Origin of the sequence: Qipengyuania polymorpha (assembly GCF_019711435.1) — a bacterium.
Lineage (GTDB): Bacteria > Pseudomonadota > Alphaproteobacteria > Sphingomonadales > Sphingomonadaceae > Qipengyuania > Qipengyuania polymorpha.
Genome location: NZ_JAIGNK010000001.1, coordinates 227,149 through 281,710 on the forward strand (window position 1 = coordinate 227,149; position 54,562 = coordinate 281,710).

Annotated in this window: 58 protein-coding genes and 3 tRNA genes (2 of these 61 running past the window's edge); 27 read left to right on the forward strand and 34 right to left on the reverse strand. The window is 64.0% G+C overall.

Annotation, left to right across the window (positions count from 1 at the left end; all coding sequences use genetic code 11):
• Window positions 1–316, reverse strand: the start of a protein-coding gene (rarD, locus tag K3152_RS01065) for an EamA family transporter RarD (RefSeq protein WP_221572255.1). 587 nt of this gene lie to the left of the window's left edge; only the first 316 of its 903 coding nucleotides appear in the window; its start codon is at window positions 314–316; its stop codon lies off the left edge, out of view.
• Window positions 317–497: 181 nt separating this feature from the next.
• Here rarD and K3152_RS01070 point away from each other — a divergent pair, with 181 nt between their 5' ends.
• A complete protein-coding gene (locus tag K3152_RS01070; protein ID WP_247713100.1) occupies window positions 498–1,013 on the forward strand; it encodes a glycine zipper 2TM domain-containing protein in 516 nt (171 codons plus the stop codon).
• A 97-nt stretch (window positions 1,014–1,110) separates the two neighbouring features.
• Here the strand turns inward: K3152_RS01070 and astD are convergent, their stop codons facing one another.
• Both astD and K3152_RS01080 read right to left on the reverse strand, forming a co-directional pair.
• Window positions 1,111–2,559 (reverse strand): succinylglutamate-semialdehyde dehydrogenase, encoded by a 1,449-nt coding sequence (gene astD / locus K3152_RS01075; protein WP_221572256.1) that lies wholly within the window; start codon window positions 2,557–2,559, stop codon window positions 1,111–1,113.
• 67 nt (window positions 2,560–2,626) lie between these two features.
• Window positions 2,627–4,039, reverse strand: coding sequence for a protein adenylyltransferase SelO family protein (locus tag K3152_RS01080; protein WP_221573051.1), 1,413 nt, complete (start codon window positions 4,037–4,039; stop codon window positions 2,627–2,629).
• 79 nt (window positions 4,040–4,118) lie between these two features.
• On the opposite strand from K3152_RS01080, the gene K3152_RS01085 reads away from it, so the two are divergent.
• The 3 genes from K3152_RS01085 (at window position 4,119) to K3152_RS01095 (ending at window position 7,266) form a co-directional block, all read left to right on the forward strand.
• Window positions 4,119–4,988, forward strand: a complete 870-nt coding sequence (locus K3152_RS01085; protein ID WP_221572257.1) for an alpha/beta fold hydrolase — start codon at window positions 4,119–4,121, stop codon at window positions 4,986–4,988.
• 129 nt (window positions 4,989–5,117) lie between these two features.
• The gene (locus tag K3152_RS01090) at window positions 5,118–5,897 is read left to right on the forward strand and encodes a tetratricopeptide repeat protein (RefSeq protein WP_221572258.1); all 780 of its coding nucleotides are present in this window, start codon (window positions 5,118–5,120) and stop codon (window positions 5,895–5,897) included.
• 28 nt (window positions 5,898–5,925) lie between these two features.
• Window positions 5,926–7,266, forward strand: coding sequence for an outer membrane protein assembly factor BamB family protein (locus K3152_RS01095; RefSeq protein ID WP_221572259.1), 1,341 nt, complete (start codon window positions 5,926–5,928; stop codon window positions 7,264–7,266).
• 15 nt (window positions 7,267–7,281) lie between these two features.
• On the opposite strand, the gene K3152_RS01100 is transcribed toward K3152_RS01095, so the two are convergent.
• Genes K3152_RS01100 through K3152_RS01110 form a run of 3 tightly spaced genes read right to left on the reverse strand, consistent with a single transcriptional unit; the run spans window position 7,282 to window position 9,774 of the window.
• Entirely contained in the window at window positions 7,282–7,584 is a 303-nt protein-coding gene (locus K3152_RS01100; protein ID WP_221572260.1) for a putative quinol monooxygenase, read from the reverse strand.
• 20 nt (window positions 7,585–7,604) lie between these two features.
• Window positions 7,605–8,975, reverse strand: a complete 1,371-nt coding sequence (locus K3152_RS01105; protein WP_221572261.1) for a glutamate--cysteine ligase — start codon at window positions 8,973–8,975, stop codon at window positions 7,605–7,607.
• A gap of 43 nt (window positions 8,976–9,018) precedes the next feature.
• Window positions 9,019–9,774 carry a 16S rRNA (uracil(1498)-N(3))-methyltransferase gene (locus K3152_RS01110; RefSeq protein WP_221572262.1) on the reverse strand — a complete coding sequence of 252 codons (756 nt, stop codon included), beginning with the start codon at window positions 9,772–9,774 and terminating at the stop codon, window positions 9,019–9,021.
• A gap of 39 nt (window positions 9,775–9,813) precedes the next feature.
• Between K3152_RS01110 and ubiA the strand changes: the two genes are divergently transcribed.
• From ubiA to K3152_RS01125, 3 genes are read left to right on the forward strand one after another with little or no spacing between them, the layout of a single operon-like run.
• Window positions 9,814–10,728 (forward strand): 4-hydroxybenzoate octaprenyltransferase, encoded by a 915-nt coding sequence (gene ubiA, locus K3152_RS01115; RefSeq protein WP_221572263.1) that lies wholly within the window; start codon window positions 9,814–9,816, stop codon window positions 10,726–10,728.
• Entirely contained in the window at window positions 10,728–11,348 is a 621-nt protein-coding gene (locus K3152_RS01120) for an SOS response-associated peptidase (protein WP_221572264.1), read from the forward strand. The genes ubiA and K3152_RS01120 overlap by 1 nt, the downstream gene beginning before the upstream one ends.
• A 4-nt stretch (window positions 11,349–11,352) precedes the next feature.
• Window positions 11,353–11,805 (forward strand): tRNA (cytidine(34)-2'-O)-methyltransferase, encoded by a 453-nt coding sequence (locus tag K3152_RS01125; protein WP_221572265.1) that lies wholly within the window; start codon window positions 11,353–11,355, stop codon window positions 11,803–11,805.
• On the opposite strand, the gene K3152_RS01130 is transcribed toward K3152_RS01125, so the two are convergent.
• Window positions 11,802–13,202: a S41 family peptidase gene (locus K3152_RS01130; protein ID WP_221572266.1), complete on the reverse strand. Its 1,401-nt coding sequence runs from the start codon at window positions 13,200–13,202 to the stop codon at window positions 11,802–11,804. The two genes, K3152_RS01125 and K3152_RS01130, sit on opposite strands and share 4 nt — an antisense overlap.
• Window positions 13,203–13,262: 60 nt before the next feature.
• A complete protein-coding gene (locus tag K3152_RS01135) occupies window positions 13,263–13,646 on the reverse strand; it encodes a VOC family protein (protein ID WP_221572267.1) in 384 nt (127 codons plus the stop codon).
• Window positions 13,647–13,759: 113 nt separating this feature from the next.
• On the opposite strand from K3152_RS01135, the gene soxR reads away from it, so the two are divergent.
• The 3 genes from soxR (at window position 13,760) to K3152_RS01150 (ending at window position 15,290) form a co-directional block, all read left to right on the forward strand.
• Complete coding sequence (gene soxR, locus K3152_RS01140) at window positions 13,760–14,197, forward strand: redox-sensitive transcriptional activator SoxR (RefSeq protein WP_221572268.1); 438 nt, start codon at window positions 13,760–13,762, stop codon at window positions 14,195–14,197.
• Window positions 14,198–14,265: 68 nt separating this feature from the next.
• Window positions 14,266–14,658 (forward strand): hypothetical protein, encoded by a 393-nt coding sequence (locus K3152_RS01145; protein WP_221572269.1) that lies wholly within the window; start codon window positions 14,266–14,268, stop codon window positions 14,656–14,658.
• Window positions 14,659–14,717: 59 nt separating this feature from the next.
• A complete protein-coding gene (locus K3152_RS01150; RefSeq protein WP_247713101.1) occupies window positions 14,718–15,290 on the forward strand; it encodes a protein-methionine-sulfoxide reductase heme-binding subunit MsrQ in 573 nt (190 codons plus the stop codon).
• Here K3152_RS01150 and K3152_RS01155 read toward each other — a convergent pair.
• From K3152_RS01155 to K3152_RS01175, 5 genes are all read right to left on the reverse strand, one after another.
• Window positions 15,287–15,787 (reverse strand): ComEA family DNA-binding protein, encoded by a 501-nt coding sequence (locus K3152_RS01155; RefSeq protein ID WP_221572270.1) that lies wholly within the window; start codon window positions 15,785–15,787, stop codon window positions 15,287–15,289. The two genes, K3152_RS01150 and K3152_RS01155, sit on opposite strands and share 4 nt — an antisense overlap.
• An 88-nt stretch (window positions 15,788–15,875) precedes the next feature.
• Window positions 15,876–16,403, reverse strand: a complete 528-nt coding sequence (locus K3152_RS01160; RefSeq protein WP_221572271.1) for a SixA phosphatase family protein — start codon at window positions 16,401–16,403, stop codon at window positions 15,876–15,878.
• Window positions 16,404–16,514: 111 nt separating this feature from the next.
• Window positions 16,515–17,348 carry a sterol desaturase family protein gene (locus K3152_RS01165; RefSeq protein WP_247713102.1) on the reverse strand — a complete coding sequence of 278 codons (834 nt, stop codon included), beginning with the start codon at window positions 17,346–17,348 and terminating at the stop codon, window positions 16,515–16,517.
• A gap of 63 nt (window positions 17,349–17,411) precedes the next feature.
• Entirely contained in the window at window positions 17,412–20,165 is a 2,754-nt protein-coding gene (locus K3152_RS01170) for an ATP-dependent DNA helicase (RefSeq protein WP_221572272.1), read from the reverse strand.
• Window positions 20,166–20,216: 51 nt separating this feature from the next.
• On the reverse strand, window positions 20,217–21,425 hold the full coding sequence (locus K3152_RS01175; RefSeq protein ID WP_221572273.1) for a methionine gamma-lyase: 1,209 nt from the start codon (window positions 21,423–21,425) through the stop codon (window positions 20,217–20,219).
• A 116-nt stretch (window positions 21,426–21,541) separates the two neighbouring features.
• Here K3152_RS01175 and K3152_RS01180 point away from each other — a divergent pair, with 116 nt between their 5' ends.
• The gene (locus K3152_RS01180) at window positions 21,542–21,991 is read left to right on the forward strand and encodes an Lrp/AsnC family transcriptional regulator (RefSeq protein WP_221572274.1); all 450 of its coding nucleotides are present in this window, start codon (window positions 21,542–21,544) and stop codon (window positions 21,989–21,991) included.
• On the opposite strand, the gene K3152_RS01185 is transcribed toward K3152_RS01180, so the two are convergent.
• Window positions 21,988–23,067 carry an alpha/beta hydrolase-fold protein gene (locus K3152_RS01185; RefSeq protein WP_247713176.1) on the reverse strand — a complete coding sequence of 360 codons (1,080 nt, stop codon included), beginning with the start codon at window positions 23,065–23,067 and terminating at the stop codon, window positions 21,988–21,990. The two genes, K3152_RS01180 and K3152_RS01185, sit on opposite strands and share 4 nt — an antisense overlap.
• A 425-nt stretch (window positions 23,068–23,492) precedes the next feature.
• On the opposite strand from K3152_RS01185, the gene K3152_RS01190 reads away from it, so the two are divergent.
• On the forward strand, window positions 23,493–25,121 hold the full coding sequence (locus K3152_RS01190; protein WP_221572276.1) for a lysine--tRNA ligase: 1,629 nt from the start codon (window positions 23,493–23,495) through the stop codon (window positions 25,119–25,121).
• Between the two features lie 9 nt (window positions 25,122–25,130).
• On the opposite strand, the gene K3152_RS01195 is transcribed toward K3152_RS01190, so the two are convergent.
• Window positions 25,131–25,799 (reverse strand): prolyl hydroxylase family protein, encoded by a 669-nt coding sequence (locus tag K3152_RS01195; protein WP_221572277.1) that lies wholly within the window; start codon window positions 25,797–25,799, stop codon window positions 25,131–25,133.
• A 105-nt stretch (window positions 25,800–25,904) separates the two neighbouring features.
• Between K3152_RS01195 and K3152_RS01200 the strand changes: the two genes are divergently transcribed.
• A complete protein-coding gene (locus K3152_RS01200) occupies window positions 25,905–26,456 on the forward strand; it encodes a cytochrome b (RefSeq protein WP_221572278.1) in 552 nt (183 codons plus the stop codon).
• Window positions 26,457–26,553: 97 nt separating this feature from the next.
• Here the strand turns inward: K3152_RS01200 and K3152_RS01205 are convergent, their stop codons facing one another.
• The gene (locus K3152_RS01205; RefSeq protein ID WP_247713103.1) at window positions 26,554–27,558 is read right to left on the reverse strand and encodes an RcnB family protein; all 1,005 of its coding nucleotides are present in this window, start codon (window positions 27,556–27,558) and stop codon (window positions 26,554–26,556) included.
• A gap of 173 nt (window positions 27,559–27,731) precedes the next feature.
• On the opposite strand from K3152_RS01205, the gene K3152_RS01210 reads away from it, so the two are divergent.
• Window positions 27,732–28,301, forward strand: a complete 570-nt coding sequence (locus K3152_RS01210) for a PNPOx family protein (RefSeq protein ID WP_221572279.1) — start codon at window positions 27,732–27,734, stop codon at window positions 28,299–28,301.
• An 82-nt stretch (window positions 28,302–28,383) separates the two neighbouring features.
• Window positions 28,384–29,220, forward strand: a complete 837-nt coding sequence (locus tag K3152_RS01215) for a substrate-binding domain-containing protein (protein ID WP_221572280.1) — start codon at window positions 28,384–28,386, stop codon at window positions 29,218–29,220.
• Between the two features lie 3 nt (window positions 29,221–29,223).
• Here K3152_RS01215 and K3152_RS01220 read toward each other — a convergent pair whose 3' ends face one another.
• On the reverse strand, window positions 29,224–30,519 hold the full coding sequence (locus K3152_RS01220; RefSeq protein ID WP_221572281.1) for an aminotransferase class V-fold PLP-dependent enzyme: 1,296 nt from the start codon (window positions 30,517–30,519) through the stop codon (window positions 29,224–29,226).
• 163 nt (window positions 30,520–30,682) lie between these two features.
• Between K3152_RS01220 and K3152_RS01225 the strand changes: the two genes are divergently transcribed.
• Complete coding sequence (locus K3152_RS01225) at window positions 30,683–31,525, forward strand: helix-turn-helix domain-containing protein (RefSeq protein WP_221572282.1); 843 nt, start codon at window positions 30,683–30,685, stop codon at window positions 31,523–31,525.
• A gap of 51 nt (window positions 31,526–31,576) precedes the next feature.
• Here the strand turns inward: K3152_RS01225 and K3152_RS01230 are convergent, their stop codons facing one another.
• Complete coding sequence (locus K3152_RS01230; RefSeq protein ID WP_221572283.1) at window positions 31,577–32,014, reverse strand: FKBP-type peptidyl-prolyl cis-trans isomerase; 438 nt, start codon at window positions 32,012–32,014, stop codon at window positions 31,577–31,579.
• A gap of 178 nt (window positions 32,015–32,192) precedes the next feature.
• Here K3152_RS01230 and K3152_RS01235 point away from each other — a divergent pair, with 178 nt between their 5' ends.
• From K3152_RS01235 to K3152_RS01245, 3 genes are all read left to right on the forward strand, one after another.
• On the forward strand, window positions 32,193–32,459 hold the full coding sequence (locus K3152_RS01235) for a hypothetical protein (protein WP_221572284.1): 267 nt from the start codon (window positions 32,193–32,195) through the stop codon (window positions 32,457–32,459).
• 82 nt (window positions 32,460–32,541) lie between these two features.
• Window positions 32,542–33,663 (forward strand): endonuclease/exonuclease/phosphatase family protein, encoded by a 1,122-nt coding sequence (locus K3152_RS01240; protein ID WP_221572285.1) that lies wholly within the window; start codon window positions 32,542–32,544, stop codon window positions 33,661–33,663.
• An 85-nt stretch (window positions 33,664–33,748) separates the two neighbouring features.
• Window positions 33,749–33,976 (forward strand): hypothetical protein, encoded by a 228-nt coding sequence (locus K3152_RS01245; protein WP_221572286.1) that lies wholly within the window; start codon window positions 33,749–33,751, stop codon window positions 33,974–33,976.
• 19 nt (window positions 33,977–33,995) lie between these two features.
• Here K3152_RS01245 and K3152_RS01250 read toward each other — a convergent pair whose 3' ends face one another.
• Together K3152_RS01250 and ettA are read right to left on the reverse strand one after the other, a co-directional pair.
• Window positions 33,996–34,688: a hypothetical protein gene (locus K3152_RS01250; RefSeq protein ID WP_221572287.1), complete on the reverse strand. Its 693-nt coding sequence runs from the start codon at window positions 34,686–34,688 to the stop codon at window positions 33,996–33,998.
• A 6-nt stretch (window positions 34,689–34,694) separates the two neighbouring features.
• Window positions 34,695–36,368 (reverse strand): energy-dependent translational throttle protein EttA, encoded by a 1,674-nt coding sequence (gene ettA, locus K3152_RS01255; RefSeq protein ID WP_221572288.1) that lies wholly within the window; start codon window positions 36,366–36,368, stop codon window positions 34,695–34,697.
• 139 nt (window positions 36,369–36,507) lie between these two features.
• On the opposite strand from ettA, the gene K3152_RS01260 reads away from it, so the two are divergent.
• Together K3152_RS01260 and K3152_RS01265 are read left to right on the forward strand one after the other, a co-directional pair.
• Complete coding sequence (locus K3152_RS01260; RefSeq protein ID WP_221572289.1) at window positions 36,508–37,863, forward strand: M20/M25/M40 family metallo-hydrolase; 1,356 nt, start codon at window positions 36,508–36,510, stop codon at window positions 37,861–37,863.
• 135 nt (window positions 37,864–37,998) lie between these two features.
• The gene (locus tag K3152_RS01265) at window positions 37,999–39,213 is read left to right on the forward strand and encodes a GGDEF domain-containing protein (protein WP_221572290.1); all 1,215 of its coding nucleotides are present in this window, start codon (window positions 37,999–38,001) and stop codon (window positions 39,211–39,213) included.
• Here K3152_RS01265 and K3152_RS01270 read toward each other — a convergent pair.
• From K3152_RS01270 to K3152_RS01295, 6 genes are all read right to left on the reverse strand, one after another.
• The gene (locus K3152_RS01270; RefSeq protein WP_221572291.1) at window positions 39,210–40,358 is read right to left on the reverse strand and encodes a DUF1501 domain-containing protein; all 1,149 of its coding nucleotides are present in this window, start codon (window positions 40,356–40,358) and stop codon (window positions 39,210–39,212) included. The two genes, K3152_RS01265 and K3152_RS01270, sit on opposite strands and share 4 nt — an antisense overlap.
• A 2-nt stretch (window positions 40,359–40,360) precedes the next feature.
• Entirely contained in the window at window positions 40,361–41,761 is a 1,401-nt protein-coding gene (locus tag K3152_RS01275; protein ID WP_221572292.1) for a DUF1800 domain-containing protein, read from the reverse strand.
• Between the two features lie 51 nt (window positions 41,762–41,812).
• Entirely contained in the window at window positions 41,813–43,150 is a 1,338-nt protein-coding gene (locus K3152_RS01280; protein ID WP_221572293.1) for an MATE family efflux transporter, read from the reverse strand.
• A gap of 28 nt (window positions 43,151–43,178) precedes the next feature.
• Window positions 43,179–43,255, reverse strand: a tRNA-Pro gene (locus tag K3152_RS01285).
• 34 nt (window positions 43,256–43,289) lie between these two features.
• Window positions 43,290–43,366, reverse strand: a tRNA-Ile gene (locus K3152_RS01290).
• 79 nt (window positions 43,367–43,445) lie between these two features.
• Complete coding sequence (locus tag K3152_RS01295; protein ID WP_221572294.1) at window positions 43,446–45,113, reverse strand: sensor histidine kinase; 1,668 nt, start codon at window positions 45,111–45,113, stop codon at window positions 43,446–43,448.
• 247 nt (window positions 45,114–45,360) lie between these two features.
• Between K3152_RS01295 and K3152_RS01300 the strand changes: the two genes are divergently transcribed.
• Window positions 45,361–45,822 carry an Lrp/AsnC family transcriptional regulator gene (locus K3152_RS01300; RefSeq protein WP_221572295.1) on the forward strand — a complete coding sequence of 154 codons (462 nt, stop codon included), beginning with the start codon at window positions 45,361–45,363 and terminating at the stop codon, window positions 45,820–45,822.
• Complete coding sequence (locus tag K3152_RS01305; protein ID WP_221572296.1) at window positions 45,819–45,983, forward strand: hypothetical protein; 165 nt, start codon at window positions 45,819–45,821, stop codon at window positions 45,981–45,983. The genes K3152_RS01300 and K3152_RS01305 overlap by 4 nt, the downstream gene beginning before the upstream one ends.
• A gap of 15 nt (window positions 45,984–45,998) precedes the next feature.
• On the opposite strand, the gene K3152_RS01310 is transcribed toward K3152_RS01305, so the two are convergent.
• The 6 genes from K3152_RS01310 to K3152_RS01335 all read right to left on the reverse strand — a co-directional run bounded on the left by K3152_RS01310 (window position 45,999) and on the right by K3152_RS01335 (window position 50,470).
• Complete coding sequence (locus K3152_RS01310) at window positions 45,999–46,382, reverse strand: hypothetical protein (RefSeq protein WP_221572297.1); 384 nt, start codon at window positions 46,380–46,382, stop codon at window positions 45,999–46,001.
• Between the two features lie 184 nt (window positions 46,383–46,566).
• A complete protein-coding gene (locus K3152_RS01315; RefSeq protein ID WP_221572298.1) occupies window positions 46,567–47,607 on the reverse strand; it encodes a hypothetical protein in 1,041 nt (346 codons plus the stop codon).
• Between the two features lie 65 nt (window positions 47,608–47,672).
• Window positions 47,673–49,022: an acetyl-CoA carboxylase biotin carboxylase subunit gene (gene accC / locus K3152_RS01320; RefSeq protein ID WP_221572299.1), complete on the reverse strand. Its 1,350-nt coding sequence runs from the start codon at window positions 49,020–49,022 to the stop codon at window positions 47,673–47,675.
• A gap of 9 nt (window positions 49,023–49,031) precedes the next feature.
• Window positions 49,032–49,526, reverse strand: coding sequence for an acetyl-CoA carboxylase biotin carboxyl carrier protein (gene accB, locus K3152_RS01325; RefSeq protein WP_221572300.1), 495 nt, complete (start codon window positions 49,524–49,526; stop codon window positions 49,032–49,034).
• A gap of 72 nt (window positions 49,527–49,598) precedes the next feature.
• Window positions 49,599–50,033 carry a type II 3-dehydroquinate dehydratase gene (gene aroQ / locus K3152_RS01330; protein ID WP_221572301.1) on the reverse strand — a complete coding sequence of 145 codons (435 nt, stop codon included), beginning with the start codon at window positions 50,031–50,033 and terminating at the stop codon, window positions 49,599–49,601.
• Between the two features lie 23 nt (window positions 50,034–50,056).
• On the reverse strand, window positions 50,057–50,470 hold the full coding sequence (locus K3152_RS01335; protein ID WP_221572302.1) for a holin family protein: 414 nt from the start codon (window positions 50,468–50,470) through the stop codon (window positions 50,057–50,059).
• 203 nt (window positions 50,471–50,673) lie between these two features.
• Between K3152_RS01335 and K3152_RS01340 the strand changes: the two genes are divergently transcribed.
• Window positions 50,674–51,108, forward strand: coding sequence for a hypothetical protein (locus K3152_RS01340; RefSeq protein WP_221572303.1), 435 nt, complete (start codon window positions 50,674–50,676; stop codon window positions 51,106–51,108).
• A gap of 89 nt (window positions 51,109–51,197) precedes the next feature.
• Here the strand turns inward: K3152_RS01340 and K3152_RS01345 are convergent.
• Window positions 51,198–51,274: transfer RNA gene (locus tag K3152_RS01345), tRNA-Pro, on the reverse strand.
• 237 nt (window positions 51,275–51,511) lie between these two features.
• Between K3152_RS01345 and yajC the strand changes: the two genes are divergently transcribed.
• Genes yajC through secF form a run of 3 tightly spaced genes read left to right on the forward strand, consistent with a single transcriptional unit; the run spans window position 51,512 to window position 54,455 of the window.
• Window positions 51,512–51,835, forward strand: a complete 324-nt coding sequence (gene yajC, locus K3152_RS01350; protein WP_221572304.1) for a preprotein translocase subunit YajC — start codon at window positions 51,512–51,514, stop codon at window positions 51,833–51,835.
• A gap of 28 nt (window positions 51,836–51,863) precedes the next feature.
• Window positions 51,864–53,465: a protein translocase subunit SecD gene (gene secD / locus K3152_RS01355; protein WP_221572305.1), complete on the forward strand. Its 1,602-nt coding sequence runs from the start codon at window positions 51,864–51,866 to the stop codon at window positions 53,463–53,465.
• Window positions 53,466–53,477: 12 nt separating this feature from the next.
• The gene (secF, locus tag K3152_RS01360; RefSeq protein WP_221572306.1) at window positions 53,478–54,455 is read left to right on the forward strand and encodes a protein translocase subunit SecF; all 978 of its coding nucleotides are present in this window, start codon (window positions 53,478–53,480) and stop codon (window positions 54,453–54,455) included.
• Between the two features lie 19 nt (window positions 54,456–54,474).
• Here secF and K3152_RS01365 read toward each other — a convergent pair whose 3' ends face one another.
• Window positions 54,475–54,562: the 3' portion of a helix-turn-helix transcriptional regulator gene (locus K3152_RS01365; protein ID WP_221572307.1), read on the reverse strand. It continues 485 nt past the right edge of the window; 88 of the gene's 573 nt are visible here — the last part of the coding sequence; its start codon lies off the right edge, out of view; it ends in the stop codon at window positions 54,475–54,477.

A 54,562-nucleotide genomic window follows, 5' to 3' on the forward strand; every position in this document is an offset into this window, starting at 1 on the left:
TGGCGGCGTAGATGTAGCCCTTCTGGATGGCCCAGACATAGACCACCCAGTTCACCGCGATGAGCGTGGAGGAGAGCAGCAGCCAGCCCAACGTCCTGCGGTTGGAGAGCGCGGCAATCAGTTGCGGCAATTGCTTCCGCACCGCCACGATGAGCAGGCACAGCGGCAGCGTCCAGATGATGCGCCAGCCGACGAATTCGAACGCCGGCACTTCGCGCACGAGGATGAGGTAGAGCGGCAGGAAACCCCAGATGACATAGGCCCCGAGCGCTGCGGCGAGACCCGTCTTCGGGTGTTCGGTTCCTGTCGTCTCCATGAATGAAGCGCGGTTAGGCGGGCTTGGGCGCGCCCGCAAGCTTCATCTCGTCAGCTGGAAAATCACGGCTCGTCGATAATCCGAATTCTGACGCCGACGTTGCATTCGGTTCAGGAAAGCGGGCGTATTGCTGAACGGGTCAACAGGAAACCCGAGTCGAATACGACCGAAGGAAGTGATTATGCCGAAGCTCACCAAGACCCTTTCGCTGGCCATTGCCGCCACCGGCCTCACGCTGGCCATGCCGGCCGCTGCAGCCGTTCCCGCCCATGCCGCACCGCAGGCACATGCCAATGCCGCCGTGGGTGTCGACATGACCTTTGAGCACGGCAAGCATCACAAGAAATACAAGAAGCGCAAGCATCGCCACCACCACGCGCGTCGCTATGACGAGCGCCGCTACTACCGCGATGACCGCCGCTATTACCGTGAGCGTCCCTATTACATGCGTTATGACCGCAACTGGGGCCGCCCGGTTTACCGCGACACCCGCATCTGGCGTGGCCGCGACAACCGTTATTACTGCCGCAAGGAAGACGGCACCACCGGCCTGCTGGTCGGGGCAGGTGTCGGCGCGCTGATCGGCCATGAAGTGGCCGGTCGCGGCGGAGACCGCACGCTCGGCGCGATTGTCGGCGGTGCTGCAGGCGCGCTGCTCGGCCGGTCGATCGACCGCTCGAACACCCGCTGCGGTTAAGAATACCCCTCTCGAGGCCGTGCCCACCCGCGGCCAAGAGCACGAACCCCGCAGGGATCGTGTCGAGGCGTCGTCCGGGAGACCGGGCGGCGCCTCTTTACTTGTGTGCGTCCTTGGACTTGCGCGGACCCTTGTTCGCATCCTTCAGGCCCACGCCGATGCTGGCACGCGGCTGGTCGACCTCGGTGCTGGCGACCGGATAGGCGCAGTAATCGGCCGCGTAATAGGCTGCAGGGCGATGGTTGCCCGACAGGCCGATGCCGCCGAAAGGCGCAGCTGACGATGCGCCATTGGTCGGGCGGTTCCAGTTGACGATACCGGCGCGCGCTTCGCTCCAGAACTTCTCGAAATCCTTGGGCTCGCCGCCGATGAGCGAGGCCGACAGGCCGTAACGCGTGTTGTTAGCCTCGACGATGGCCTCGTCGAAATCCTTGACGCGGATGACCTGAAGCAGCGGGCCGAACAGTTCGACGTCGGGCCGCTCGTCGATGGCAGTGGTTTCCACGATGCCGGGGGTGAGGAAGGGCAAGCCTTCCTTCGGACGGGTCATCTCGAGAATGTCCTCCGCCCCGTGATCGAGCAGTGCCTCGCGGCTCTGCAGCAGGATATCGGCGGCATCGTTGTCGATGACCGTGCCCATGAAGGGTTGCGGGTCGGCGAAGGGTTCGTCGACCAGCAGCCGCCCGGACAGGCTTTTGACTGCCGGGATGATGTCGTCATAGATCTCGTCGGGCACGATCAGGCGGCGCGCGGCGGTGCAGCGCTGGCCCGCGGTGGTGAAGGCCGACTGGATGATGGTGACCGCCGCATCCTCGATTTTCGGCGTCGGCAGCATGACGATAGGGTTGTTGCCGCCCATCTCCAGCGCAACGATCTTGGCCGGGTTGCTGGCCAGTTTCTTGTTGATGGCGATGCCCGCCTGCGCCGAGCCGGTGAACAGCAGGCCGTCGATATCGGGATGGCCGACCAGCGCCTTGCCGGTCGCCGCACCGCCATGGACGCACTGGATGACATCCTCGGGCACTTCGGCTTCGTGGAACAACTTGGTCAGGAATTCGCCGACCGCAGGCGTCTTCTCGCTCGGCTTGAAGACCACGACATTGCCCGCGATGAGCGCCGGAACGATGTGGCCGTTGGGCAGGTGCGCGGGGAAGTTATAGGGGCCGAGCACAGCCATCACGCCATGCGGCTTGTGGCGCAGCGCCGCGCTTCCCTGCAGCGCGCTGTCGAGCTTCTTCTGGCCGGTGCGCTCGGCATAGGCCTTGATGGAAATCTCGACCTTGTTCTTGACCGCCTCGACTTCGGTGCGGGCCTCCCACAGGGGCTTGCCCGTCTCGCGCGCGATGAGTTCAGCGAAGGGTTCGGAGTGTTTGAGGACCTGGTTGGCAAAGCGGCGCATGAATTCCATGCGTTTCGATACGGACTCGCTCGCCCAGCCGCGCTTGGCAGCGAGCGCGCGTTCCATTGCATCATCGACACTGCCGACCTTGCCACGCCAGATCTGGTCGCCTGTCGCCGGCTCGGTGGAAATCATCTTTTCGGCCACTTATTCGCCTGTCCTTGAACCCGTTGCCCTTGTTGAAACCAGCCTATGTGACTTCTGTCTTGGCGCGTCAAATTGAGTTTTTGCTAATGTGCCCGGCCGGTACGGGAGCAGGTCCGTGTGCCTCTCCCATCCGGCGAAGGCGGGCGACCTTGTCGTGCAAGGGCTGCCAGTCGTCGCGCTCGTCGATGGCGGACCAGATGGCCTCGACCTCGTCGATGAGCATGCTCTCGGGAGCGCCTTCGCTCCAGTAGGGGTGGTCATCCCCGATGGCGGTATAGCTTTGCAGCAATTCGCCCAGCTCGCCTTCGCCTGACTTGCCGCCGCGGTGACGGTAGAAGAAGGCATCGGGCTGTTCGCCGCTTTCGGCCATGGCGGCTTCGGACAGGCCGACGAGCCTGCCGTCGTCTTCCAGCCCCTTGCTTTCTATGCCGAGCCGCCAGCACCAGCGCCTTCCCACGGCTGCCATGTAGAGCGGCCCGAACCGTTCCATCGCGGCAATCAGCGGCGGTGCGTCGGCGAGGGTTCGAAGCGCAATGGCGAACTGGCCGCAGTTCCAGTGCAGCGCCTCGGGCTGGCGGCCGAAGGCGTAGAGGCCCTGATGGTCGAAATAGGCGGCGGTGAAGCCCGGCTCCCACTTGGGCAGGAAGCGCCAGGGGCCGTAATCGAAGCTCTCGCCCGAGATGTTCATATTGTCGGTGTTGAGCACGCCATGGACGAAGCCCGCCACCATCCAGCTTGCCGCAAGGTCGGCGAGCCGCTCGACCACGAGATGCATCAGCTGCACGGCCGGTTCGTCGCGGCCCGGCGCGTCTTCGGGTGGGGGAGGGCCGGGGAACTGGGTGAGGCAATAATCGACCAGCGCGGCCATGTGGTCCATTTCCTCAAGGACCATAAGGCGCTGGAATGTGCCGATGCGAATGTGGCCATGGCTCAGCCGGGTCATCACGGCTGAGCGGGTGGGCGAGGGCTCGTCGCCGCGCTCGAGCTGTTCGCCGGTCTCGACGATGCTGAAGGTCTTGGAGGTGTTCACCCCCAGCGCCTCGAGCATTTCGGTGGCGAGAATTTCGCGTAACCCGCCCTTAAGCGTCAGCCGCCCGTCGCCCGCGCGGCTCCATGGCGTCTGGCCCGAGCCCTTGGTGCCGAGGTCGAGCAGGCGCTCCTCGCCATCGCGCATTTGCGCAAAAAGAAACCCGCGCCCGTCACCGATATCGGGATTGTACACGCGGAACTGGTGGCCGTGATAGCGCAGCGCCAAGGGCTTGGGCAGGTTCTCGGGCAGCGGCAGGAAGCGCCCGAAATGTTTCAGCCATTCCTCGTCCGACAGACCGTCCAGCCCGACCGCCGCAGCCCAGCGGTCGTTGCGGAAGCGCAGTTTCGTCTCGGGAAAATCGGCTGCCGCCACCTCGTCGCCGAGCCAGTCGGCCAGCGTCTCGATAGGCGTAACGGGGCGGTATTCGGAATGTTCGGGCGCGCTCGGCATGGAACGGGGATGGGGACCGCGCCACATACATGCAAGTCGTCTCTCGAATTTTGCGCAAAGGCGCGCTACCGGAGCAGTCATGGACAGCGAATTCAGCGAAGCCAGCTGGCAAAGCCCCGACGGGCTGGAGCTCTATTTCCGCAATTATGCAGGCGATGACAGCGGGAAAGTGCCCGTCGTCTGCCTCCACGGCCTCACCCGCAACAGCCGCGATTTCGAAGGCCTCGCGCCGCATATCGCCGGGCTGGGCCACCGCGTCATCGTACCCGACATGCGCGGACGCGGACAAAGCGCCTATGCCGAGGATAGCGCCAGCTACGCCGTCCCGACCTATATCGCCGACGTCATGGCGCTCCTTGCGCAGGAGGGCATCGAGCGCTTCGTTTCGGTCGGCACCTCGATGGGCGGGCTGATGACCATGCTCATCGCGCAATTCGCGCCCGGCAAGATTGCCGGTGCGGTCATCAACGACATCGGCCCGGTGGTCGACCCGCAGGGCATCGACAAGATCAAGACCTATCTCGGCAAGGGCGGCAGCTTCCCCACATGGATGCACGCCGCGCGCAGCCTCGAGGAAGTCCACGGCGAATCGCATCCGACCTTCGACACGAACGACTGGATTGCGATGGCCAAGCGCTCGATGACGCTCTGCAACAACGGCCGCATCCAGTTCGACTACGACATGAAAATCGCCGACCCCTTCAACGAAGCGGACGAGAATGCCGTTCCGCCCGATTTGTGGCCCGGCTTCGAGGCGCTGGCGGCAAAGCCGCTGCTGCTGGTGCGCGGCGGCCTCTCCACCATCCTCAGCGCCGAAACGCTTGCAGAAATGCAGCGCCGTGCGCCCGATGCGGATACTGTGGTCGTGCCCGATGCGGGCCATGCGCCCACGCTCGACGAGCCGGAAGTGCGCAGCGCCGTCGAGGCCCTCCTCGCCAGCACGCACTGACCCTTTCAGTCCCCGTTCACGCGGGCGGGGACAGGCATGCGTCTGGGCCTCCCTAGGCATTGCCCTTGGCCCCCGCGATGCCTAAAGACCCGCGAAACTTTGTTCGATACCTGAAAGAGAAGCGCCGCAGTGGCACGCACACCCAAGACCGAACTTTCCCGCGAAGAAAAGAAGGCACAGGCCGCGGCTGCAGAGCAGGAAGCCCTGCTGCGCGAAGTCGATGAGGCCGTGCGCCAGGGTGACATGGAGACCTTCATGTCGACCTGGGGCAAGCCGCTCCTGGCAGTGGTGGTCCTCGGCCTCGCGACCTTCGGCGGTTATCTCTACTGGGACGACCAGCAGGAAAAGGCGATGGAGGCTTCGAGCGAACAGCTCGTCACGTCCTTCGACCAGCTCGAAGCCGGTCGCAGTGACACAGCCAACACGCGTCTCGAAGGCGTGGAGGGCGGCTCTCCCGAACTCAGCGCCAAGATGCTGCGCGCAGGCATTGCCGCCGATAAGGGTGACAACGACACCGCAGCCGCGCTGTTCGCGGAAGTTGCGGACGACGGTAAGGCACCCGAGGCGATGCGCAACCTTGCGACCATCCGCCGCACGGCCCTCCTGTTCGATACGATGAAGCCCGAAGACGTGGTCGCCGCGATGAAGCCGCTGGCGGTTCCGGGCGAGCCCTTCTTCGCCAGCGCCGGCGAACTGCTGGCGCATGCCTACATGGCGCAGGACAAGGACAGCGAAGCCGGTGCGCTCTTCGCCGAAATCGCCCGCCACGAAGACACACCCGAAACCGCGCGCTCGCGCATGCTGAACATGGCCGGCATCCTCGGCGTGGATGCCGTCGACGATGTCCGCGACGTGGTCGAAGCACAGCAGCGCGGCCCCGCCGACGATTCCGGCCTGGTCAGCGAGTGACGTGAACCCCATTATGATGAGCCAAACCATGACGAAAACTGTCCTGCGCGCCGCGCTGGTTGCCACTTCCGCCCTGTCGCTGTCCGCATGCGCCGGAGGGATTTTCGGCGGCGGCGAGGACAAGAAGGACACGCCGACGCTCGGCGACCGCCAGCCGATCCTCTCGCGCATCGACATCGGTGCGAAGGTCGACCCCTCGCTCGCAGGCACGCCCGTTACGCTTCCCGCCCCGCGCACCAACGACGCATGGGGACAGGCAGGCGGCACGGCCAACAAGAGCTATGGCCACCTCGCGCTCGCAGCCGCGCCCAGCCGCGTCTTCACCGCGCAGATTGCCGGTGCCAGCAACAAGCGCCGCCTCGGAGCGGCTCCGGTCGTGGGTGACGGCAAGCTCTTCGCTGTCGGCACCGACGGGCAGGTCACCGCTTTCGATGCGCAAACCGGCGCGCGTGTCTGGACCTACCAGAGCGAACTGACCGACGACACGCGTCCCTCGGCCTTCGGTGGCGGCGTGAGCTTCGAACAGGGCCGCATCTTCGGCACCGATGGCGCGGGCAATGTCTATGCACTGGACGCCGCGACGGGGGCTGAGCAATGGAAGGTCCAGCCGGGCGGTCCGCTGCGTGGTTCGCCGACCGTGGCCTTCGGCAACATCTTTGTGATGAGCCAGGACAACCAGCTCTTCGCGCTCAACTCCAGCGACGGCAGCGTCGCGTGGCAGGAATCGGGTTCGACAACCATGGCCGGCGTCTTCGGCGTGGCAGCGCCTGCCGCCGGTAACGGCACGGTGGTCACCGGCTACACCTCGGGCGAACTCATCGCCTATCGCTACGAGAACGGCCGTAGCCTCTGGGCCGATGCCCTCGCGCGGACCTCGATTTCGACGCAGGTGGGCGCGCTTTCGGACATCGATGCCGATCCCATCATCGACAACGGCCAGGTCTTCGCGCTCGGCCAGGGTGGCCGCATGGCGGCTTACGAGCTCGTCACCGGCCAGCGCCTGTGGGAACTCAATGTCGCAGGTATCTCGACCCCGGCCATCGCGGGCGAGTGGATTTTCGCTCTCACCGACGATGCGCGGATGATGGCGATTGCCCGCAGCACCGGCAAGGTGCGCTGGCTCACGCAGATGCCGCGCTTCCGCAAGGAAGAGAAGAAGGAAGACCCCATCTTCTGGCAGGGTCCGGTGCTTGCCGGCGGCCAGCTCTGGGCGGTCAATTCCGAAGGGCAGGTCTATGTCGTGAGCACGGGCGAAGGCTCGGCCGCGCTTTATGCCGACCTCGAGGAAGCCATCAGCCTGCCGCCCGTCGTGGCCAATGGCACAATGTACATCCTCGACGACAGCGGCCGCATCACCGCTTACCGCTAAGACTTGTGACGTGGGTCAGCCGAGCGGCTGGCCCTCGTCGGTCTCGTACATCCGCAATTCGCGCGAGGCGGGCGGGTTTGCCGCCATGACCTTCTGGAACTCGGCCATATGCGCGGTCTTGCCATGCGCTTCGAGCGCCGCGGCATCGCGCCAGCGCTCGAACAGGATGAGCGTGTCGGGATCCGCCAGGTCGCGCGCGAAGGCATAATCGAGGCAGCCGTCCTCGGCGCGGCTCGCACGCACCATTTCGACAATCGCCTTCTGCGTCGCCGCGTCGATATTGCGCCCCAGCTTGATGGTTCCGTTAACCTGGATCATGCGTGCGTCTCCTCGCGCGGTTAGAAGCTGTATTTGTAGACCCTGCTGATGTCGCCGCCCCACTCGCCGTGATAGCGGTCGAGAAGGACCTGCGCGGGCACTTTCCCGCTGGCGACGATTTCGTCGAGCGTTTCGAGGAAGCCCGTCTCGTTGTCGCCCGAAGTGTTCAGGCGGCCCCGCGCAACAAGGCCCGAACGCGCGATGGCGAGCACGTCCTTGGCAAGGTCGCGCAATTTGCCGCCCCCCGGAATGGACGCGTCGAGCGCGAGCTTGGGCACAGCATTGCGCAGGTCCTCGCGCTCTTCCATGGTCCAGTGCTTGACCGTGTCCCACGCCGCGTCGAGCGCGTCCTGCTCGTAAAGCAGGCCGACCCAGAAAGCGGGCAGGGCGCAGATACGGCTCCACGGGCCGCCATCGGCGCCGCGCATTTCGAGGAAGCTCTTGAGGCGCACTTCGGGAAAGGCGGTCGAAAGGTGGTCCCACCAGTCGCTTTCGGTCGGTTTCTCGCCGGGCAGGACCGACAGCTTGCCCTCGAGGAAGTCGCGGAAGCTGAGGCCAGCGGCGTCGATGTACTTGCCCTCGCGGAAGACGAAATACATCGGCACGTCGAGCATGTAATCGACCCAGCGCTCGTAGCCGAAGCCGTCCTCGAAGACGAAGGGCAGCATGCCGGTGCGGTACGGGTCGGTGTCCGACCAGATGTGGCTGCGATAGGAGAGATAGCCGTTGGGCTTGCCTTCGGTGAACGGCGAATTGGCAAACAGGGCGGTGGCAAGCGGCTGGAGCGCAAGGCCGGTGCGGAATTTCTGCGCCATGTCGGCTTCGGAAGAATAGTCGAGGTTCACCTGGATGGTGCAGGTGCGCAGCATCATGTCGAGGCCCAGCGTGCCGACGCGCGGCATATGCCGCTTCATGATTTCATAGCGCCCCTTGGGCATCATCGGCAGCTCTTCGCGGGTCTTGTCGGGCCACATGCCGAGGCCGAGGAAACCGACGTCACACGCCTCGCCGACCTCTTTCACCTGTGCGAGGTGCCGCCCGGTCTCGTTGCAGGTCTGGTGCAGGTTTTCGAGCGGTGCGCCCGAAAGTTCAAGCTGGCCCGCAGGTTCGAGGCTGACCGTACCGTCGTCGCCGCGCATGGCGATGACCTTCCCGTCCTCCTCGACAGGCTCCCAGCCGAATTCGCGCAGGGAAAGCAGGATATCGCGGATGCCGCCCTTTTCGTCATAGGAGGGGGCGCGGTGGTCGCTTTTGTGGAAGACGAGCTTCTCGTGCTCGGTCCCTATGCGCCACTGGTCCTTGGGCTTCTCGCCTTTCTGCATCGGCGCGACGAGCTGGTCGCGGCTCTCGATGATGGGGTCGGCCTTGTCGGAAGTGTCGCGCGTGCTCATGGAAAGTTGCGTTAGGCAACCGAACCTGCGCGCGCAAAGGAAATTATTCCTCGCCCAGCCAGTCGCCTACTTCCGCCATCCAAACCGCGGTGCCGGCGAGCGCTGCCGTCTCGCCACGCAGGATCCGCGGTCCGAGGCTGATGGCATGGGCGGCTGGATGTGCGCGAATGGCAGCGCGTTCTTGGTCGGTGAAGCCGCCTTCGGGACCGGTCAGCAAGGCGGCGGGGCCATCGAAGAGAAAGTAGGCATCGGCAGCCCCTTCGCCGCCTTCCTCATCAGCGAAGAAGAGTGTGCGGTCTTCGGGCCAGTCGCGCAGCAGGGCGTCCAGCTTCTGCGGCTCGCCTACCTCGGGAAGCGCGGTGCGGGCGCATTGCTCGGCAGCTTCGGTAACGATAGTGCGTGCGCGCTCGGGGTTGAGCTTGTCCGCCACGCAGCGGCTCGTGAGCACAGGCTGGATTTTTGCAACGCCAAGCTCGGTCGCCTTTTCGAGCACCATGTCGAAGCGGTCCTTCTTGAGCAGCGCGGCGCAGAGCCAGAAGTCGGGCACCTCCTCGCGCGGACGCAATTGCTCCTCGACGGTGAGCTCGACGCTTCGCTTGCCGACCTGTCCGACGCGCGCCACCCACTCGCCCGTGATATCGTCGCACAGGATTACGGCGTCGCCCTCGCTCACGCGCATCACGCGGCCGAGGTAATTGGCCTGATTGCCTTCGATAACGATTAGACGGCCTTGGCCGAGCTCGTCGGTGACGAACAGGCGGGGTGCGCTCTTGGGCGGCCATGCGGGAGTTGCTGCCATGGCTTTGCAGGTGGCACGCGCGAGGGTAGGGAGCAAGCCATGAGCGACACCGCCTCACCCGAAATCGTCCCCGACACTGAACATCGCGGCCTAGTCGCACGCCTGCCCCAGCTTCCGCGCGACCTTGCGCAATTGGCGCGGTTCGACCGTCCAATCGGCTGGTGGCTGCTGTTCTGGCCCTGCGTCTGGGGCGTATGGCTGGCGGGCGCGGGCTGGCAGTGGGCGCTGCTCGGCTGGCTGCTGCTCGGCAGCGTGGCCATGCGCGGGGCGGGATGCGTCTACAACGATATCGTCGATGCCAAGCTCGACCGGAAGGTGGCGCGCACCGCAAGTCGCCCGGTGGCGAGTGGGCGCGTGTCGAAGAAGTTGGCATGGGGCTGGCTGCTGGTGCTCTGCCTCGTCGGCCTCGTGGTCCTGCTGCAATTGCGGCTTGAGGCACAAGTGGTCGCGCTGGCGAGCCTTGCGCTGGTCGCAGCCTATCCCTTCATGAAACGCATCACCTGGTGGCCGCAGGCGTGGCTCGGCATGGTCTTCACCTGGGGATTGCTGGTCGGCTGGACGCAGCTGCGAACCGACAATCTCGACGCGCTCGCCGCCATGTATGCAGGCGCCGCGCTGTGGGTCATCGGTTACGACACCATCTATGCCATGCAGGACCGCGAGGACGATGCGCTGGTCGGCATCCGCTCGAGCGCCCTGCGCCTCGGCGGGCAGGTGAAGGCCGGGGTGGCGCTGTTCTATGCAGGGGCACTCGCGGCGTGGGCCCTCGCCTTTTGGCTCTACCGCGCCGACTGGATTGCGCTGCTGACGCTGATACCCGCAGCAGGCCATCTCGCTTGGCAGGTCGCCACACTCGACGGCGAGGATGCTGGCAACCCGCTCGAACGCTTCCGCTCCAACCGCTGGGCGGGCGCGCTGGTGGCGCTGGCCTGTTTCGTGGTGGGGAACGCCTGATGTGCAATCTCTACCGCATGACCAAGAACAAGGACGAGGTCGCCGCGTGGTTCGATGCGGTGAACGAGCTCGGCGGCGCGAATTTCGGCGCGGAGGTCTATCCCGGCTATCCCGGCGCGGTGGTGGCGGGCGGCACGCTCAAGCAGATGAACTGGGGCTTCCCGCTGGTGATGAAGGGCAAGAACGGCCAGCCGCTGAAGCCCAAGCCGGTCAATAATGCGCGCACCGACAAGCTCGACAGTTTCTTCTGGCGCTACAGCTTCGAGGAGCGGCGCTGCCTTATCCCCGTCACCGCATGGGCGGAGGCTGAAGGGCCGAAGGGCGGCAAGACACGCAGCTGGCTCTCACGCCCCGATGCCGAACTCTTCGCCTGCGCGGGCGTATGGCGCGACAGCGAGGAATGGGGGGAGTGCTATTCCATGGTGATGACCGACGCTGGCGGGCTTGCGAAAGAGGTCCACTCGCGCATGCCCGTGCTGCTGGTGAAGGACGACTGGGGCCAGTGGACCGACGGCTCGCCCGAAGATGCCCTTGCGCTCTGCCGCCCGTGGGAGGGCGAACTCGTGCTCGACCGGACGAAGGTTCCGTGGTCGGGCAAGGGGCAGGTGGGGTTGCTCTGACGCCATGCGCATCGCCCTGTTCGAACCCGAAATCGCCGGCAATGTCGGCAATGTCATGCGGCTGGGTGCCTGCATGGGTGCAGGCGTGGACCTGATCGAGCCGCTCGGCTTCCCGTGGGACGACCGCCGCGTGCGCCGTGCGGCGATGGACTACATCGACCATGTCGAGGTTGTCCGTCACGCCAGCTTCGAAGCCTTTCGCGAGGCGAGGGCAGGGCAGCGGCTGGTCCTGTTCACCACCCGCGCAACGCAGTCCTCCTACGATTTCGCCTATCGCCCCGACGACATCCTGCTCTTCGGCAAGGAAAGCGCCGGGGTGACCGACGAAGTGCGCGCCGCGGTCGATGCGAGCGTGCGCTTGCCGATGAAGGCGGAAGTGCGCTCGCTCAATCTCGCCACCTGCGCAGGCCTCGCGCTGGGCGAGGCGCTGCGGCAGACCGGGGCACTGCCGGCCTAGTCCGTAGTGGTCGCCATCGCGACGATTTGCTCTACCGCCTGCCAGTGGCCCGCCACCGGAGCTGCTGCGGGATAGATGTCGAGCTCGATTTCCGGAGCGAGGCCCGTCTCCTCGTAGACCGTGCCGTCGGCCGCTGCGAAGGTTTCGTTCGACAATTCCAGCAGCCAGCCGTTCGGCAGGGGCTTTGGCAGCGGGGTCGAGAATGCTCCGCGGGTGGTACTGCCGAGCTGCGTCACATTGGGCAACTGGCGCATGGCGAGCGTCGCAAGTTCGCCGCCGCTGACGGTGATGTCGCTGGTCATCACATAGACCGGGCCGGTATAGGTCGGGCCGCTGGCTGGCTCCACCACATGGGCGAAGGGCGCGATGCCCGAACCGTGCGCCTGCGTGGTGTAGGCAGTGAAGGGGGCCGCAGCAAACCGCGATGCAAGTGCCTTGGAAATCCGGTCCCATCCGCCGCGGTTGTTCGAGAGGTCCACTATGACCGCGTCCATTCCTGCGAATGCCGTCATCGCCTCGTCCATGATGGCATCGAAGGCGGCGAGTTCGGCCTCGGCCCAGGCCTCGCTGGCGAAATCCTTGTTGTCGCTGAAGCCGCCCATGACCAGCAGCGAGATGTAGCCCACGCGCCCGTCGATGGTGCCCCAGACCACGCGGTCGTTGCCGACGTGGTGCGCGCTGTCGCCCAATTGCTCGAGCGCGCCGACAATCGTGCCGACCACGAATTTGTTCTCTCCGATGCCTTCGCGGATGTGCGGCAGGGTTTCGCCCTGTCCGTCCTGCACGCGGCGTTTCTCGCCATCGACCACGCCGATGAGCTTTGTGTGGCTGTCGGACAGGCCCTCCATGTAACCGGCGAGTGCCTGCCACAGTTCTTCATCGCTGCTGTCGGCATCGAGCGATGCGAGGCGCGCGGCGCGCTGTGTGGCCGACGGTCCGCGACGGTCGAAGAAGGCATAGTGCCGCTCGAAGTGGTCGGCGAAGGCGGCGGCGACCGCCGGTGGCGAGGTGTCGGGGTTTCTCACGCATGCATCGGGCAGCGCATCGAGCCGGTCGAAAGTCACCCGCGTATCGCCGGAAAGCAGCTGGAAACGCGCACTCCGGCCATCGTCTGCAAGCGCGACGAGGCTGTATTCGGCTCCCGCCATCTCGCTCAGCGCCTTCGTCTCTTCGGGCGTGGCGTAGCAGGTGTCGCCGTATTGGTAGCGGGTGATGCCGTCCGCCGACACATCGAGGATGTAGCCATAGCCGCGCGACTGCCACACGCCCTGTGCGGCCTCCGAAGACGCGATTGCAGTGGGCGCGCCGTATTGCGGTGCTTGTGGGGAATCTGCCGCGACATGCGTGCAGGCCGCGGCAGGAAGGGCGAGAAAGAGGGCGGTAAGCTTGCGTGTCATAGCTTGGCAATACACCTCTTGGAAGAGATGACAAGCCCAGTAAATGACACACAAATAGCCCTAAACGTAGGAGACTACCTCGAATTCGATGCCGTCCCAGTCGAAGAAATAGAACCGCTTGCCGGGATCGTACGCATCGTGGCCGAACGGTTCGAGGCCGTGGCGTTTGGCCGCTTCTTCTGCCGCATCGAGGTCGTCGACGGTGAATGCCAGGTGGTTGAGCGGGTTCCCCTTGGTGTATTCGCCCTTCACATGCTCGCCCGTGTAGAGCGCGATATAATCGTGCTCGGCCCCGACATGGACCGAGCGACCATATTTCATCGAGGGGCCGCGCCAGCGCTCCTTCCAGCCGAGCATGTCGATCAGCAACGCGGCGCTGCGTTCGGGGTCGGTGACCGAGATATTGGCGTGTTCGAGGCGGCCCTGGGGTTTGGTGGTAGCCATAATGCATCTCCATTCCTTGCCCGCGATGAGAGCGGGTCCGTTAGCGATGCACCACCATATGCAACCTCAACCTTGGTTGAGGTCAAGGGTGGTTTTCGCTATCGCTGTAATCGATGAAAGCGAACGACCTTCTGCCCATCGGCGACCTCGCGCGGCGCACCGGCCTCAGCGTTTCGGCCATCCGGTTCTACGAGGGCAAGGGACTGGTCGAGCCGATCCGCACGAGCGGCAACCAGCGCCGCTTCCTGCGCAGCGATATCCGGCGGTTGAGTTTCATCCTCATCTGCCAGAAATTGGGGTTGGCCCTGTCGGAGATCGAGGAGGCGCTTGCGGGATTGCCCCATGGCCGCACCCCCAATGCAGCCGACTGGAAACGGATCAGTGGCGAGGTTCGCAAGCGCATCGACGCGCAAATCGCCGCCCTGCAGAAGGTGCGCGAAGACCTCGATGGGTGCATCGGCTGCGGATGCCTGAGCCTGAAGAAATGCGCGCTCTACAACCCGCAGGACAAATGGGGCGAGACAGGAAGCGGACCAAGGGTCCTGCGCTAATTGGAGCAGCGTTCTTGTTACGGCGCCTTGCGTCTGGTAGCTTCCGCCTCATTGGGAGGAGAGACAGCATGAAGAAACTCGCACTTGCCCTGTCGGCAACCCTGATGCTGGCCGGAACTGCCGCTGACGCGCAGCAGCGTGTCCAGGCACAGCAGCCACAGCCTCGCCAGCCCGGCTATGAGGCTCCCAAGATGAACCCGGTGCTGACCGAACTCAAAGCGCTGAGGGCTCATGTCGATGCGCTGGAGGAGAGGGCGGGCAAGCAAATCCTCGTCTTCCACTTCTCGCAAGGCCAGGCCCCCGGCGAGTCCGAGAACGACTACCAGACCAACCAGCAGAACGCTGCGATGCTGTGCGAGCAGTTTCTCAAGGACCGCTATGGGCGGGTCGTTTCCTATCGCATTCACTCGGCCAACGGCTTCTTTTATTTCTCGCATTTGCTGTGCGAAACAAAACCTTGAAGCACGCGCTTTCTTAGGCCTTGCGCACTGAGTGCAAAGCGTGACAACGCGGGATTGCTTTGTCCCGCCTTCTCGCTTCACGATATCTGCTTTGGTTCATTCTCGCGCTGCCCGGCCTGCGGCTGGCGGGGCGCTGGCAATTCACGCCTGACGCATACGGCTATGGCCATGCGATTGCCGATAGTGGCGACTGGGCGGCATGGCTGTTGATGGTAACGCTGGCAGTCACGCCCTTGCGACTGTTGTTCCGCAAATCGGCAGTGGCGAAATGGCTCGTGCGCCATCGCCGCGACCTGGGGGTGGCGAGCTTCGCCTATGCGCTGCTGCACACCGGCGTCTATCTCTGGAAGAAGGGCACGCTGGAGCTCGTGCTGGCAGAAATGGGCGAGGGTTTCATCCTCGCGGGCTGGCTCGCGTTCGCGCTGTTCCTGCCCCTTGCGATTACCTCCAATGACGCTTCGATGCGGGCGCTCAAGCGGTCATGGAAGACTTTGCACCGGCTGGTCTATCCGGCTGCGGTGCTGACTTTCCTGCATTGGGTCTGGTCGGCCTTCGACCCGACCACGGCTTGGATACACGTGGGTATCCTCGCCGCGATCGAGGGTCTCAGGATCTGGCTTCAACGCCGTTAGAGCGTCACGTACTGGCGGAAGCGCGCGACTTCGGCTTCATCGACATACTTGCCGATTTCGCGGTCGAATTCGTCCATGTCCGCATAGGGGCGGTATTCCATGAACTCATGCTCCATCTTTTCGGTCATGCCAGGGATGAGCTTGATGTCCGCTTCGCTGGCGGTGTTGAGGTTGACCGGCACGAACAGCGTTTCGCGGACCGTGGCAGCTTCTTCTTCGCTGAGGCTGGCCATCAGCACTTCGTTGAAGGCGCTGGCATTTTCATATGGCTGGCCGGCGATGATGGCTTCAGCCAGTTCGGGCGTCACGCCTGCCATGCCGGCGAGTTGTTCGGCAGTCACGGTGCTGGCATCCATCACGGCAGCGGTGGTGGCGACCGTGTCTTCGGCAGGAGCTGCGGTTTCGGTGTCTTCGACAACCTCTTCTTCGGCGCCCGAGCAGGCGGCGAGGGTGAGAGCGGTCCCGGCAAGGGCGGCGGCGGCAACAAGTTTACGCATGGGTGTTCCTCTTATTGATAAGCATTCGCATTAGCATCTTTATGCTTGATGGAAAGGGGTTTCTGTCCAGCCCAGCGAACGGGCCGGTTCAATGTTCCGGCCCGAGCTCCGGGTCGAGGTCGCGCGGGCGGGCGAAATGGACGAGCTTGCCGCAGCCTTCCTTGAGGTCCGCCCAGTCGTCGATGTCGAGCTCGAACACGGCGAAGGCGGCGGTGGGGAACTTGACCTTGGCTTCGTCGAAGAGGTCATTCTCGTTCTTGGGCGCGACCAGTTCGAAGACCATGTCGCCGAAGCCGGGGTTGTGACCCGCCAGCAGCAATGCCTCGGCATCTCCGCCCTGTTCGCTGATGACGTCGCAAATCGTTTCGGTCGAGGCGAGGTAGAGGCTGTCCTCCCACTGCGGCTCCGGCCCGATGGCGGCCTGTTCGAGCGTGATTTTCACGCGCTTGGCGGGGCTGGCGATGAGCTTGTCCCACTTGACCCCGTGGTCGCGGACATGCGCGCCGATGAGCGCTGCACCCTTGCAACCGCGCGCATTGAGGCCCCGGTCGAAATCGCGCTTGTCGCTCTGTCCCCAATCGGACTTGGCGTGGCGCAACAGGCCGAGGACTTTCACTTGGGCTCTATCTCCGTGGCGAGGGCTGGCTGATACATAGCGGCGCAAGGCAGCGTGGCAACTGCCGCTTGGGGTATTGCCCGCGAAAAACGGGTTGGGACGAGGCGCGCGTCAGGCTGCGCTGGCGGGGTTCTCGCGCTTGGTCCGGCGTTGTATCAGCGGCTTGGCGACGGCGCGAAAGCGCTCCTTGTATTGCGGGTGCTCGGTTCCCATCCAGCGGTCCCACCAGGTGAAATAAAAGCCGAAATTGTGGTTGCCGCCCGAATGGTGGAGGTCGTGATGCGTGGTCGTGCTGATCCAGTCGGTCCACTTGCTGTCGACCCAGCCCGCGGGGTGAATTTCGACCCCTGCATGCTGCATCACATTGCGGCTGATCTGGATCCAGATAAACAGCAGCAGGGCGAGGCCGGTGAAGGCAAAGCCCATGAGGCTCGTCACCAGCAGGAAGAGCGGCATGAAGGCCGCCTCGATAATCGCTTCGATCCAGGTGAAGCTGTAGGCGGTGAAGGGGGTCGGCGTGCGCGACTTGTGATGATGGAGGTGAACCGGCCGGAACAGCAGTTTCGAGTGCATGGCCCTATGCGTCCAGTAGAACCACGCATCATGCGCGAGGATGATGGCGGCCGCCTGCACCAGCGCGAGCCAGAGGGGGAATTCGCTTATCTCGAACTTGATGACGCCCACCCGGCTGAGCGCGAGGGTGGCGAGCGTCGTCACGCCGAAGAAGAATACGGTGCGCAGCGAAGACAGGATTTCGCGCGCATAATCGTGGCGGGTGGCGCGGCGTGTCTGGATGCGGCGGTTCTCGGCCCAAAGGCGGAAGATGAGGAGGAAGCCGAACATTGCGCCAGCGGCGATGGCATAGCGCGAGAAGTCGAAATACATCACGCGCGTGATGTGGTCGGAGACGAGCGCGAAGACTGTTTCAGAACCTTCCGCTTGCAAAGCCGCCTCCTTCTACTCTTCCCGGCAGGATGCGCCCAAAACGGCCGGTTTGCAACTGGCGAATTACTTGCCCGTGGTGTCCGATTCCTCGGCTTTTATTTCGGAAGATGATTGGTCGAGACCAGCTGCAACCCGCGCGAGTGCTTCGTCGAGAGTGACGCGGTGGACGGGTGTGCCTTCCGGGAAGGCCGACAGGAGGCGGCTCGGGAAAGCGGGCGACAGCACCACGAAGTGCCCGGCATCATCCTTGCTGCGGATGAGGCGACCGAAAGCCTGCGCAAGGCGTGCGCGGATGATGCGGTCGTCATAGCGCTGGGCACCGCCAGCCTGTTCGGCGGCGGCAGCGCGGCGGGCGCGGTGGAGGATGGTGGGGCGCGGCCAGGGGACGCTTTCCATGACCACGCAGCGAAGCGAGCGGCCCGGGACGTCCACCCCGTCGCGCAGGGCATCGGTGCCGAGCAGGCTGGCGCGGGCATCGTCGCGGAAGATGTCGGTCAGCGTGCCGGTATCGATGGGGTCGATGTGCTGCGCAAATAGCGGCAGGCCAGCCCGCGCCAGCCGGTCGGCGATACGGCCATAGACCGCGCGCATCCGGCGGATGGCAGTGAAAAGGCCCAGCACGCCGCCGTCGCTCGCCTCGATGAGGCGGGCATAGGCTCCGGCAAGCGCGGGAATGTCGCCGCGCTTGATATCGGTGACGATAAGCACCTCGGCGCGGCCCGCATAATCGAAGGGACTGTCGGCCTGCGTGGTCTTGGGCAGCAGTTCCAGATGCGGCGTGCCGCTCTTGGCAATCGCGTGCTCCCAGTCCGTGCCGCCCTCGTCGCGGTCGGTCAGCGTGGCGCTGGTCAGCATCACGCCATGCGCGGGTTCGAGCACCACCTGCGCAAAGGGTTTCATCGGATCGAGCCAGTGGCGGTAGAGCCCGACATCGAATTCGCGCGCATCGTTGCGATCGACCGCCAGCCAGTCGACGAATTCGGGGTCTGCCGGTCCGCCAAGGCGAGAAAGCAGCGCCTCCCATGCGGCGATGAGGTCGATGCGCCACGCGAGGGAATGCCGCGCCCCCTCGATACGCGCACGGCCCTGTCCATCGAGCCAGTCGGGCGCGTCTTCCAGCACTGCTTCGATCCTCCCGGCCAGCTTGAGCAGCGGGGTGCGGATTAGTGCGAGCGCCTGCGCGGCGGTTCCGGCGGCCTCGACCAGTTCGCCGGGAAGCTGCGCGGTCTCGGTCTCGATGCCGTAGCCCGCCTCCAGCCCGCTCTCGTCGCGCGCAAAGGTGGTCGCGCGGACCTGTGCCAGCAGCGCCTCGAGCGGCCCCGAGGGAGCACCTTCGGCCAGCCGACCCAGCCAGCCGTCGGAGGGCAGCGCTTCGGCGGCTTCGATGGCAGCCTCCACCGCGTCGCCGCCTGCCTCGTCATAGCTCGCGACATCGGCGAGGCGCGCCGCAAGACCACGGCGGCGGCCGCGTGAATTACGCTCTGGGCCGATAATCCAGCGCCTCAGTTCGATTGCTTCCTGCCCGGTCAGCGCGGCGGAGAAGGTGCTGTCGGCAGCGTCGAAGACATGGTGCCCCTCGTCGAAGACGATGCGCGTCGGGCGGCTGGCGATATCGCGTCCGCGCGCCGCATTGACCATCACCAGCGCGTGGTTGGCGATGACGAGGTCGGCCTGCGCCGCGTTCCTCGCGCTCCTTTCGATGAAGCATTTGCGGTAGTGCGGGCAGCCGGCATAGACGCATTCGCCACGCTGGTCGGTCAACGCCGCAATGCCGCGTTTCCGGAACAGCGTACCGAGCCAGCCGGGCAAGTCCCCGCCGATCATGTCGCCGTCTTGGCTGTATGCCGCCCAGCGCGCGACGAGATGCGCGAGGATGGCCGGCCGTCCCGCAAACCCGCCCTGCAAGGCGTCCTCGAGATTGAGCAGGCAGAGATAGTTCTCGCGGCCCTTGCGCACCACGACCGGCGGGGAACCGTCCTCGCGCGCAGGCGGCCATGCCCGCGTGCTCTCGCGCCTCAACTGGCGCTGGAGGTTCTTCGTATAGGTGCTCACCCAGACCGTACCGCCCGACTGCTTCGCCCAGAGCGAGGCAGGGGCGAGATAGCCCAGCGTCTTGCCGATGCCCGTGCCCGCCTGCGCCAGCAGCACATGTGGGCGCTTTTGCCGGTCGCGGGGGGCGAAGACATGGCCTGCTCCGCGCGCGAACATTCGCTGCCCCTCGCGCCGCTCCGCCCCTTCGCCGGTCAGCCTTTCGAGATGCGCCTCGATCTCCGGCTCGTCGATGAGAACCTGCGCAGGCTGCGGGCGCTCGGGCGCTTCTTCCCACTCGGGCAGGCGGGTGAAGAGCCACTTTTCGGCCTTCTCGGGTTTGCGGACATGCGGGGCGAGAACATTCGCCCATGGCCAGCGCAGCCGTGCGAGCGATTGCAGGCTCGACCACGCGCCCTCGCGCTCGGCCCAGTCCTCGCTCTCGCATGTCGCTACCAGCGCGCCCGCCGCCTGCTGGAGCAGGAGCGGAACGCCCGCATCATCCTCCGGCTCGTCGAGCCCCAGCGCTTGGGAGAGCCCCTTGGGCGTCGGCACGCAGAATTTCGCCGGATGCACGAAAGCATACAGCTCGAGCAAATCGAGCCCCGACAAGTCGGGATAGCCCAGCCGACTCGCCACCAGTGGCGCATTCATCATCAGCAACGGCGTGTCGGCCGCCGCCATGACGGCCTCGCCCTTCGAGCACCCACGCGTCGCGCCGTTCGCATCGCGCAGCCAGGTGCCTGCGTGGCTGGCATGAAGGGCAGGGAGGGGCAGCGGCTGGCTCACCCCTCGCCCGTTAGAACACAAAAGGAACGCGGGGCAAGCGCCCCGGCACACTTATGCCGCCAGCGCGATGTCCGATGCGGCGAGCGCCTGTTCGAGGTCGGCGAAGATATCCTCGGCATCCTCCAGCCCGACCGAGAGGCGCAGCAGGCCTTCACCGATACCGTGCTCGGCGCGCTCTTCGGGGGTGTAGGTGGAGTGTGTCATGCTGGCAGGATGCTGGATGAGCGTCTCCGCATCGCCCAGCGAGACCGCGCGGGTAATCATGCGCAGGCGGTTCATGAAGCGGATGCCCTGCTCGTAACCATCGGCAAGGTCGAAGGCGATCATGCCGCCGGGCAGCGCCATCTGGCGGCCTGCGAGTTCGGCCTGCGCAAAGCTTTCGAGACCCGGGTAATGGACCGCGGCAACCTGCGGCTGCGCTTCGAGCCAGCGCGCGACTTCGAGCGCGGTCTTGCTGTGACGCTCCATCCGCAGCGCCAGCGTCTTGAGGCCGCGCATCACGAGGGTGGCGGTGAAGGGGCTCATCACCGCGCCGGTCATGTCCTTCAGGCCTTCGAGGCGCACCTTCTGCATCGTCTCTGCGCTGCCCGCGACGAGGCCGCCGACAAGGTCGCCATGCCCGCCTAGATACTTGGTCGCCGAATGCACCACGATATCCGCGCCCAGTTCGACCGGGCGGGTGAGGGCGGGGGTGGCATAGGTGTTGTCGACCACGACCTGCGCGCCGCCCTTGTGGGCGACTTCACTGATGGCCGCGATATCGACCAGCCGCATGTTGGGGTTCGCGGGCGTCTCGAAATAGACGACCTTCACCTTGTCGCTCATCGCCGCTTCGAGTGCTGCAGGGTCGGTCAGGTCGACATGCGTCACCTTCACGCCGAACTTGGCAAGGCCGTGGCGGAAGAATGCGAAGGTGCAGCCGTAGAGCGTCTTGTCGGTGATGATTTCATCGCCCGCTTCGAGCAGGCTCCACATAACCGCGGTAATTGCGCCCATGCCGCTCGCCGTGGCGACGCCTGCCTCAGCGCCTTCGAGCGTCGCGATGCGCTGTTCGAGCAGGTCGAGCGTGGGGTTGGAAATGCGGCTGTAGAAATAGCCCTGCTGTTCGCCTGCGAAGATAGCGCCGCCCTGTTCCGCGCTGTCGAAGGCGAAGGTCGAGGCCATGTGCATCGGCGGCGTGAGCGCGCCCATGTTCTCCGCCGGGTCGTAGCCATGATGGATGGCGCGGCTGGAAAATCCGGACAGGGTGGAGCGACTCATGATTTGACCTCTTTCTTTGTGTTTGAGGCCTTATACCGCAGCGTGTCTGGAATATCTCTGCAAAGTGTGCCACTCTTACTGCTGATATTAGCATAATCTGCCAATAGAGGGGCAATATGGACGCCAAGGACAAACGCATCCTGCAGGAACTGCAACGCGACGGTCGCCTGACCAATGCCGAATTGGCCGAGCGGGTGAACCTGTCGCCGTCACCCTGTCTGCGCCGTGTGCGCAATCTCGAAGCAGCGGGCGTCATCGATCGTTACGTCGCCATCGTCGACCGCGAGGCGGCGGGCTATCCGGTGACGGCTTTCGTGCAGGTCACCCTCTCGCGCCACGACCGCGAGGTGGTGGACGGGTTCGAGAGGCGCGTGCGCGAGACCCCGCAAATCCTCACCTGCCATTTGATGACCGGCAGTTCGGACTATTTGCTGCAAATCGTCGTGGCGGGGCTCGACGCCTATGAGGAATTCATGCGCGAGACGCTGCACACCACCCCGGGCATCGCGACCATCAACACCAGCTTCGTCTACGGGACCGTGAAGGACACGGTGGAATTGCCTTAAGGAGCTCCTCCCTCATCGCCGAAGTCGAGATTTTCGGCGAGGAATTGCAGGCCAATCGAATACATGCGCGGGCGCAGCATGTTGCCGTGATTGCCGTCCTCGTAAACTTCCATCCGGAACGGAATGCCGCGCTCGGACAGCGCCTTCACATAAGCGCTATTGCCCTTGACGAGGTCGGGTATTTCGAACTCGCCGTAGTCGATGAATATCGCTTCGAAGGATCGTAAAACCTCATCGTGCCGTTCGACATTGTACAGGTTCCAGTTCGCCCGGCGGCGCTCGAGCACCTCCTCGTCGATGACGTATCGCCCGGCTTCCTTGCGGTATATGCGGTCACCGTAGAAGGGAGGGTCGGACGGGTCGGGCGAATGCGCAGCGCCGGTTCCGAGCTCGATATTGAGCATGAAATCCTCGACCTTGCTGCCGTCGTGCGGCGGCATGTCATCGATCGAGTCCATGGCATCGATGCGGGTGAAAATGCGCTGCCACATTGGCGCGATTTCGTCGCTGCCCTCAGCAAAGTAGGAGCCGAGCGACATGTTCGGGCCGAGGCAGCAGGGCGCCATCGCGTAGAGTGTGCTGAACAGTTCCGGATTGCGCGAAGCGATAAAAAGCGTGCCGTGACCACCACCCGAATGGCCCGCCAATGCGCGACTTTCCCGTCGCGCTAGCGTGCGGTAATTGGCATCGACGAAACCCACGACATCCTCGGCGATATGGTCTTCCCAATTACCTGTAATCGGGCTGTTCGTATAGAATGCGTGCTTGTAAACATTACGCGCCGAGGGGGCGACGAGGATCATCTCCGGCACTTCGCCGGATGAGAAAATCTCGTCGAGGCGATGCTTTTCCAAGATGCCTGCATGCCTGTAGAAATTGTCGGCTGACGGCGGACGTTTGGGAAAGTCGACCGAATTGAGCCAGGTGCGGTTCGTGCCGGAGAACCCGTGCAAGAGATAGACGACCGGATATCGCCGCTCGCCGCCTTCGGAATAGCTTGGCGGCAGGTACACCGAGACCGGCTGTTCGAGCGCTTCTCCCGTCAAATTGCCCTCGAGCGAGGGCGCCGGTACCATCACCTCGGACAGTTCCCCCGCTTCGGATGAGGGTGCGCTATCCTGTGCGGACAGTGGAATCGGTGAAAACGCCACGATTGCTGCTGCAAGGGTGGCGTGCACCCGAGTGCCTAGCCGGTTTGTATGAAACTTCATGACAATTCTCCCCGCGCGCAACTTAAACGCGCGGGCTCCCGATTCATTGTAGGCATGCGTCAAGGCGGGGCATGCGACAGCGTCCTGTCCTACCTTCGAAGGACCCGATAAGCAGACACCATGGCGTCACTATCCCGCGTATTTGCAATTCTCACTCGACGGGTATCCCAAGTTCCGGTCGATTTAACTCGCAGGACCGTGTTCCATGTGCTCCATCCTGTCGGGCTTGCCAGCGGCCTCTCCAACACTTCGCACTTGCAACACGCGTGGCGAGCGGCAAAGGGGATGGCATGAGCATGACCGACCTTATCGAAGCCGCACGTGTGTCCAAGGCCTGGCCGTTCCAGGAGGCGCAGCGGCTGCTCAAACGCTATCCCGATGGCGCAAAGCCCGATGGCAGCCCGGTGCTGTTCGAAACGGGCTACGGCCCCAGCGGCCTCCCGCATATCGGCACCTTCCAGGAAGTGCTGCGCACCACACTCGTGCGCCGCGCGTTCGAGGCGATGATTGGCGCCAAGCCCGAAGACGGCAAGACGCGCCTCGTGGCTTTCAGCGACGACATGGACGGCCTGCGCAAGGTGCCGGACAATGTACCGAACCAGGCGCTGCTCGAGGCGAACCTGCACCTGCCGCTCTCCCGCGTGCCCGATCCGTTCGAGAAGGGGCATGAGAGCTTCGCGGCGCACAACAACGCCAAGCTGCGCGAATTCCTCGATCGCTTCGGCTTCCAGTACGAGTTCATCGCGGCGAACGACATGTACAATTCCGGGCGCTTCGACGATGCGCTGAGGCAGGTCCTGCGCAAGAACCAGGACATCCTCGACATCATGCTGCCGACGCTGCGCGAGGAGCGCCGCCAGACCTATTCGCCCGTACTGCCGATCTCGCCCTCCACGGGGCGCGTGCTGCAGGTGCCGGTCGAGGTGGTCGATGCGGAAGCGGGCACGATCCGCTTTGCCGACGAGGACGGTACTCTCGTCGAGCAGTCGGCGCTGGGCGGCATGTCCAAGCTGCAGTGGAAGGTCGACTGGGCGATGCGCTGGTATGCGCTGGGCGTCGATTACGAGATGTACGGCAAGGACCTGACCGACAGCGGCGTGCAGTCGGGCAAGATCGTCAAGGTGCTCGGTGGCCGCAAGCCCGAGGGGCTCATTTACGAGATGTTCCTCGACCAGAACGGCGAGAAGATTTCCAAGTCCAAGGGCAACGGTCTGTCGATCGAGGAATGGCTGCAATACGGCAGCGAAGAGAGCCTCGGCTTCTACATCTTCCCCAATCCCAAGAGCGCCAAGCAGCTCCACGTGGGCGTCATCCCGCGTGCGGTCGACGACTACTGGCAGTTCCGCGAACGCCTCGCCGAACAGCCGCTCGACAAGCAGCTGGGCAATCCGGTGTGGCACCTCGCGCGCGCCAATGGCGGGTTCGAGGGCAGCGAGGCTCCGGGTGCGGGCGACAGCCTGCCGGTGACCTATGGCCTCCTGCTGAACCTTGCCAGCGTGCTGGGTGCGGAAGCCACCGAGGCGAGCCTGCGCGATTACCTCGCCAGCTATATCGGCGCCGACAGGATTACGCCGGAACTCGATGTGCTGATCGGCACGGCGGTTGCCTATACGCGCGACTACATCGTGCCGACGCTGTCGAAGCGTGCGCCCGAAGCAAACGAGGCGGAGGCGCTGCGCGCGCTCGACGCCTGGCTCGCCGAAGCGCCTGCCGACACCAGCGCGGAGGATTTGCAGACGCAGGTCTATGAAATCGGCAAGCGCGAGGAATACGGCTTCGAGAACCTTCGCGACTGGTTCAAGGCGCTCTACCAGACGCTGCTCGGCAGCGACCAGGGCCCGCGCATGGGCAGCTTCATCGCGCTCTACGGTATCGAGAACAGCCGCAAGCTGATTGCCGAGGCACTCGCACGCGGCTGAGGCCCTTTCCTACACGTGCTTGCGTACGCGATACCACTTCGTGAGCACGTATTTGGAACCCTCGATGACCGGCGTGCCGGCGTGCATCGTGTCCTCGGTCGGCGTGCCGTCGGGCTTGGCGTTGTTCCAGATGACCAGCGCGCCGGGCTTGGGTTCGATCTTCGCGCCGACATGCGTGTAATGCGTGTGTCCCCCTTGGGGCACCTTGTTGAGGAAGGCCATGGCGGTCCAGCAGCGTTGTCCGCCGCGCTTGCGCTCTTCCTTCCAGTAAGGCTGGTCGGTGTAGAACCAGTCGTTATGCGGCTTGAATTCCTGCCCGGGCAAATAACGCTGGCCCTGTATTGCCTCGCCGAGGATTGCGGGCATGCCGAGCAATGCGTCGATGCGGTCCGAGACACCTTTTACGAAAGGGTCGCGCGGATGGAAATTGCCTGAAGAGGAGGTGCGGAAATTCTCGATATAGGCCGTCTCGTGCAGCTCGCTCGGCCGCGCGACGACGTCGATCATGGTGATGAAGCGACGGCATTCATCGGGTGTGAGGAAGTTCGACAGGACGAAAATTTCCGCCTTGTCGGTGGGAAGCTTGTAGATGCCGGGCACGGCCTCAAGTTTTTCGCGGGTCTTTGCGCCGATGCGCTTCAATGCATCCTGGTCGGGAATCGTAGCTGTCTTCGTCATGCACTGCAGTGATAGCGAAGCGGGAAGCGCCTGCAAGACGGCATCTTGTGCGAAGGAAATGCGCCGCTAATCTCTCCCCTGTAAAAGGGACGGGAGCAGAAAGACATGACGAACATGGCACGCCGCTATTCCATCGGTGCGATGATTTTCCACTGGGTGATAGCCATCGCGGTCATTGTGAACTGGCGCATCGCCGAGAATGCCGAACATGCAGAGATGCCGGAAAAGGCGGCCATCTTCGCTGACCACAAGGCGCTGGGCATCCTTATCTTGCTGCTCACGGTCGGACGCCTGCTGTGGCGCTGGACGCATCCGGTCCCGCCGCTGCCTTCTACCCTCGCCAAGTGGGAAGCGACTTTGGCGCGCGGGGTGCACATCATCTTCTACGTGCTGCTCATCGGCCTTCCCCTGGGCGGCTGGTTCGCCAACTCGCTGGCAGGGCGCGAAATCGATATGTTCGGCTTCTTCACGATCCCGCCGCTTCCCGTGGGCGACGATCCGGAGGCGGCCAAGGCGATCTTCGGCCTCCACGCGACGGGAGGAAGCGTCTTCATCTACCTCATTGCGCTGCACATCCTCGGCGCCTTGAAGCACACTATCTTCGACAAGAATGGCGGCATTTTCCGCATGCTCCCCTTCGGCAAGGTGCCGGGCTGAGGGCAAAGAAAAACCCCCGCCGATTGCTCGGCGGGGGCCTTCATGCCCTTCACGGTCCACTCTCACGCCGTGAAGGGCGGGGAAAGTCCCAAAGGACTTACCAGAAGAAGTCGTAAATCACGTCGACCACTTCGCCGCTGTAGATATCGACCAGCAGCACGTCGTCGTAATAGCGGACCCAGCGATAGGGGCCGTAGACTTCGGGCAGGCGATAGCGCCAGGGATCTGCGATCCAGTAGCGGCTGCCGAAGAACAGGTTGCCGAGACGGAAACCGATGTTCAGGCGGCGATAGCGATAGTCGCGATAGGGCGCGTAATAGCGACCGAGGCGGAAGATGCTGCGATTGGCGTGGCGATAGCGGTACCAGTCGTAGCGACGGTTGTCGCGCCAGCGATGGCGGTCCCACCGGTCGTAATCGTGCCAGCGGCGGCCATCGTAATAGCGTGCGCGGCGGTCATGGTGGCGGTCACGGCGGTGTTCGGTCCGGCGACCATCGCGGTAACCGTCGCGATAGGCATCGCGGCGGATGCTGCGGTCCTCGCGGGCGTCCCGGCGGCGCTCGTCGCGGCGGCCTTCGCGATAGCCGTCACGGCGTGCCTCGCGATAGGTGCGATTGCGGTCGCCATCGCGGTAAGAGCGGTTGCGGTCACCCCGACGGTTGTCGTTGTCGCGACGGTTCCAGTCGCGGCCCGAACGTTCGCGCGCTACTTCGGCGCGGCGCTCGCTGCGGTTCCACTCGCGACCACGGCGATCCGAACGGTCCTGGCGACCCTGCCTGCTTTCCTGTGCCCGACGCGCGGCTTCGCGGACAACGCGTTCACGGCCATTGCTGCGATCCTCGCGGCGCTCTGCCCGGCGTTCCTGCCGACGCTCGCCACGGTTGTCGCGGCGCTGTTCCTGTCGGCGTTCCGCGCGACGCTCGCTGCGACGTTCCTGGCGACGCTCGCTGCGTCGCTGGTCGTTGCGGTCATCGCGGTCGCGCTGGCTGCGCTGCTGGGTGTCGTTTTCCGCCGCTTCGGCGGCTGCAGGCAGGGCAGTGACCGCCATCGCAATCGCGAGGGCGCTCAGCGCACTGCCTTTCATCAGCTTTGTAAGTGTCATGGAGCGTATCCTTGTTACTCGATAGCCGCTCCACACCTGCGGCTTTGTTTCGATGTCGCACTTTGTATCACACCGGCCTGACCCGAAACTGAACCGGACCTGCAGGTTTTCGTTCAGGTTCGGCTATTGAAAAATGAATGCGAACCGGAAGGTAGCAAATGCGTTGGGTGAGCATGGAACGCACGCTCGAGGCTGTCAAAGCCGACATCATCCGCCTGCTGCACAAGGCTGCCAGCGACCGGAATTCCCCTATGCACACGCCCGTGATCGCAACTGCGGACGCCGACGCGCGCATCATGGTTCTGCGCGCATTCGACGAGCGTGACTGGACCTTGCGATTTCATACCGACGCGCGCTCTCCCAAGTCCGGTGTCATTGGGGAGGAGGGACAGGTGGGCGTGTTGTTTTACGATCGCGACGAGAAAGTGCAGATTCGCTGCCGCGGGACGGGCCGGATCGAAAGCGCGTCGCAGCGGGCGCAAGCCGCATGGGAGAGCAGTGATGCCTATGCCCGCCGCTGCTATCTCGGCGCGGCTCCCGGCGAAGAAAGCGACAGGCCTTCCAGCGGCTTGCCGGAATGGGCCGAAGGCGAGCGCCCCACCGAAGAACAGCTTGCGCCGGCACGCGCGAACTTCGCCGTGCTCATGGTCACTCTCGCAAGCGTCGACTGGTATCATCTGTCGAATGATGGTCACCGACGGGCGGTTTTCGAGAATGGCAAGGGACGCTGGCTGACCCCCTGAATTTTGCGTTTCTTGACGAGATATTCACCTTCCGAAGCCATGATCCGGCCCCAAGAAACCAAATGCCGGGAGTTACAGGATTTTGTCAGGTCGCATTCTCATGCTGTTCGACAATTCGAACAGGGATTATGTCTCGCGCCTTCATTCGGGGGCCAGCCGCCATGCAGGCGCTGCGGGCCTCAAACTGCAGATGGAAAACGTCTACGGCACCGACAGGAAAGCGGAGGATCTGCTCGACGAGCCTGGCCTCGGCGGGGTCATCCTGACTGCACCGCTGTGCGATGACCGCCACCTCATGCTCCGCATCGAAGAGCGCAATCTGCCCTTCGCGCGGATCGCATCCATGCTCGACCCGGGGCGCGGTATCACCGTGTCGATGGACGAGTACGAGGCCGCACGAGCGGTCACCAGCGTGCTGCTCGAGGCCGGCCATCGCCGCGTCGGCATCATCCGCGGGCCGCGTACGCACCTTTCCAGCATGCGGCGTTACAATGGCTTCGTCGCCGCGCTGGGTTCCAAGGGATTGAAGCCCGATCCCGAGTTGGTGATCGAAGGCGATTACACACGAGAATCCGGGGCGGAAGTCGGCGCGAAGCTGTTGGCTGCGAGGCCCACGGCCATCTTCGCCAGCAATGACAACATGGCGCTCGGCCTGTCGGAGGCCGCGCGCCGCGCCGGCGTGTCCATGCCGCAGCAGGTCTCGCTGGTCGGCTTCGACGATGACCCCTTCGCCAAGACGATGAACCCGCCGCTCACCTCGATCCGCCAGCCGCTGGAGGAAATGGGGGCCAAGGCTTGCGAACTGCTCGGCAATGCCCTTTCGGGCAAGGGGGCGGCCAAGGCGCATGCCGAAGTGCCGTTCCAGCTGGTCGAGCGCGCCTCGGTCGCGCCAGCCCCGGTCGCGCCTTCGCCTGCCTGAGATCTACAGCGCCGCGATGGCGCGCACGGTCCGCTCCACATCGGCCTCGTCGGTCATCAGGCTCGGCGCGACCCGCATGTGTAGCGGACGGTAGAAGCCCGGCACCACGCTGGCGATGATGCCGGCCTCGTGCAGCTTGTCGACGCCTTCGTAAGGGTCCCATCCCTCGACGTCGAAGCAGATGATCCCGGCCGACATGTCCTGCGCATCGGGGGTGGCCAGTGTCACCTTCGGCAGCTTGCCGAGCTGCTCCTTGGTCGTGCTCGCCAGCGAGGCGATGCGGTCGGCAATGCGCGCGCGTCCGATGGAGGAGCAGAAGCGGAAGGCATCCTCGACCGCCCATGTGTGCTCGAAGGCGTGGAAACCGCCGGGCGTGTGATGCGCGGCAATCGGCATTTCCATCGGCGGCATCTTGCGCCAGCTCGGGTCGAAAGTGGGAATGCTGGCCTGCACGAAGGCCTGCGCCTCCGGCCGGGCCCAGACGATCCCCGTGCCGCGCGGGCCGTAGATCCACTTGTGGGTACCGGCGATGAAGAAGTCCGCGCCGAGGTCGGGGATGTCGATATCCTGGTTGCCGAAGCCGTGGACCCCGTCGACCGCGAAGAGCGTGCGCGCTTCGTCCGACTTGCCGTGGTTGTGCTTTGCCACGACCTCGCCAATCGCCTCGACCGGCATTTTGACGCCAGTGCCCGAATGCACCCAGGTCATGGCGAAGAGACGGGTGTTGTCCTTTAGCTGCTTGCGAACATTAGCCACGACCTCGTCCTTCGTCGCATTGCGCGAACTGTCATAGAGCGGCTCGCGTCGCAGGCCCGCACCGCCGCGCTGCGAAGCGTACATGGTCGAAATCTGCGTGACGATATGGTCGCGCGTGTCGGTCAGGATTTCGAAGTCCTTGCCGACGGGTATGTTCGACAGCGTGAGGCCGAGACCCGCAGTGGTCGAGCCGACCTGTGCGATATGGTCCGCCTCACAGCCCATGAATTCGGCCGCCGCGTCGCGCAATCCGCGCTCGCAAGGGGCCATCATGTCATGGATGTAGCCATGGCTGTTCTGGTCGAGGCCGAGACGGTGCCTGGCGATCGCCTCGCGTACCGGCTTCGGATGCGAGGCGAGGTAGAAGGCGCTCATCTGCGAGATTCCGGGCGCGGGATCGAATTGCGCCTTGATGTCGCGCCAGCTCGCATCGGCCAGCGTGTCCTGCGTCAGTGCCTTTGCCCGCACAGCAGGTCCCTGCGCCATCGTCAGCCCGGCAAGGCCGCCAGCCCCGGTTGCTGCAAGAAAATCACGTCTCTTCATGACTCAGCCCTCCCGAGTCGGGAGAATAGACCAACATTCCACATGGGCAAAACGACCCGGGAATTGCGCCTTTTCGCTCACGCATTTGAATGCGTGTCGCGATTATACAATTCCCGGCGCCCAAAAGCTGCGCAGAGCTATTCGACCTGGGAGCAAATTTAGCATGAAGTTCCGATACTTCAGGCCGCGTGATGATATCCGCGACTACGTCAGCAGCTATTACAGCGTGTCGTTCGACACGGGCGTCGAGGACGTCATGCGCGCCGAAATCGCGAATGTCCGCTTTCTCGTCAAAGGCAGGCTGACAAGCGATATTGGTGGCGATCCGCAGGGCTATGCGGCGCGCTCGGCCTTGCTTTGCGGGCCGACCCACCAGGCCACCAATGTCGGGTTTTCGGCCGGGTGCCATGTCTTCGGTGCAGCCGTTACGCCGCTGGGCTGGGCGCGGCTGTTCGAAGTGGATGCAAGCGAGCTGGCCGACAGGGTCGTCGCTCTCGAAGAGCACCTCAGCGGGGATCAGTGCACGCTCGCCAAGCGCGTAATGACTGCGCCTGACGACGAAACGCGCGTCGCCGCCTGCGATCATCTGTTCGCTTCGATGGCCGACCAGGACAGGCCGATCAACCAGCATTTCCTCGATGAGGTGACTGCCTGGATCACCGCGCCCGAAAGCAACGAGCTGTCAGATCTGCTCGAGCGGTTCGACCTCTCGAAACGGCAGGTGGAACGGCTCTCGAAGAAGTATTTCGGCTGCCCGCCCAAGTTGCTCCATCGCAAGTTTCGCGCGCTGACTTCGGCAAATCGCCTCGTGTGGAACGAGCTCACCGACTGGCGCGAAGCGGCCTCGACCCATTACTACGATCAGCCGCATTTCATTCGCGAGTTCAAACACTTCAACGGGCGTACGCCGACCGAATTCATCAAGGGCGCGCATCTGCTGGTGCGCGCGACGCTGCAGGAACGCCTGCAGATTGCGCACCGTTCGCCCTTCAGCCTGATAGGATAGGGGCGGCCCTCTCGAGCCGCCCCCATCAGGTTAGCCAGTTCGTGTCCGGCCTCAGGCCGCCTGCTGGATTTCGCGCAGGGTCAGGTCGAAGGTCACGTCCTCGCCGGCGAGCGGGTGGTTGCCGTCGGCCTTCACCGCTTCCTCGCCCACTTCGAGGATGTAGAGCGTCATCGGCTGGCCGTTGGGGGCCTGCGCGTTCAGCGCCATGCCCGGCTGCGGAGCGGGCTCGGGCGGCAGGTTGGCGCGCGGGATGTCGATGACCAGTTCCTCGCGGCGCGGGCCGAAGGCGTTGTCGCTGGCGATTTCGACCGTCTTGCTGTCGCCCACGCTCATGCCGGTGAGCGCCTCTTCGATGGCGGGGAAAATCTGTCCGGCGCCGAGCTGGACCTGCTGCGGACCGACTTCTTCGGTGTTGCCGATAATCTCGCCGTCGCCGCGCTTGAGGACGTAGTCGATGGTTACGGTGTCACCGTTGTTGGGAGTGGTCATGGATATCCTTTGAAATTTCGTGTTCGCGGCGCGGGAATGGATGCGCCGACAGGAACAGCACCCGCGAACCGGGCGCTTCACCTTGTATTGTGTCAAACCCGTGCGGGGTGAGTCAAACAGGGGCCGGGGGCAGGCGTGCACAAGGGTTTCTTAGCGTGTGCCTGCTAGGCGAGGGCACATGCAGTGCAACCGCAAGACCGCAATCTGGGCCTCGCTGGCCTTCGGCGTCGCCCTCGCGCTCTACGCGCTCGACGGCCCCGCCGACTATTCGCCACCGACCAGCCGCGTAGTGCGCGGCGCGGGCGAGATCATCAACGGGGCGATTGCGCTCTTTGGCGAGACCGGTGCCGCCCTTTGCTTCGTTTTCCTGGGCGTTGTCATGGCCGCCATCTCCGCCCTGCTGTGCCCCACTGCGCGCCAGCGCGGGGAAACCGGGCGCGGGTGATAGCTTTACCGCGGCGATGGACCGCTGCGGCCAACAGGCCTAGCCCTATCCGATATCGGCAATTTACCGGAAGGTTGGGGTGATGGTTTTCAGGACAAACGCCCAGGGGTGGCGCCGAATTGGCATCTGGGCCTTGCGCCTGTTTGCCATCCTGCTGGTGGGCGGTTCGCTGCTGAGCACGAGTGATTTCAACCAGTGGTGGATCCGCATCTGGGATTTTCCGCGCGTGCAGATCCTGATTGCGATGGTCGCCAGCGCTTTTGCCTTGTGGTTTCTCGACAAGGCATGGCGGCCCTGGGTTCCGCTGGCGCTGATAGTGGCGAGCACCTGGCAGTTTTATCGCGTGCTTCCCTATACGCCCCTTGTCTCACCCGATATCGCGCAGGTCGCCGAGGGCGATGCGCAGGGCGAGGGCTGCTTCAGCCTGCTGACGCTCAACGTGCTGCAGAAAAACCGCGACTACCAGCGCACCATCGACCTCATCCGCCGCGCCGATGCCGATATCGTGCTGCTGACCGAAACCGACCAGGCCTGGGCCGACGCGGTGGCAGACGCGCTTTCGGCCTATCCCGGGCGCATCGACCGCCCGCTGGACAACACCTACGGCATCATGTTCGCCTCGCGCTTGCCGATGAGCAACGCCTCGATCCAGGACCTCGCGCAGGCCGACACGCCCTCGGTCTTCGCCACGCTGCAGGCTGGCGGGCACAGCTTTCGCATGATCGGCCTCCACCCGCGTCCGCCCAAGCCCAAGCAGGACACGGAGGAACGCGACGCCGAAATCGTCGTCGCCGCCCGCATGGCGCGCGACCTTAATATGCCGGTGATGGCGATTGGCGATTTCAACGATGTCGCGTGGTCCGACACGACGCGGCTGTTCATGGACATCGGCGGCTTGCTCGACCCGCGAAAGGGGCGGGGGACCTACGCCAGCTTCCCGGCGGGCATGGTCTGGCTCGGCTGGCCGCTCGACCACCTTTTCGTGACCGAGGAATTCCTGCTGGCGGATATGGAAGTCGGCAAGTCGGTCGGCTCCGACCACCGCCCCTTCATGGCCCGCCTGTGCCTCGACCCCGAAGCCGCCCGCCTGCGCAACGAAAAGGCCGAAGGTCCAAGCGCGGAGGACGAGGAGGACGCGAACGAGGTGATGGAGGACTTCGAAGAGGACAAGGCGAAGGACGCCGTGGAGGGGGAAGAGGGGTAGGGGGAGCGTGACGGTTTTTCGATGAAATGCGCACAGGTCCCGCCCGCTTGTTCGGCAAAGGCGGTGCAAACGCAAGACCGCAATCTTGGCCTCGCTGGCCTTCGGCGCCGGCCTCGCGCTCTACGCGCTCGACGGCCCCGCCGACTACTCGCCCCCGACCAGCCGCGTGGTGCGGGGGCTGGGCGAGATCATCAACAGCGCGATTTACGCCTTTGGCGAGGTCGGCGCGGCGGTGGTGTTTGTGATGGTCGGGGTGGTGATGGCAGGGGCGTCGGCGGCGCCCTGTCCGTTTGGGCGTGATGCTCAACCATAGGCGAGCTCTCGCAACAATCTCACTGGAATCGGACGTCGTGTTTTGCGCCTTGAACCTCGTATTGAACATTCGATGATCGTTGATGGGCTTGGCCGTCCTCATCTTTGTATTGGAGGACAAATTGCCAGCTCGGATACTTGTTCACGTCCAATCGCAAGCTAACTTCGAAATTTGAGTCTTTTCGCAGATGATCAACTTTGCGCAGCTCTTTCATCGGTCCTTCCGCGTCTCGGCGATACAACACAATGTCGGTGCACTCGCCGCCCACGTTGGTAATGGTGTATTTAAATTTTACATCGTTGCCCGATATCATCGTGACGCCACCGGAGAGCCGAAACTGCGGAGCGCGCAGTTCCTTTTCCTTCTCAAACGTCAAAGCGACCGATTGCCGATCTAGATCCAACTGACTGCGCGTAACGTCGACCAATTGGCGTGATTGTTCGACAGCATTGTTGAGCTCAATAGCTTGAATTCGAAGCTCTTGACCTTGCTGGAGAAACCCTAAGACGAGCCATAAGAAAGCCAAGGGGCTAAAGGCGCCTGCGAGGAAATCACCCAACTCATTTGGCTTTAGATCGAGTATTCCAACCTCGAACTGACTTCCGGTTAAAGCCAATGCCAACAGGTATACGGCAGTTGCAAATGCTCCCCACCCGAAAAGTGGTGCTCTTTTCGGTACTTTCTGCAGTCCATCCTCATCTTTAGCGACCAATTCCGCCTACCTAGTCAGCTTCTTATACGCCAAACGCGTCGGACGATCCGCAGCATCGCCCATCCGGCGGCGCTTGTCTTCCTCGTAGGCTTCGAAGTTGCCCTCGAACCACTCCACGTGGCTGTCGCCCTCGAAGGCGAGGATGTGCGTTGCGAGGCGGTCGAGGAAGAAGCGGTCATGGCTGATGACCACGGCGCAGCCGGCGAAGTTCTCGATCGCCTCTTCCAGCGCGCCCAGCGTTTCCACGTCGAGGTCGTTGGTCGGTTCGTCGAGCAGCAGGACGTTGCCGCCCTCCTTCAGCATCTTGGCCATGTGGACGCGGTTGCGCTCACCGCCCGACAGCTTGCCGACGTTCTTCTGCTGGTCCGCGCCCTTGAAGTTGAACGCGCCGACATAGGCGCGGGTCGAGGTGTCGTGGCCGTTGACCTTCATGTAGTCGAGGCCGTCCGAAATCTCTTCCCAGACGTTGTTCTTGGGGTTCAGGTGATCGCGGCTCTGGTCGACATAGCCGAGGTGGACGGTCGAACCGATTTCCACCGTGCCGCTGTCGGGCTCTTCCTTGCCGGTCAGGATCTTGAACAGCGTGGACTTGCCCGCGCCGTTGGGCCCGATCACACCGACGATGCCGCCCGGGGGCAGCATGAAGGAGAGGTTTTCAAAGAGCAGCTTGTCGCCATAGGCCTTCGAGATGTTCTTGGCCTCGATGACCTTGCCGCCGAGACGCTCGGGCACCTGGATGACGATCTGTGCCTTACCGGGCTTCCTGTCCTTCTGGCCTTCCTGGAGTTCCTCGAACTTGCGGATACGCGCTTTGGACTTGGTCTGGCGGGCGCTCGGCGTCTGGCGGATCCATTCGAGTTCGCGCGATAGGGCCTTCTGGCGTCCGCTTTCCTCGCGGCTTTCCTGCTCGAGGCGCTTGGCCTTCTTTTCGAGGTAGGTCGAGTAGTTGCCTTCGTAGGGGTAGTAGGATCCGCGGTCGAGTTCGAGGATCCACTCCACCACATTGTCGAGGAAGTAGCGGTCATGGGTGATCATCAGCACCGCACCCGCATAATCCTTGAGGTGGTTTTCGAGCCACTGGACGCTCTCTGCGTCGAGGTGGTTGGTCGGTTCGTCCAGCAGCAGGATGGAAGGCTTCTGGATCAGCAGGCGGGTGAGCGCGACGCGGCGCTTCTCACCGCCCGACAAATCGGTGACGGGCCAGTCGCCCGGCGGGCAGCGCAGCGCTTCCATCGCGACTTCGAGCTGGTTGTCGAGCGTCCAGCCGTCGACTGCGTCGATCTTGTCCTGCAGCTCGGCCATCTCGGTGCTGAGCGCGTCGAAATCGGCGTCTTCCTCGGCCATCTCCATGCCGATGGCGTTGAAGCGTTCGACCATGTCGGCGATCTCGCGCGCGCCGTCCTTGACGTTTTCGAGCACGGTCTTGCTCTCGTCGAGCTCGGGCTCCTGCTCGAGATAGCCGACGGTGATGTTCTCGCCCGGCCATGCTTCGCCGGTGAAGTCCTTGTCGATGCCGGCCATGATCTTGATCAGCGTCGACTTGCCCGCGCCGTTCGGACCCACGATGCCAATTTTCGCGCCCTGGTAGAACTGCAGGTTGATATTGCTCAGCACCGGCTTCTGGGCACCGGGGAAAGTCTTGGTCATGTCCTTCATGACGAAGGCGTATTGCGCGGCCATCGGGCGAATCCTTGGATGTCTTCAAGAGAATGGGGAAGTTGCGCTGCCAGATAGTCACGCAAGGGCTTCGGGGCAAGGTTGCAGGCGCGAATAAGGAAAGGGGTTGGCATGCGCGCTGGCGCTGGTAGCAAGCCTCCCCATGAAAAGGTCGTTCCTCGCGCTTGCCGCGCTTTCGCTTTCCGTCCCTGCCTATGCCGACAGCGCCGATGACGCGCTGGAAAGCGACACCATCGCGTGGGATTTCGTCGAGGGTATCACCACAGAGATCGGCCCGCGTATGCCGGGCACCGAGCAGGAAGAGCGTGGGCGCGTCTGGGCGATGGACTGGCTGCGCACGAACGGCTTCGCCAATGTCGTGAACGAGCCGTTCGAGATGGAGACATGGGTGCGAGGGCAGGAAACCGCCGAGGTCACCGCGCCCTTCGCCCAGCCGATGGCGATTACCGCGCTCTCGACCACCAGTTCGACCGGGCCTGAAGGCGTGGAAGCCGAAGTGGTCTACTTCCCCGCCTATTCCGACCTCGATGCCGCGGCCCCCGGCAGCCTTGCGGGCAAAATTGCTTTCGTGAGCCACGACATGCGCCGCGCGCAGGATGGCTCGCACTACGGTTTTGCAGGACCGGCACGCTGGATGGCGCCCTCGCTGGCGGCGAGCAAGGGGGCGGTGGCTACCGTTATCCGCTCGGTCGGCACCGATAACCACCGCGTGCCCCACACCGGCACGACCACCTTTGCCGAGGGCGTCGCGCCCATTCCGGCAGGCGCGCTCTCCAACCCCGATGCCGACAATCTGGAGCGCATGTTCGAGCGTGCCGATGGCAAGCCCATCCGCATGAAGCTGGTCCTGACCCCGCGCGACCTTGGCACGACGATGAGCGGCAATGTCACCGGCGAAATCGTCGGCCGCGACCCATCGCTGCCACCGGTCCTGCTCGCATGCCATCTCGACAGCTGGGACCTCGGCACGGGCGCTATCGACGACGGTGCAGGCTGCGGCATCATCGCCGCTGCGGCCAGGCATGTCGCATCGCAGGGCCAGCCCCTGCGCACCATCCGCGTGCTCTTTGCGGGTGCGGAGGAAACCGGCCTGTGGGGCTCGAAGGCCTATGCCGCTGACCATGCGGACGAGCGCATGTTCGTCGGGCTCGAAAGCGATTTCGGGGCAGGGCGCATCTGGCGGCTGGAAAGCAACTTCACCGGTAGCGACACGCCGCTTTATCGCAAGCTGGCGGCTGCTGTCGCGCGCTTCGGTGTCGCGCCGAGCCGCAATGTCGCGACCGGCGGTGCGGACCTCAACCTCGTGCGCGAGCAGAAGGGACCGCTCATCGACCTGCAGCAGGACGGCACGCAATATTTCGACCTCCACCACACTGCCGACGATACGCTCGACAAGGTGGACCCGGCGGACCTCAGGCAGAATGTCGCAGTTTGGACGGCAGTGGTCGGCATCCTTGCCAACCACGGCGTAGAAATCGTCCTGCCGACTTCCGAGTAACCGCGCGCAAAGGAAAAGTTGCATCCATTCCGGCGCGAACCGGGGTGCCGGGACTTGTAAGCATGCGTCACATCTTTAAGGAAGATTAAGTATTCGGGCCTAGGGAGGGCCTTCGAGAGGGACAGGGGCGGTCCTATGAGAGAGATGATTGCAGGCTTGGTGACACCCGCCATGGCGGTGGTGTTCGTCGTGCTGTTCCTCATCCTGTGGCACCGCGGCAAGATGGGCAGCTACGTCCTCGCATTCGCCATTTCCTACATGTTTTTCGCGGCCGGTTTCATGGTGACGCATGTGCTCGACACGGCGGCCTTCTACACCTGGCACGTTACCCAGTTCTTCTACACCGTCTCAACCGTGTGCATCGCCTGGGGCCTCGCACGCCGCGTGGGCCAGCCGACCTATCTCGGTATCTTCCTGACGATCTACGTGGTGGCCGCTCTCGCACTGGGCGCGGCGATCGTGCTGTCGCCCGACGTTTCCGCGCGCCTTGTCATTGTCAATATCGGCTACGGCGTGATGGCGGTCGTGACGATGATGAACCTCCTGGCTGCGAAGCGCCGGCGCGGGATCGACAACCTTATCATCGGGGTCCAGGCGGTTGTCGCGGCGCAGTTCCTCGTCCGTCCCAGCCTCACCTTGCTTGTCGAAACCAGCATTTCCCCCAGCGAGTACCGCGAATCGCTCTATTACGCCGTGCTCAGCCTGTCGGTGGCGCTCATCAGCGTCATCAGTGCGATGGTGCTGGTCGGAGCCTGCATCTACGACCAGGTGCGCGCAGTGCGCCAGCGCGCCGAACTCGACGCGCTGACCGGCCTCAGGACCCGCCGCGCTTTCGAGAAGGACGTTGTCGCGATGATGGACAAGGCCAAGGCACAGGGCAGGCCGGTGGCGCTGGTGGTGGCCGATATCGACCACTTCAAGGCTGTGAACGATGTCTATGGTCACCAGGTCGGGGATATGGCGATTGCCGCATTTGGCGAGGTCATCCAGGACACGATCCGTGACGGCGATATCGCCGGACGCATCGGGGGCGAGGAGTTCTGCGTCCTTGCGTGGAACTGCGAAGGCGCAGCTGCGGTGGCCATGGCCGACCGGATCCGTACGCGCTTCGCCGCGCTCCAGGTCGATGGGCTGCCCGAAGGCCACCGTCTCACCGCCAGCTTCGGCGTCGCCGGACGGCGCGAGGGCGAAGGGTACGGCAAAGTCTTCGCGCGCAGCGATGCGGCCCTCTATCGCGCCAAGGAGACCGGTCGCAACCGCACCCTGGGCGACGAGAGCGGCGCCAGCGCGGATCGGGTCACCTCGATCGTAAGCGAGGTCGATAGCCTTCGCCGCGTCCGCAAGGCTTAGGCAGCGATCCCCTCAAGCGGACGCGCGCTACGTCCCGGGAACAGTTCCTTCATGACCCGCCCTGCATCGAGCGCGAAATGCTCCGACAGCGCGCCTGCGATCAGCGCCTCGAGAGAGGTGGTCGGGAAAAGGTCGCGGCCCTCGTAAAGCTGCGAGGGCGCAAGGCCCGGCCAGTCCGCCAGCACGCGGCGGCCTTTGACGCTTCCGCCCATCAGCAGCGCCGCACTGGCGGTGCCGTGATCGGTCCCCCCCGTGCCATTGATGGCGGCCGTGCGCCCGAATTCGGTCACCGCCAGCACCAGCGTGTCTTTCCATACGGGGCCGATACCCTTGCGGAAGGCGCCGAGCAGCGCGTCGAGCTTGCCGAAACCGCGCTCCAGCATGCGCGCCTGGTTGGCGTGGGTATCCCAGCCGGGCACATCGAGCATGGCGATGCGCGCGCCATCCTTCTCGCGAAGCATCCGGGCGGCGAGCGTTCCGGCATCGCTTGCCTTGCGCAGGCTGCCCATGTCCGAGCTATCGGCGAGACCTTCGAGTTCCTGCGCCTGCTGCCACATGGCCGCCAGTTGCGGGTCGTCGCCATAGAGCGCGGGGAGGCGGGCGAGCAGTCCCTCGCTCGCGTGGGGGAGGTTGCTGGGCGCGTAGGTGGTCGCGGGATTTTCGCCGCGTAGGGCCAGCGGCATGGCAGGCGCGAGCGCGACGGCCGCCATATCGCCGTCATTGGCAAGTCCGACCAGCCGGTTGAGGAAGCCGTCCCGCCGCTCGAAGGGGCGCGAAGCACCGCTTTCGAGCAGGTTCTGCGCGTCGAAATGCGACCGCTCACGATAGTCCGTCGCGACCGCATGCGCGACCATCGCGTCGCCATCGGCATACATCCTCGCCACCTCGCCAAGCGAAGGGTGAAGGCGGAAGGTCCCGTCGAGCTTCGGCGCATCGGCATAGCTATCGAGCCACGCATCGCGCAGGCGGCGGAATGCGGGGTCGGCAACCGGCGCGGCTAGCGACAGTCCATCCGTCGCTCCGCGCATCACGAGCACGAGCAAGCGTTTTTCGCCGCTGCCTTGCGCGAAAGCCATGCGCGGCCCCAAGGCGGCAAGGGGCCCGGCGGCGGCGCCCCATGCGAGCAGGGTGCGTCTGTCGAGCATGCTCATCTCCTCAGCATTTCCGGCGATGCCATCAGCAGGGCGAACCCCATCTCGTTGCTTTCAGCGCCCGCGATAATGGCGCGGGTGGTTTGCGACAACGAACCGGGCAGCATGGTCTCGGCCAGTTCGCGCACGTCCTCGAGGCGCGCAGCCCCGGCGAAGCGCTCCGCTGCCTCGACCTTGCGCAAGAGCGCATTGGCGCCAGTCCAACTGGCGTCGCGGTCGTCCCATCCGGCAGGCGAGCCCGGTGTCCACGCCTCCTGTCCCAGCTCGCGCAGCATGATGGCGAACTTGCGGTCGGCAAGGCGCGGCTCTCCGCCGGCACGCAGCATGGCGAGCGACCAGTCCCACGGGGTGCGGAACTTGAGCGGTTCGTCGGCCCAGACCTCTTCCGAACCGACCAGCGTGCGATAGAGCGTTGGCAAATGCCCCCCGCTCTCCGTGAAGCTTTCGGCAAGCCGATCGACCAGCGTTTGCGGCGGCGTGTCGCCGGTGAAATGTCGCGCAAGCTTGGTCGCGATGAAGCGCGCTGTGGACGGATGTTGCGCCAAATCATCGAGGATGGCGAAAGCCTGCTCAGCGCCGGTGTCGGCGTAGCGCTGACCAAGAATGACCCGCTCACCCGGTTCGTGGATGAAAGCGAAGAACGCACCGCCGCCCGGCTGGGGGACGGCGGCTTTTGCATAAGGGAGACCCTGCAGCGTCCAGCCGGTCAAGGCGCGTGCGAGTTCCTTCACGTCCTCTTGCGTGTATCCGCCGCCCACTCCGAGCGTGTGCAATTCGAGGATTTCGCGCCCCAAGTTCTCGTTGAGGCCGCGTGAAGGGCCGCCTCTGCGTTCACGCCTTCTCTCGGCATCGCTGTTCGGTCCCTGCGAGCGGAACTGGTCAAGATAGGCGAGCATCGCCGGGTGGAGCGCAGCGGCGCGCAACATGTCGGAAAAATTGCCGGTCACATGCGGGCGAATGGCGCCGAATTCGTGCGGCCCGACGAGCGCCTTCATCCGGTCCTTGTCGGAGGAGACCGCGAAGTGGTTTGCCCAGAAATGCACCATCCGCTCCATGAAGGGCGTGTCGCTTTCCAGCGCGAGCCGGGCGCGAAGCGCCACGTCTCCGACGAAGCCCTGACGCTGCTCCTTCGCCAAATCCTGCCGCATCGCGCGGATTTCATCCGCTTTGTCACCACCCATTTCCTGCGCGTCTCTCAGGTCGGACTGGATGTCGGAAGCCTGCTCGATGAGGGCACGAATATCTTCTGCCGCATATTTCGCATCGCCGAGCGCGGGCGGTGCGGGGTCGTAATTCTCGATCTGCCCAAGCAGCCAGCCGCGGGCGTCACGCGGCAGCGCATCGCCGCGGCGATAGCCGAGGCCGAAACGGTTCAAGGCGATTGCAGTGGGGGTCATCGAACTCCTTCTTTGCAAGGTAACGCACAGCGGCCTCGCAGGTCCCCCAACTCAAGCGAAATCCCTGCGTATGAGGCCGGGCATGAATGCGACCTGTAACACGGCCCGGGCAACGAGGAAGAGGCTGAAAGACAACCACAATCCGTGGCTCCCCATTGGCCAGGTGAGCCATAGCGACACGCCATAGACCGCAGCAGCGCCGACCATCGTCCAGAGCAGCTTGTGCGTCCAGCTTGCGCCGACATAGACTCCGTCCAGCACAAAACCTGCCAGCCCCAGGAAGGGGATGAGCACGAGCCAGGGCGCAAGCTCCTGCGCGGCATCGCGCACCGCGTCGGTTGCCGCGAAGCTGGCGAGGATGGGGTCGGCAAACAGCGCGAAGGCAAGCGCCACCAGCGCGGCGGCTGCCATGCCCCGCCACAGGATAGCGCGGATGTAGCCGGTAAAGCCTGCACGATCCTTCTCGCCCATACGCTCGCCGTTCAGGACCTGTGCGGCGTTCTCGAAGCCGTCGAGCAGCAGCGCGGTGAGGATGAAGAGCTGGTAGATGATGCCGTTGGCCGCCAGTTCGACCGCGCCGCGCTCTGCCGAAAGACGCGTGATGCCCGCCAGCGCGATGACCAGCACGACGGTGCGCAGGAACAAGTCGCGATTGACCGAGAGGAAGGGCCTGAGTTCGGACAGCTTGGCCACGCCGCCCGCCTTTGCCCGGGCCAGCAGCGCCGCTCCTTGCGCGCCGCTGAGCAGGATGGCCCCGAGCACTGCCAGCTTGGCGAATTCAGCAATGAAGCTCGACCAGCCGATCCCGGCAATGCCCCAGTCGAGGCCGAGCACGAACCACAGGCCCAGTCCAACATTAAGGAGGTTGTAGGCGACCTCGACCAGCAGCACGGTCTTCATCCGGCGCTGTCCGACGAGGAAGCCGATCATGGCGAAATTGGCCATTACCGCAGGCGCGCTCCAATAGCGGATATCGGCATAGGTGCGGGCAGCCTCGCGCACCGCGCCGTCCGCACCCAGCGCATCGAGCGCGAAGGGCAGCAGCAGCGGCTTGGCGAGCAGCAGCAGCGCGGCGATGGCAAGACCTACCAGCAGTCCGCGCAGCAGCACCAGCGCCTGTGCCTCGGCGCCCGAGCGTGTGCCTTCCTGCGCCACCAGTCCGGTAGTGCCGGTCTTGAGGAAGTTCATCACCGTGAAGAGCACCGCGAACAGACGTGCGCCAACATCGACTGCGCCCTGTGTCGGCGCATCGCCCAGCCGCCCGACGATCCACATGTCGCCGATGCCGATGAGCGCGGTGGCAACATTGGTCACCATCGCGGGCAGCGCAATCGCCCAGATGGCGCGCGTATCGAGCGGTGGGGAAGGGGAGGCGGTGGTGGTCGTCACTACTCGCTCCCCTGCAATGTTCGACGTGTGGTCGGGGAGACTGGATTCGAACCAGCGACCCCCTGTACCCAAAACAGGTGCGCTACCAGGCTGCGCCACTCCCCGACACGTTACGTCGAACTTCTGACCGGACGGCGGTTGGTAGGCCCGGCAGGACTCGAACCCGCGACCTAGCCGTTATGAGCGGCCAGCTCTAACCAACTGAGCTACGGGCCCCCGCCAACCGTCCGTGAAGGCGAAAACGCCGCCTAGCCGCGCCGCTGGCATGGCGCAAGCTGCTTTGGGCGGGTTTTGCCTATCCCGCTGCGCTTTCGGGCAGTGGGTGTGCCTCGGCGCCCGTCAGCAGCGGGAGCGAGAGCACCAGCCTGTCGCCGTCGCGCAGCAATTCTCCTCCCGCAGCACGGGCTTCGGCGCGCGCGAGGCGAAGCGAGAAACCTGCCCCGAAGATACCCGCGCTGAGCGCACCGGTCGTGGTGCGGGTCTCGACCGAGAAAATGTCCTCGGCCTCGCGCAAGGTGGCGGGGAGGGTGGAGGAAAACTCGATCTGGTCGCCTTCGGTGTCGAGGTCGAGGCGGATCGCCTCGCCTGCGCCGGTGGCGCCTGCAAGCGTCGCGAGGAGGCGCCATGCGAGCATCTCGGCTTCTCCCTGTTCGAGGGCGAACGGTGCACGGGCATCGCCGAGGCTCGCATCGAAGCGTGCGACGCGCGGGCTGAGCACGGTCTGCAATTGCGAGACCTGCCGGCGTGCGATCGCGGCGAAATCGCACTGTCCGGGTTCGAGATCGAGAACACCTGCCTCGAGCTTCGCCAGCCGGTCGAGTTCATCGAATCCGGCGAGAATATGCGCCGAATCGCCCGCGATGGTGGCGGCGATGCTGCGGTATTCGTGCGGGACGGGGCCGATCATCTGCTGCTGGATGATTTCGGCATAGCCCTGCATGGCGTTGACCGGTGTGCGCAGTTCGTGAAGCAGTTGGCGCAGGCGGTCGGCCTCGGCCTCGCGCCGGTCGACGACATCGGCGACCACGCGGCGGAAACGGCCGACATAGCCGATGAAATGGCCCTCGCTGCGAGAGAAGCGCGGGGTGGCGTCGACAATCCATTCGCCTTCGATGCGCCTGGCTCCGCGCAGGGTGAGGCGCGTGTTGCTGAGCGGCTGGCGGCGAGAAATGGCCTGTGTGACGGCGGTCGAGCCGAGCGTGGTCAGGTCGATGCCGACCACCATCGGGGCAATAGCGTCCTCGGCCCAGTCGACGCGCCCTTCGGCATCTGTGCCGAAAAGGAAATAGTCGAGTTCGCCCTGCGGCTTGGCGGGTTCGTCGCCCATCGGCAGGCGCGGGTCTTCGCTGGCTTGCTCGCCCCGCGCAGCGCGGCGGGCAGCCTCGATACGCGCGACGAGCGAGCGCACATCTTCCTTGCCCGGAGCAGAGCGGGTGGCCGGTTCTTCGGGTGCCGCTGCGACCGGTGCAGGCGCCGCATCCTCTTGTGGAGGGGCGAGCTCTTCCATCAGTTCGAGCGGCTCGGGCTCGGGCAAAGCGCGGTCGGAAACGCCCAGCCGGTCGAGAACCTCCACGGCCTCGCGCGGCAGGTCGCGGCGGTGGCGCAGGAAGCCGCGGGCACGGATGGGCAGTTTCGGTATGAGTTCGGCCCACTCGGCCCCGCGCAGCTGTGCACGGTAGAGCGCGGCGGCGGCAACATGCGGATGCGCCTCGCCGAACCACTTCACCAGTTCGGGGTTGCGGAACCGCCAGCCGGCTTCGCCGACGATAGCGGCGCGGGTCTTGGCGGGAATCATTTCGCCCAATGCAATCAGGCGCAGATAGGCAGCCGCCTTCAGCGCCCTGTCGCCCGCCTGCGGACGCTCGCCGAGCAGGTCGATAAGCTGGCGGAACTGCGTCTTCGCCGCACGCTCGCCGGTTGCGCGCAGGCGCAGCACAGTGGCAAGGCGGTCGTCGAAATGCATCCAATCTCCGGTAAAAATTCGGCTTTTCAGGGATCCGCCATCGCAGAATCGCCCTCAAGGAGGGACAACAGATATAGTTAAGTGGTCATTTACCCCAGATGGACGCTCGGAAGAGTCGAGAGGCGTTGCAAAAGGGGACAATTGCTGGCAAACATAATAATGTTAGCCAATCACAAGGTTGCGCGTTTTCAACATTTCATATGCGCGGTCCTTTTGTGACTTAGGGCCCAGACCGGGGAATTGCATAATGGCCAATCTCGACGACATCGATCGTCGCCTGCTGTCTCAGCTGCAGGACGAAGGCAGGATTACGAATGTCGAACTGGCGCACCGCGTCGGGTTGACTGCACCCCCGTGCCTGCGCCGCGTGCGCGCGCTGGAAGAAGAGGGCGTCATCCGCGGCTACCATGCCGAACTCGACCCCTCGAAGCTCGGTTTCTCGATTACCGTCTTCGCCATGGTCAGCCTGAAGAGCCAGGCCGAGAACGCCTTGCGCGAATTTGAGGACGCGATGAAGGATTTGCCCGAGGTGCGCGAAGTGCACATGCTCAACGGCGAAATCGACTTCATCATCAAGATCGTCGCGCGCGATTTGCAGGCTTTCCAGGAATTCCTGACCAGCAAGCTCACCCCCGCGCCGAACGTCGCCAGCGTGAAGACTTCGCTCACCATCCGCACCAGCAAGAACGAGCCGGGCGTCCCGCTGTGATGCGCGCCATCCGCGCGCGCATGGGGCGGCTGACGGCGGTGTCGTGCCTGTTGCTGGCATCGGTGCAGTTCGCCATCCTGTCTTGCGACATCAGCGTGCCGGTCCTCAGCGATTCGATGGGCCCGTGCGTCTGGATCGGTCCGAAGGGCTGCCTGGTCTAGTTTCCAGACGCCCGCTCAGTTGCCCGTCGCTGGATCCTGCGCTTTCAGGGTCACGACATAGGCGACCAGCTCGTCGATGTGCTCTGCGGGAATTTCGAAATACATCTGGTCCGGGTAATCGTGGCCGTTGGCCAGCCAGTCGGAAAGGCCTGAGCGGTCCATGCCCGGCCTGTTGGCGATTGCGACGAAGGTGGGAGCCGCGGGATTGGGCGACGCCTGGTCGCGTTCCACCGCATGACAATCCGCACAGCGGTTGCGCGCGAACTTCAGGCCTTCCCATTCGGGCGAGTTGCGGTCGAACGGCGTAAGCTCGGACGAATGCGGACCGAGAGGCTGTTCCGGGGTGATCTGGCAGCCAGCCAAGGCCGGAGCGAGGAGGAGAAGCGCCGCAAGTCTCATCCGCACACCATAGTGGCGAAGTCGGCGGAATTGCAATCGGGTCGCTGACGGCGGGAAGGTCGGCATCAATATTGCAAGCTGGAGGCCGCAAGGGGCATGTGTTGCCGATGCTCTTCCAGCGGCGACCGTCTTCCGGGCTCCTATTGGCAAGCAGCGGACGGGAACGCCTGCTGCGCGGGCTACGTCAGTGCAAGAAGCCGAAGGGGATTGCAGATCCATATCCGACGTCGCGCGCGACGCCTTCGCCGAGCCAATGCCCGAGATCATCGCGCCAATATTGCTCTTCGGGATAGTAGGAGCGCACGATGCGCAACCCCGATACGTCCAGCAATTGCGTGTAGAAGCGGGTGCTGCGAACCTCGAACGGCACCTTCCAGGCACTCCGCATGGGGTGGAAGAGCCTGAGGGCGTAGTCGCCCTCGCGCGGTTCGAGGGTGATGAAATCGACCTTCAGGCCATCGCCGTAAACCTCGCCCCGGTACCGGCCGAACACAATTTTTGTCTCACGCGTGTCGTCCACCTCGCGCCAGGTTCCGTAGCGTAGCCGCCAGTCGAAGCCCTCAACGATTTCGGTCTGGGTGAGGCAGTCCGAAGTGAGTTGCCGCAGGCGGTCACGATACTCGCGCTGCCGCGCTCCCCCGATTTCGGGCGGTGGCGGTTCCGGGTTTCTCCAATGCGCTTCCAAGCGGGCGAGGCAATCTCCTGCCTTCGACCAGCCGAAGCTCATTTCTTCCTCAACCATGGGCGTTTTCTTGCTGGTCAGCTCGGAGAATTCGGACCATCTCACATCGGCGACTGTGACCGTGTGGACATCGCCTGACAGCAGGAGTTCCTCCACCAAGCGCCTGATGCTGTATTCGCCGGGGCTGCGTAATGCTGACTCGACCCGGACATGGCCGCTCCATTCGATTGGGGCCGACGGTTCTATTGCCTCGACCTGGTAAAGCTCGAGCGCCCTGCTGGCGATGGCGCGCTGGACCGTCGGGACGAGGATGAAGGTCCCGATTGCAAGCACGAAGGCCATGAAATGAACCGCCGTACCGTCGAGCAACCTCCGCGCCATGAAGAGGAAACAGCAATAGGTGAGGCAGAACAGCGTGAAATTGGGTGCGATACTGCCGAGCAGCATCAGGCTCGGAATGAGCAGGCCAATGGCACATACGGCCCAGAACACCGTGGGCCACATCGTGCCCGCATAGTCCGTGTCCGATGCCCGCAACCTCATGGGCGCAGTATTACATTGTTTTTACGCGAAATGTAGCAGTCTCCCGAAGGGGACGGCTTTGCTGGTCAGCCGTCCCGTTCTTTCAGCCACTCTTCGAGCCATTTGATCGAATAGTCGCCGCTCTGCACGTCGGGCTGTTCGAGCAGCGCCTGGTGCAGCGGGATGCTGGTCTTCACGCCTTCGACGACCATCTCTTCGAGCGCGCGCTTCAGACGCATCATGCAGCCTTCGCGGTTGCGGCCGTAGACGATCAGCTTGGCGATCATGCTGTCGTAATAGGGCGGGATCGAATAGCCGGCATAAAGCCCGCTATCGACGCGCACATGCATGCCGCCAGCCGGGTGGTAATAGCTGATCTTGCCCGGGCTGGGGGCGAAGGTGAACGGGTCCTCGGCGTTGATGCGACACTCGATCGCATGTCCCTTGAACTCGATATCTTCCTGCGCGACAGAAAGCGGCTTGCCCGCCGCGATACGGATCTGTTCGCGCACGAGGTCGACGCCGGTGATGGCTTCGGTGACCGGGTGTTCGACCTGCAGGCGGGTGTTCATCTCGATGAAGTAGAACTCGCCGTTTTCCCACAGGAACTCGATGGTGCCCGCGCCGCGATAGCCCATGTCGCGCATCGCCTGCGCGCAGATTTCGCCCATGCGCATGCGGTCTTCCTCGCCTAGCACCGGGGAGGGGGCTTCCTCGAGCACCTTCTGGTGGCGGCGCTGGAGCGAGCAATCGCGTTCGCCCAAATGGATGGCATTGCCATTGCCGTCGCCGAAGACCTGGAATTCGATGTGGCGCGGATCGCCGAGATATTTCTCGATATAGACGGTCGCGTCGCCGAAGGCGGCCTTCGCCTCGCTACCCGCCTGCTTCATCAGCGTTTCGAGCTGGTCTTCGCTCTCGCAGACCTTCATGCCGCGGCCGCCGCCGCCCGAAGCTGCCTTGATGATGACCGGATAGCCGATTTCGTCGGCAATCTTGCGTGCCTCGGAGACCTCCGAAACCGCGCCGTCGCTGCCGGGCACCAGCGGGAGGCCGAGCGCGCCCGCAGTGCGCTTGGCTTCGACCTTGTCGCCCATGGTGCGGATATGTTCGGGCTTGGGACCGATCCAGGCAATGTCGTGCGCTTCGACGATTTCGGCGAACTTCGCGTTTTCCGAGAGGAAGCCGTAGCCCGGATGGATGGCGTCTGCGTGGCTGACCTCTGCCGCCGAGATGATGTTGGCGATGTTGAGGTAGCTGTCGGCTGCAGCCGGCGGGCCGATGCAGACGGCATGGTCGGCGAGGCGGACGTGCATGGCATCAGCGTCGGCGGTGGAGTGCACCGCGACCGTCTCGATGCCCATTTCATGCGCCGCGCGGTGGATGCGCAGCGCGATTTCGCCGCGGTTGGCGATGAGGATGCGGGTAATTGCCATGGGTCAGCCTCAGCCGATAACGACGAGCGGCTGGTCGAATTCGACCGGCTGGGCGTTCTCGACCAGGATGGATTTGACCGTGCCGGCCTTGTCGGCGGTGATCGGGTTCATGACCTTCATCGCCTCGACGATGAGCAGGGTCTGGCCTTCCTTCACGCTGTCACCGACCTTCACGAAGTCCGCAGCGCCCGGTTCGGGGGCGAGGTAGACCGTGCCGACCATGGGCGACTTGATGGCGCCTGCCGTGTCGGCTGCTGCGGGTGCGGCATCGGCTGCGGGAGCTGCTGCTGCAGGCGCCGGGGCGGCTGCCGGGGCGGGCGCTGCCATCATCGGGGCCTGGGCCGCCATGGCGACGCCGCCGCGCGAGACGCGGATCTTGCGGTCGCCGTCCTCGACTTCGATTTCGGTGAGCCCAGTGTCTCCCAGCATCTCGGCGAGTTCGCGCACGAGCGAGGTGTCGACGTTCATGCCGGATTTCCCGGCGCTACCTTTACGTTCGGCCATGAATGGTCCCTTGTCAGTTATTGCACGCGCCTATGCGTGAGGCGGGCGCGCAAGACAAGGGGGGGCGCGAATTCAGAGCGTCGCGGCTTTCTCCAACGCTACGGCATAGCTGCGCGCACCGAGGCCCTGCACGCAATCCGCGGCCGCCATCCCGACATAGGAAATGTGGCGGAATTCCTCGCGTGTCGTCGGGTCGGAAAGGTGCACCTCGATCACCGGCACGCTGATGGCCTTGATCGCGTCGAGCAGCGCAATCGAGGTGTGGGTATAGGCAGCTGCGTTAAGCAGGACCGCCTTCGCGCCTTGCCGGTTCGCCTCGTGCAGCCAGTCGACCAGCTGTCCTTCGTGATTGGTCTGGTGGAAGCTGATCTCCAGCCCCAGCGGCCCGGCCTGGCTCTGCAGCATGGCCTCGATGTCGGCGAGCGTGTCGGAGCCGTAGATTTCCGGCTCGCGCGTGCCGAGCAGGTTGAGGTTGGGGCCGTTGAGGACGAAGACGGTGTTGGTCATTCAGCGGGTCTTAGCGGCAGTTCTCAGCCTTCGACACCCTTTACCTTCCCCCACTGGCGCGCGGCGGTATAACCGAGGTAGCCGGTGCCGAAGAGCGCGTAGAGTTCTTCCGGCAACCCGCGCAGGTAGCTGGTTATCCCTGCGCCGATATCCTGCGCGGTTTCTGCGGAGAAGGCGGCGAGCACGCCCATCGGCAGCGCAAACAGGATGATGGCGTACATCACATAGAGGAAGCTGGGACGCGCTCGGCTGGTCCAGGGGTCCTTGGAGTTGGCCTCGGCGACGATAGCGGACAGACGCGCTTCGATGGCCTTCAATTCGTGCGTGCCTTCGAGTGCCAGCAATTCGAGTTTGGCCTTCGCGCGGGCTTCCTTGTCGGGGATGATCTTGTCGATAAGCGAGGCGATGGGGCCGATGAGCGATTCGATGAGTGCCATATTGTCCTCCTGAGGCAATCAGGTGAACCAGTTAGGTTCGTGTAGGAAAGTGCTTTTTCGGCATCACCCTGTGCAACTTGCCCAAATCCTAATTGAAAATTCATATTTGGTTTGCAAAAGGGCGAGAGGTAAAAACCCGGGTAACCCTTACGATGCGCAGGATTCTACCGATTGTACTGACAGCCGCGGCGGGCTCTCTCGCCGTGACAGGTACGTTCGCCTATGCGCAAATGGCTTCCGACCGCGAAATCCTTTCGAGCGAAGAGGGCGCGCTGCTCCCGCCCGAGCATTGGGAATGCGGCATCTACGTTGAAGAGTACGAGGACTATCTCGAGGCGGGTAACGACCCCGCCGCGTGGCGTTATGCCGGCAAGCGCTACCGCTCTGCCGGTGACGGAGAGCGCTATGATTGGCGCGAATGGCTCGAATGGTACGAGGATGCCGATTGCGCAGCAGCCGGTATACTCGACGCTAACGCAAACACTGCGTCAAACGCCGCTCGCGGCGCGGGGGGCGGTGGCCTTGGCGACAGCAAGGTTGCGCTCGGGATTGTCGCGGGCCTGGTCCTGACCGGGTTGATTGCCGCCAGCGGAGGCAGCAGCGATGGCGGCGGCGGCAACAACAAGAGCCCCGGCTAAACCTTCGGAAACGACAAGCGCAAGCAATGGCGTGCACGCGAGGCGCGTCGGCATTTTCAGCATCGAAATCGGAAAGGGGGGTAAACCACTGGTCGGGATGACTGGATTCGAACCAGCGACCCCCACACCCCCAGTATGGTGCGCTACCAGGCTGCGCTACATCCCGAAACCAGTGGAGGCGGCCCTATAGGCGCGCCATTTCGACATGGCAAGCACCCTTCTTGCCCAATTTGTCGCCACTTTCCGCGCCTGTCGAAGCCAGTTCATTGCCAGTCAAACCCATTGCTGCTAACCGCGCGCCACAAATTCGGGAGGGAGCGGCCCTGCATGCCTTGAAGCATGCGGCGACAGCGCCCAACTGACTTCGACCAGACATAATCATCAAACGACAGGCACCTTCTTCATGTACACTCTTCTCGCCGTCACCGGTACCGCCGGAGAGCCGCCGGTCTGGCTGACCATCCTGCCCTGGATCGCCATTTTCGCCGTCTTCTGGTTCCTCATGATCCGCCCGCAGATGCGCCAGCAGAAGGCGCACCAGGAAAAGGTCGCCGGTCTCAAGAAGGGCGATGAAGTCGTCACGGCTGGCGGTCTCGTCGGCAAGATTACCAAGGTGGAAGAGCAGTTCGTCGAACTCGAACTCGCCAAGGGCATGAAAGTCCGCGCGGTCAAGCACACCATCGGCGAAGTGCTGAGCGGCAAGCCCGCCAAGCCCGCCAACGACTGACCCGGCGCCCAGGACGAAAGACACCGCCATGCTGGAATTCCCGACCTGGAAGAAGGTTATGCTCTGGGGCATCGCCGTCCTCGGCATCCTCCTTGCCCTTCCTTCGCTTGCTTCGCTGTCGAACCAGCAATGGCCCGACGCATTGCCCGAGCCGACCGTCAACCTCGGTCTCGACCTTGCCGGTGGCAGCCATATCCTGCTCGAAGCCGAGCGCGAACAGGTTGCAGCCAAGCGCCTCGAGGACATGGAAGAAGGCGTCCGCAGCGCGCTGAGGGGCCGCGATGTCGCAGAGCGTATCCGGATCGGCGACGTTTCGACCGATGATGGCCAGCTCAGCTTCCTGCTGAACGATGCCGGCGATATCGACCGCGCACGCGCCAAGATCGAAGGCCTCATCAACGGCACCGGTACGGTCCGCGAGTGGGACCTCCAGGTGGTCGACGGCCAGCGGTTCGTCCTTTCGCAGACCGAAGCCGGCCTCGACAATGCGGTGAGTTCGGCGATGGATGCCGCACTCAGCGTCATCAACGATCGTATCGACAGCCTTGGCACGCGTGAGCCCACGGTCATTCGCCAGGGCGACACGCGCATCGTGGTGCAGGTCCCCGGCCTGCAGGATCCCGAAGCGCTCAAGGAACTCATCGGCAAGACTGCGCAGCTTGAATTCAAGCGCGTGCTGCGCGATGCGACGCAAGCCGAAGTGGCACGTGGCTTCGTCGCGGGCGGCGAGGTCGTTCCCTATTCGGTAGAAGAAGGCATTCCCGGTGGCGGTGTCGTCGTCGAACGTCTCGGCGGTATCGACGGCTCGACGCTCACCAACGCACGTCAGGGCGTCGACCCGCAGACCAACGAAGCGGTGGTCAATATCGCCTTCAATGCCGAGGGTTCGCGCCGCTTCGCCAACCTGACCACCAAATATGTCGGCGAACGCTTCGCCATCATTCTCGACGACCAGGTCATTTCGGCCCCGGTCATGCGCGAGCCGATCCTGAACGGCCAGTCGCAGATCAGCGGCAGCTTCACTGTTCAGACCGCCAATAACCTCGCCATCCAGCTGAGCTCGGGCGCATTGCCGGTCGACCTTTCGGTGGTGGAAGAGCGCACCGTTGGCCCCGACCTCGGTGCCGACTCGATCAAGCAGGGCCTGCTCGCCATGGGTATCGGCACGCTGCTGGTCATGCTGCTGATGATGATCACCTATGGCCGTTTCGGCATCTATGCGACCGTGGCGCTGGTCATCAACGTGCTCATGCTGCTCGGCATCATGGCGCTGATGAACGCGACGCTGACGCTGCCGGGCATTGCCGGTTTCGTGCTGACGATCGGTGCCGCCGTCGACGCCAACGTGCTGATCAACGAACGCATCCGTGAAGAGCGCAAGCGTGGTCGGCGTGTCATCGCCGCGGTCGAGAATGGTTACAAGGAAGCCAGCCGCGCGATTTACGATGCCAACATCACCAACTTCATCGCCGGTGTGCTGCTGTTCAGCTTCGGCTCGGGTCCGATCAAGGGTTTCGCGGTCGTGTTGGTGGTGGGCCTCTTCACCTCGGTCTTCACCGCATTGCCGCTGACCCGCATGTGGGTGGCAAACTGGTTGCGCAAGACGCGCCCCAGCGACATCAACCTTTAAGGAGGACGGACAATGAAACTTCTCAAGCTCGTCCCCGACGACACCAACATCAAGTTCCTCAAGTGGCGCGTGCCCTTCTTCGTGGTCAGCCTGCTGCTGATTGCCGCAAGCTGGGCGCTGGTGATGACCAAGGGCCTCAACTACGGCGTCGATTTTGCCGGCGGCCTCGAAGTCCGCGCGACCTTCACCGAGAGCAGCGAGGCACCGATCCCGCAGCTGCGCACCGATATCGAGGGGCTGGGCTATGGCTCGCCTGTCGTGCAGCGGTTCGGCGAGGACAACCAGGTCTCCATCCGCGTGCGCCTGCCCGACGAGGTTTCGGCCGACAAGGAAGCCGCGCAGGAGGCGGCGACTGCCGTCATCGAGGAACTGCAGGGCAACTACCCCGATATCCGCATCGACGGTAACGACAATGTCTCGGGTAAGGTCTCGGGCGAATTTCGCGAAGATGCGGTCTATGCGCTGATCTACGCCATGCTGGCGGTTGCGCTCTACATCTGGATTCGATTCGAATGGCAATTCGGCGTGGGTGCGCTGTTCGCGCTGTTCCACGACGTGTCGCTGACGCTGGGGATGTTCGCGCTGTTCCAGCTCGAATTCAGCCTCCAGATCATCGCCGCCATCCTCGCCATCATCGGCTACTCGCTGAATGATACGATCGTCGTCTACGACCGCATCCGCGAGAACTTGAAGAAGTATCGCAAGATGCACTTGCCCGACCTGCTCGACCTGTCGGTCAACGAGACGCTTGCGCGTACCGTGATGACCTCGCTGACGCTCCTCGTGGCGTTGCTGCCGCTGCTGTTCTTCGGTCCGGCCAGCCTGTTCGGCCTGACCGCAGGCATCACCTTCGGCCTGTTCGTCGGTACCTATTCCTCGGTCTACATGGCCTCGCCGCTACTGGTGTGGATGGGAGTGAACTCCGACAGCTTCGTGCCTGAAGAGACCGTGGCAGACCGGCAGGAAAAGAAGCTGCGCGGCGAAGTCTGATTGCTGATGTCCGTCGCCTTCAGAGGCGGCGGACCAGCATCTCTGCCACACCAATCCAGGCGGGATTGTCGACCACCTGCTGTTTCTCTCCGTGACCAGGAGGGAGC

Coding starts and splice junctions, on each gene's coding strand:
- K3152_RS01070 (WP_247713100.1), top strand. CDS start 498: ATGCCGAAGCTCACCAAGACCCTTTCGCTGGCCATTGCCGCCACCGGC.
- K3152_RS01080 (WP_221573051.1), bottom strand. CDS start 4,039: ATGCCGAGCGCGCCCGAACATTCCGAATACCGCCCCGTTACGCCTATC.
- K3152_RS01085 (WP_221572257.1), top strand. CDS start 4,119: ATGGACAGCGAATTCAGCGAAGCCAGCTGGCAAAGCCCCGACGGGCTG.
- K3152_RS01095 (WP_221572259.1), top strand. CDS start 5,926: ATGACGAAAACTGTCCTGCGCGCCGCGCTGGTTGCCACTTCCGCCCTG.
- K3152_RS01100 (WP_221572260.1), bottom strand. CDS start 7,584: ATGATCCAGGTTAACGGAACCATCAAGCTGGGGCGCAATATCGACGCG.
- K3152_RS01105 (WP_221572261.1), bottom strand. CDS start 8,975: ATGAGCACGCGCGACACTTCCGACAAGGCCGACCCCATCATCGAGAGC.
- K3152_RS01110 (WP_221572262.1), bottom strand. CDS start 9,774: ATGGCAGCAACTCCCGCATGGCCGCCCAAGAGCGCACCCCGCCTGTTC.
- ubiA (WP_221572263.1), top strand. CDS start 9,814: ATGAGCGACACCGCCTCACCCGAAATCGTCCCCGACACTGAACATCGC.
- K3152_RS01120 (WP_221572264.1), top strand. CDS start 10,728: ATGTGCAATCTCTACCGCATGACCAAGAACAAGGACGAGGTCGCCGCG.
- K3152_RS01125 (WP_221572265.1), top strand. CDS start 11,353: ATGCGCATCGCCCTGTTCGAACCCGAAATCGCCGGCAATGTCGGCAAT.
- K3152_RS01130 (WP_221572266.1), bottom strand. CDS start 13,202: ATGACACGCAAGCTTACCGCCCTCTTTCTCGCCCTTCCTGCCGCGGCC.
- K3152_RS01135 (WP_221572267.1), bottom strand. CDS start 13,646: ATGGCTACCACCAAACCCCAGGGCCGCCTCGAACACGCCAATATCTCG.
- soxR (WP_221572268.1), top strand. CDS start 13,760: ATGAAAGCGAACGACCTTCTGCCCATCGGCGACCTCGCGCGGCGCACC.
- K3152_RS01145 (WP_221572269.1), top strand. CDS start 14,266: ATGAAGAAACTCGCACTTGCCCTGTCGGCAACCCTGATGCTGGCCGGA.
- K3152_RS01155 (WP_221572270.1), bottom strand. CDS start 15,787: ATGCGTAAACTTGTTGCCGCCGCCGCCCTTGCCGGGACCGCTCTCACC.
- K3152_RS01175 (WP_221572273.1), bottom strand. CDS start 21,425: ATGAGTCGCTCCACCCTGTCCGGATTTTCCAGCCGCGCCATCCATCAT.
- K3152_RS01180 (WP_221572274.1), top strand. CDS start 21,542: ATGGACGCCAAGGACAAACGCATCCTGCAGGAACTGCAACGCGACGGT.
- K3152_RS01185 (WP_247713176.1), bottom strand. CDS start 23,067: ATGGTACCGGCGCCCTCGCTCGAGGGCAATTTGACGGGAGAAGCGCTC.
- K3152_RS01190 (WP_221572276.1), top strand. CDS start 23,493: ATGAGCATGACCGACCTTATCGAAGCCGCACGTGTGTCCAAGGCCTGG.
- K3152_RS01195 (WP_221572277.1), bottom strand. CDS start 25,799: ATGACGAAGACAGCTACGATTCCCGACCAGGATGCATTGAAGCGCATC.
- K3152_RS01200 (WP_221572278.1), top strand. CDS start 25,905: ATGACGAACATGGCACGCCGCTATTCCATCGGTGCGATGATTTTCCAC.
- K3152_RS01205 (WP_247713103.1), bottom strand. CDS start 27,558: ATGACACTTACAAAGCTGATGAAAGGCAGTGCGCTGAGCGCCCTCGCG.
- K3152_RS01210 (WP_221572279.1), top strand. CDS start 27,732: ATGGAACGCACGCTCGAGGCTGTCAAAGCCGACATCATCCGCCTGCTG.
- K3152_RS01220 (WP_221572281.1), bottom strand. CDS start 30,519: ATGAAGAGACGTGATTTTCTTGCAGCAACCGGGGCTGGCGGCCTTGCC.
- K3152_RS01225 (WP_221572282.1), top strand. CDS start 30,683: ATGAAGTTCCGATACTTCAGGCCGCGTGATGATATCCGCGACTACGTC.
- K3152_RS01230 (WP_221572283.1), bottom strand. CDS start 32,014: ATGACCACTCCCAACAACGGTGACACCGTAACCATCGACTACGTCCTC.
- K3152_RS01235 (WP_221572284.1), top strand. CDS start 32,193: ATGCAGTGCAACCGCAAGACCGCAATCTGGGCCTCGCTGGCCTTCGGC.
- K3152_RS01240 (WP_221572285.1), top strand. CDS start 32,542: ATGGTTTTCAGGACAAACGCCCAGGGGTGGCGCCGAATTGGCATCTGG.
- ettA (WP_221572288.1), bottom strand. CDS start 36,368: ATGGCCGCGCAATACGCCTTCGTCATGAAGGACATGACCAAGACTTTC.
- K3152_RS01260 (WP_221572289.1), top strand. CDS start 36,508: ATGAAAAGGTCGTTCCTCGCGCTTGCCGCGCTTTCGCTTTCCGTCCCT.
- K3152_RS01265 (WP_221572290.1), top strand. CDS start 37,999: ATGAGAGAGATGATTGCAGGCTTGGTGACACCCGCCATGGCGGTGGTG.
- K3152_RS01270 (WP_221572291.1), bottom strand. CDS start 40,358: ATGCTCGACAGACGCACCCTGCTCGCATGGGGCGCCGCCGCCGGGCCC.
- K3152_RS01275 (WP_221572292.1), bottom strand. CDS start 41,761: ATGACCCCCACTGCAATCGCCTTGAACCGTTTCGGCCTCGGCTATCGC.
- K3152_RS01295 (WP_221572294.1), bottom strand. CDS start 45,113: ATGCATTTCGACGACCGCCTTGCCACTGTGCTGCGCCTGCGCGCAACC.
- K3152_RS01300 (WP_221572295.1), top strand. CDS start 45,361: ATGGCCAATCTCGACGACATCGATCGTCGCCTGCTGTCTCAGCTGCAG.
- K3152_RS01310 (WP_221572297.1), bottom strand. CDS start 46,382: ATGAGACTTGCGGCGCTTCTCCTCCTCGCTCCGGCCTTGGCTGGCTGC.
- K3152_RS01315 (WP_221572298.1), bottom strand. CDS start 47,607: ATGAGGTTGCGGGCATCGGACACGGACTATGCGGGCACGATGTGGCCC.
- accC (WP_221572299.1), bottom strand. CDS start 49,022: ATGGCAATTACCCGCATCCTCATCGCCAACCGCGGCGAAATCGCGCTG.
- accB (WP_221572300.1), bottom strand. CDS start 49,526: ATGGCCGAACGTAAAGGTAGCGCCGGGAAATCCGGCATGAACGTCGAC.
- aroQ (WP_221572301.1), bottom strand. CDS start 50,033: ATGACCAACACCGTCTTCGTCCTCAACGGCCCCAACCTCAACCTGCTC.
- K3152_RS01335 (WP_221572302.1), bottom strand. CDS start 50,470: ATGGCACTCATCGAATCGCTCATCGGCCCCATCGCCTCGCTTATCGAC.
- yajC (WP_221572304.1), top strand. CDS start 51,512: ATGTACACTCTTCTCGCCGTCACCGGTACCGCCGGAGAGCCGCCGGTC.
- secD (WP_221572305.1), top strand. CDS start 51,864: ATGCTGGAATTCCCGACCTGGAAGAAGGTTATGCTCTGGGGCATCGCC.
- secF (WP_221572306.1), top strand. CDS start 53,478: ATGAAACTTCTCAAGCTCGTCCCCGACGACACCAACATCAAGTTCCTC.